This is a genomic window from Pantoea sp. BRR-3P, from assembly GCF_039621635.1.
Classification (GTDB): domain Bacteria; phylum Pseudomonadota; class Gammaproteobacteria; order Enterobacterales; family Enterobacteriaceae; genus Pantoea; species Pantoea floridensis.
On the sequence record NZ_CP155066.1, the window covers coordinates 4,085,243 to 4,142,155 of the forward strand.

At 52.5% G+C, this 56,913-nt stretch carries 57 protein-coding genes (2 of these 57 only partly in view); 23 read left to right on the forward strand and 34 right to left on the reverse strand.

Annotation, left to right across the window (positions count from 1 at the left end):
• The 3 genes from AAGR08_RS18855 to polA all read left to right on the forward strand — a co-directional run.
• On the forward strand, positions 1 to 463 hold the 3' end of the coding sequence (locus tag AAGR08_RS18855) for a serine/threonine protein kinase (RefSeq protein WP_345827673.1). It extends 524 nt beyond the left edge of the window; 463 of the gene's 987 nt are visible here — the last part of the coding sequence; its start codon lies off the left edge, out of view; its stop codon occupies positions 461 to 463.
• Between the two features lie 26 nt (positions 464 to 489).
• Positions 490 to 1,119: a thiol:disulfide interchange protein DsbA gene (dsbA, locus tag AAGR08_RS18860; RefSeq protein ID WP_097095536.1), complete on the forward strand. Its 630-nt coding sequence runs from the start codon at positions 490 to 492 to the stop codon at positions 1,117 to 1,119.
• A gap of 370 nt (positions 1,120 to 1,489) precedes the next feature.
• Positions 1,490 to 4,279: a DNA polymerase I gene (polA, locus tag AAGR08_RS18865; protein ID WP_345827676.1), complete on the forward strand. Its 2,790-nt coding sequence runs from the start codon at positions 1,490 to 1,492 to the stop codon at positions 4,277 to 4,279.
• A 394-nt stretch (positions 4,280 to 4,673) separates the two neighbouring features.
• Here the strand turns inward: polA and yihA are convergent, their stop codons facing one another.
• Positions 4,674 to 5,315, reverse strand: coding sequence for a ribosome biogenesis GTP-binding protein YihA/YsxC (yihA, locus tag AAGR08_RS18870; RefSeq protein WP_345827678.1), 642 nt, complete (start codon positions 5,313 to 5,315; stop codon positions 4,674 to 4,676).
• Positions 5,316 to 5,870: 555 nt separating this feature from the next.
• Here yihA and yihI point away from each other — a divergent pair.
• Together yihI and hemN are read left to right on the forward strand one after the other, a co-directional pair.
• Positions 5,871 to 6,392 (forward strand): Der GTPase-activating protein YihI, encoded by a 522-nt coding sequence (gene yihI / locus AAGR08_RS18875; protein WP_097095539.1) that lies wholly within the window; start codon positions 5,871 to 5,873, stop codon positions 6,390 to 6,392.
• Between the two features lie 236 nt (positions 6,393 to 6,628).
• Positions 6,629 to 8,002: an oxygen-independent coproporphyrinogen III oxidase gene (gene hemN, locus AAGR08_RS18880; protein ID WP_345827680.1), complete on the forward strand. Its 1,374-nt coding sequence runs from the start codon at positions 6,629 to 6,631 to the stop codon at positions 8,000 to 8,002.
• 48 nt (positions 8,003 to 8,050) lie between these two features.
• Here hemN and glnG read toward each other — a convergent pair whose 3' ends face one another.
• The 3 genes from glnG to glnA form a co-directional block, all read right to left on the reverse strand.
• Entirely contained in the window at positions 8,051 to 9,460 is a 1,410-nt protein-coding gene (gene glnG, locus AAGR08_RS18885; RefSeq protein ID WP_008109800.1) for a nitrogen regulation protein NR(I), read from the reverse strand.
• A 7-nt stretch (positions 9,461 to 9,467) separates the two neighbouring features.
• Positions 9,468 to 10,517 (reverse strand): nitrogen regulation protein NR(II), encoded by a 1,050-nt coding sequence (gene glnL / locus AAGR08_RS18890; protein WP_008109798.1) that lies wholly within the window; start codon positions 10,515 to 10,517, stop codon positions 9,468 to 9,470.
• A gap of 260 nt (positions 10,518 to 10,777) precedes the next feature.
• Positions 10,778 to 12,187, reverse strand: a complete 1,410-nt coding sequence (gene glnA / locus AAGR08_RS18895; protein ID WP_097095542.1) for a glutamate--ammonia ligase — start codon at positions 12,185 to 12,187, stop codon at positions 10,778 to 10,780.
• A 439-nt stretch (positions 12,188 to 12,626) separates the two neighbouring features.
• Here glnA and typA point away from each other — a divergent pair, with 439 nt between their 5' ends.
• From typA to fabY, 5 genes are all read left to right on the forward strand, one after another.
• Positions 12,627 to 14,447 carry a ribosome-dependent GTPase TypA gene (gene typA / locus AAGR08_RS18900; protein ID WP_097095544.1) on the forward strand — a complete coding sequence of 607 codons (1,821 nt, stop codon included), beginning with the start codon at positions 12,627 to 12,629 and terminating at the stop codon, positions 14,445 to 14,447.
• A 183-nt stretch (positions 14,448 to 14,630) separates the two neighbouring features.
• A complete protein-coding gene (gene yihX, locus AAGR08_RS18905) occupies positions 14,631 to 15,227 on the forward strand; it encodes a glucose-1-phosphatase (RefSeq protein WP_345827684.1) in 597 nt (198 codons plus the stop codon).
• Positions 15,228 to 16,100: a virulence factor BrkB family protein gene (locus tag AAGR08_RS18910; RefSeq protein WP_345827685.1), complete on the forward strand. Its 873-nt coding sequence runs from the start codon at positions 15,228 to 15,230 to the stop codon at positions 16,098 to 16,100.
• A complete protein-coding gene (gene dtd / locus AAGR08_RS18915) occupies positions 16,097 to 16,534 on the forward strand; it encodes a D-aminoacyl-tRNA deacylase (RefSeq protein WP_097095547.1) in 438 nt (145 codons plus the stop codon). Before AAGR08_RS18910 ends, dtd begins: the two co-directional genes overlap by 4 nt.
• A 59-nt stretch (positions 16,535 to 16,593) precedes the next feature.
• Complete coding sequence (fabY, locus tag AAGR08_RS18920) at positions 16,594 to 17,541, forward strand: fatty acid biosynthesis protein FabY (RefSeq protein ID WP_007885253.1); 948 nt, start codon at positions 16,594 to 16,596, stop codon at positions 17,539 to 17,541.
• Between the two features lie 144 nt (positions 17,542 to 17,685).
• On the opposite strand, the gene AAGR08_RS18925 is transcribed toward fabY, so the two are convergent.
• From AAGR08_RS18925 to AAGR08_RS18935, 3 genes are all read right to left on the reverse strand, one after another.
• Entirely contained in the window at positions 17,686 to 19,362 is a 1,677-nt protein-coding gene (locus AAGR08_RS18925) for an AsmA family protein (protein ID WP_097095548.1), read from the reverse strand.
• A gap of 122 nt (positions 19,363 to 19,484) precedes the next feature.
• Positions 19,485 to 20,870, reverse strand: a complete 1,386-nt coding sequence (locus AAGR08_RS18930) for a uracil-xanthine permease family protein (protein WP_097095549.1) — start codon at positions 20,868 to 20,870, stop codon at positions 19,485 to 19,487.
• 92 nt (positions 20,871 to 20,962) lie between these two features.
• Complete coding sequence (locus AAGR08_RS18935; RefSeq protein WP_345827687.1) at positions 20,963 to 21,898, reverse strand: zinc-binding alcohol dehydrogenase family protein; 936 nt, start codon at positions 21,896 to 21,898, stop codon at positions 20,963 to 20,965.
• Positions 21,899 to 21,968: 70 nt separating this feature from the next.
• Between AAGR08_RS18935 and AAGR08_RS18940 the strand changes: the two genes are divergently transcribed.
• Entirely contained in the window at positions 21,969 to 22,454 is a 486-nt protein-coding gene (locus AAGR08_RS18940) for a MarR family transcriptional regulator (RefSeq protein WP_097095551.1), read from the forward strand.
• Here AAGR08_RS18940 and recG read toward each other — a convergent pair.
• From recG to gmk, 5 genes are read right to left on the reverse strand one after another with little or no spacing between them, the layout of a single operon-like run.
• Positions 22,451 to 24,529, reverse strand: a complete 2,079-nt coding sequence (gene recG, locus AAGR08_RS18945; protein ID WP_345827688.1) for an ATP-dependent DNA helicase RecG — start codon at positions 24,527 to 24,529, stop codon at positions 22,451 to 22,453. The genes AAGR08_RS18940 and recG overlap by 4 nt on opposite strands.
• On the reverse strand, positions 24,526 to 25,221 hold the full coding sequence (gene trmH / locus AAGR08_RS18950; protein ID WP_097095553.1) for a tRNA (guanosine(18)-2'-O)-methyltransferase TrmH: 696 nt from the start codon (positions 25,219 to 25,221) through the stop codon (positions 24,526 to 24,528). Before trmH ends, recG begins: the two co-directional genes overlap by 4 nt.
• Before the next feature lie 3 nt (positions 25,222 to 25,224).
• The gene (gene spoT, locus AAGR08_RS18955; protein ID WP_097095554.1) at positions 25,225 to 27,336 is read right to left on the reverse strand and encodes a bifunctional GTP diphosphokinase/guanosine-3',5'-bis pyrophosphate 3'-pyrophosphohydrolase; all 2,112 of its coding nucleotides are present in this window, start codon (positions 27,334 to 27,336) and stop codon (positions 25,225 to 25,227) included.
• A 20-nt stretch (positions 27,337 to 27,356) separates the two neighbouring features.
• Positions 27,357 to 27,632 (reverse strand): DNA-directed RNA polymerase subunit omega, encoded by a 276-nt coding sequence (gene rpoZ / locus AAGR08_RS18960; RefSeq protein WP_007885265.1) that lies wholly within the window; start codon positions 27,630 to 27,632, stop codon positions 27,357 to 27,359.
• A 57-nt stretch (positions 27,633 to 27,689) separates the two neighbouring features.
• Positions 27,690 to 28,313 (reverse strand): guanylate kinase, encoded by a 624-nt coding sequence (gene gmk, locus AAGR08_RS18965; RefSeq protein WP_097095555.1) that lies wholly within the window; start codon positions 28,311 to 28,313, stop codon positions 27,690 to 27,692.
• Positions 28,314 to 28,553: 240 nt separating this feature from the next.
• Between gmk and ligB the strand changes: the two genes are divergently transcribed.
• Entirely contained in the window at positions 28,554 to 30,323 is a 1,770-nt protein-coding gene (ligB, locus tag AAGR08_RS18970; protein WP_345827690.1) for an NAD-dependent DNA ligase LigB, read from the forward strand.
• Here ligB and AAGR08_RS18975 read toward each other — a convergent pair.
• Positions 30,237 to 30,854: a trimeric intracellular cation channel family protein gene (locus AAGR08_RS18975; protein WP_345827691.1), complete on the reverse strand. Its 618-nt coding sequence runs from the start codon at positions 30,852 to 30,854 to the stop codon at positions 30,237 to 30,239. The genes ligB and AAGR08_RS18975 overlap by 87 nt on opposite strands.
• 351 nt (positions 30,855 to 31,205) lie before the next feature.
• Here AAGR08_RS18975 and AAGR08_RS18980 point away from each other — a divergent pair, with 351 nt between their 5' ends.
• A complete protein-coding gene (locus tag AAGR08_RS18980; RefSeq protein WP_097095558.1) occupies positions 31,206 to 31,898 on the forward strand; it encodes a LuxR C-terminal-related transcriptional regulator in 693 nt (230 codons plus the stop codon).
• Positions 31,899 to 31,978: 80 nt separating this feature from the next.
• Here AAGR08_RS18980 and AAGR08_RS18985 read toward each other — a convergent pair whose 3' ends face one another.
• The 5 genes from AAGR08_RS18985 to lpxP all read right to left on the reverse strand — a co-directional run bounded on the left by AAGR08_RS18985 (position 31,979) and on the right by lpxP (position 36,044).
• Positions 31,979 to 32,623, reverse strand: a complete 645-nt coding sequence (locus AAGR08_RS18985; RefSeq protein WP_097097621.1) for an oligosaccharide flippase family protein — start codon at positions 32,621 to 32,623, stop codon at positions 31,979 to 31,981.
• 74 nt (positions 32,624 to 32,697) lie between these two features.
• On the reverse strand, positions 32,698 to 32,964 hold the full coding sequence (locus tag AAGR08_RS18990; protein WP_345827693.1) for a hypothetical protein: 267 nt from the start codon (positions 32,962 to 32,964) through the stop codon (positions 32,698 to 32,700).
• Positions 32,965 to 33,399: 435 nt separating this feature from the next.
• The gene (locus AAGR08_RS18995) at positions 33,400 to 33,795 is read right to left on the reverse strand and encodes a polyketide cyclase (protein ID WP_097095560.1); all 396 of its coding nucleotides are present in this window, start codon (positions 33,793 to 33,795) and stop codon (positions 33,400 to 33,402) included.
• 106 nt (positions 33,796 to 33,901) lie between these two features.
• Positions 33,902 to 35,044 (reverse strand): alanine racemase, encoded by a 1,143-nt coding sequence (locus tag AAGR08_RS19000; RefSeq protein WP_345827695.1) that lies wholly within the window; start codon positions 35,042 to 35,044, stop codon positions 33,902 to 33,904.
• A gap of 76 nt (positions 35,045 to 35,120) precedes the next feature.
• Positions 35,121 to 36,044, reverse strand: coding sequence for a kdo(2)-lipid IV(A) palmitoleoyltransferase (gene lpxP / locus AAGR08_RS19005; RefSeq protein ID WP_097095562.1), 924 nt, complete (start codon positions 36,042 to 36,044; stop codon positions 35,121 to 35,123).
• A 901-nt stretch (positions 36,045 to 36,945) separates the two neighbouring features.
• Here lpxP and AAGR08_RS19010 point away from each other — a divergent pair.
• On the forward strand, positions 36,946 to 37,416 hold the full coding sequence (locus tag AAGR08_RS19010; RefSeq protein WP_345827696.1) for a hypothetical protein: 471 nt from the start codon (positions 36,946 to 36,948) through the stop codon (positions 37,414 to 37,416).
• Positions 37,417 to 37,604: 188 nt separating this feature from the next.
• Here the strand turns inward: AAGR08_RS19010 and AAGR08_RS19015 are convergent, their stop codons facing one another.
• The 8 genes from AAGR08_RS19015 to AAGR08_RS19050 form a co-directional block, all read right to left on the reverse strand.
• Entirely contained in the window at positions 37,605 to 38,429 is an 825-nt protein-coding gene (locus tag AAGR08_RS19015) for a hypothetical protein (RefSeq protein ID WP_345827698.1), read from the reverse strand.
• A 68-nt stretch (positions 38,430 to 38,497) separates the two neighbouring features.
• A complete protein-coding gene (locus AAGR08_RS19020) occupies positions 38,498 to 39,022 on the reverse strand; it encodes a fimbrial protein (RefSeq protein ID WP_345827699.1) in 525 nt (174 codons plus the stop codon).
• A gap of 2 nt (positions 39,023 to 39,024) precedes the next feature.
• The gene (locus AAGR08_RS19025; protein ID WP_345827700.1) at positions 39,025 to 39,501 is read right to left on the reverse strand and encodes a fimbrial protein; all 477 of its coding nucleotides are present in this window, start codon (positions 39,499 to 39,501) and stop codon (positions 39,025 to 39,027) included.
• 2 nt (positions 39,502 to 39,503) lie between these two features.
• Positions 39,504 to 39,992: a fimbrial protein gene (locus AAGR08_RS19030; protein ID WP_345827702.1), complete on the reverse strand. Its 489-nt coding sequence runs from the start codon at positions 39,990 to 39,992 to the stop codon at positions 39,504 to 39,506.
• Between the two features lie 11 nt (positions 39,993 to 40,003).
• Positions 40,004 to 40,486 (reverse strand): fimbrial protein, encoded by a 483-nt coding sequence (locus AAGR08_RS19035; RefSeq protein ID WP_345827704.1) that lies wholly within the window; start codon positions 40,484 to 40,486, stop codon positions 40,004 to 40,006.
• Positions 40,487 to 40,490: 4 nt separating this feature from the next.
• Positions 40,491 to 41,240, reverse strand: coding sequence for a fimbria/pilus periplasmic chaperone (locus AAGR08_RS19040; RefSeq protein WP_345827706.1), 750 nt, complete (start codon positions 41,238 to 41,240; stop codon positions 40,491 to 40,493).
• Positions 41,241 to 41,290: 50 nt separating this feature from the next.
• Positions 41,291 to 43,717 (reverse strand): fimbria/pilus outer membrane usher protein, encoded by a 2,427-nt coding sequence (locus AAGR08_RS19045; protein WP_345827707.1) that lies wholly within the window; start codon positions 43,715 to 43,717, stop codon positions 41,291 to 41,293.
• Positions 43,718 to 43,887: 170 nt separating this feature from the next.
• Positions 43,888 to 44,427, reverse strand: a complete 540-nt coding sequence (locus tag AAGR08_RS19050; protein ID WP_345827709.1) for a fimbrial protein — start codon at positions 44,425 to 44,427, stop codon at positions 43,888 to 43,890.
• A 609-nt stretch (positions 44,428 to 45,036) separates the two neighbouring features.
• Here AAGR08_RS19050 and AAGR08_RS19055 point away from each other — a divergent pair.
• Together AAGR08_RS19055 and AAGR08_RS19060 are read left to right on the forward strand one after the other, a co-directional pair.
• A complete protein-coding gene (locus tag AAGR08_RS19055) occupies positions 45,037 to 45,888 on the forward strand; it encodes a winged helix-turn-helix domain-containing protein (RefSeq protein WP_345827711.1) in 852 nt (283 codons plus the stop codon).
• Positions 45,885 to 46,400: a hypothetical protein gene (locus tag AAGR08_RS19060; protein WP_345827713.1), complete on the forward strand. Its 516-nt coding sequence runs from the start codon at positions 45,885 to 45,887 to the stop codon at positions 46,398 to 46,400. Before AAGR08_RS19055 ends, AAGR08_RS19060 begins: the two co-directional genes overlap by 4 nt.
• Positions 46,401 to 46,686: 286 nt before the next feature.
• Here AAGR08_RS19060 and AAGR08_RS19065 read toward each other — a convergent pair whose 3' ends face one another.
• The 3 genes from AAGR08_RS19065 to AAGR08_RS19075 all read right to left on the reverse strand — a co-directional run bounded on the left by AAGR08_RS19065 (position 46,687) and on the right by AAGR08_RS19075 (position 48,382).
• A complete protein-coding gene (locus AAGR08_RS19065) occupies positions 46,687 to 47,154 on the reverse strand; it encodes a DUF943 family protein (RefSeq protein WP_345827714.1) in 468 nt (155 codons plus the stop codon).
• The gene (locus AAGR08_RS19070; protein WP_345827715.1) at positions 47,141 to 47,269 is read right to left on the reverse strand and encodes a hypothetical protein; all 129 of its coding nucleotides are present in this window, start codon (positions 47,267 to 47,269) and stop codon (positions 47,141 to 47,143) included. The genes AAGR08_RS19065 and AAGR08_RS19070 overlap by 14 nt, the downstream gene beginning before the upstream one ends.
• Before the next feature lie 249 nt (positions 47,270 to 47,518).
• Entirely contained in the window at positions 47,519 to 48,382 is an 864-nt protein-coding gene (locus AAGR08_RS19075; RefSeq protein ID WP_097095575.1) for a YicC/YloC family endoribonuclease, read from the reverse strand.
• A gap of 155 nt (positions 48,383 to 48,537) precedes the next feature.
• Here AAGR08_RS19075 and AAGR08_RS19080 point away from each other — a divergent pair, with 155 nt between their 5' ends.
• Positions 48,538 to 48,981: a DUF3574 domain-containing protein gene (locus tag AAGR08_RS19080; protein ID WP_345827717.1), complete on the forward strand. Its 444-nt coding sequence runs from the start codon at positions 48,538 to 48,540 to the stop codon at positions 48,979 to 48,981.
• Between the two features lie 71 nt (positions 48,982 to 49,052).
• On the opposite strand, the gene AAGR08_RS19085 is transcribed toward AAGR08_RS19080, so the two are convergent.
• Positions 49,053 to 50,237 (reverse strand): nucleoside transporter C-terminal domain-containing protein, encoded by a 1,185-nt coding sequence (locus AAGR08_RS19085; RefSeq protein ID WP_097097622.1) that lies wholly within the window; start codon positions 50,235 to 50,237, stop codon positions 49,053 to 49,055.
• Between the two features lie 144 nt (positions 50,238 to 50,381).
• On the opposite strand from AAGR08_RS19085, the gene rph reads away from it, so the two are divergent.
• Both rph and pyrE read left to right on the forward strand, forming a co-directional pair.
• Complete coding sequence (rph, locus tag AAGR08_RS19090; RefSeq protein ID WP_097095577.1) at positions 50,382 to 51,098, forward strand: ribonuclease PH; 717 nt, start codon at positions 50,382 to 50,384, stop codon at positions 51,096 to 51,098.
• A 49-nt stretch (positions 51,099 to 51,147) separates the two neighbouring features.
• Positions 51,148 to 51,789, forward strand: coding sequence for an orotate phosphoribosyltransferase (gene pyrE / locus AAGR08_RS19095; protein WP_097095578.1), 642 nt, complete (start codon positions 51,148 to 51,150; stop codon positions 51,787 to 51,789).
• An 87-nt stretch (positions 51,790 to 51,876) separates the two neighbouring features.
• Here pyrE and slmA read toward each other — a convergent pair whose 3' ends face one another.
• The 3 genes from slmA to coaBC form a co-directional block, all read right to left on the reverse strand.
• Entirely contained in the window at positions 51,877 to 52,473 is a 597-nt protein-coding gene (gene slmA / locus AAGR08_RS19100) for a nucleoid occlusion factor SlmA (RefSeq protein ID WP_097095579.1), read from the reverse strand.
• Between the two features lie 116 nt (positions 52,474 to 52,589).
• A complete protein-coding gene (gene dut / locus AAGR08_RS19105) occupies positions 52,590 to 53,048 on the reverse strand; it encodes a dUTP diphosphatase (protein ID WP_345827719.1) in 459 nt (152 codons plus the stop codon).
• Positions 53,026 to 54,246: a bifunctional phosphopantothenoylcysteine decarboxylase/phosphopantothenate--cysteine ligase CoaBC gene (gene coaBC / locus AAGR08_RS19110; RefSeq protein WP_345827720.1), complete on the reverse strand. Its 1,221-nt coding sequence runs from the start codon at positions 54,244 to 54,246 to the stop codon at positions 53,026 to 53,028. Before coaBC ends, dut begins: the two co-directional genes overlap by 23 nt.
• A 185-nt stretch (positions 54,247 to 54,431) precedes the next feature.
• Here coaBC and radC point away from each other — a divergent pair, with 185 nt between their 5' ends.
• The 4 genes from radC to mutM all read left to right on the forward strand — a co-directional run bounded on the left by radC (position 54,432) and on the right by mutM (position 56,626).
• The gene (gene radC / locus AAGR08_RS19115) at positions 54,432 to 55,088 is read left to right on the forward strand and encodes a DNA repair protein RadC (RefSeq protein WP_097095582.1); all 657 of its coding nucleotides are present in this window, start codon (positions 54,432 to 54,434) and stop codon (positions 55,086 to 55,088) included.
• A 243-nt stretch (positions 55,089 to 55,331) separates the two neighbouring features.
• The gene (gene rpmB, locus AAGR08_RS19120) at positions 55,332 to 55,568 is read left to right on the forward strand and encodes a 50S ribosomal protein L28 (protein ID WP_007885297.1); all 237 of its coding nucleotides are present in this window, start codon (positions 55,332 to 55,334) and stop codon (positions 55,566 to 55,568) included.
• A gap of 11 nt (positions 55,569 to 55,579) precedes the next feature.
• On the forward strand, positions 55,580 to 55,747 hold the full coding sequence (gene rpmG, locus AAGR08_RS19125; protein WP_001051798.1) for a 50S ribosomal protein L33: 168 nt from the start codon (positions 55,580 to 55,582) through the stop codon (positions 55,745 to 55,747).
• Positions 55,748 to 55,816: 69 nt separating this feature from the next.
• Positions 55,817 to 56,626, forward strand: coding sequence for a bifunctional DNA-formamidopyrimidine glycosylase/DNA-(apurinic or apyrimidinic site) lyase (gene mutM, locus AAGR08_RS19130; RefSeq protein ID WP_097095583.1), 810 nt, complete (start codon positions 55,817 to 55,819; stop codon positions 56,624 to 56,626).
• Position 56,627: 1 nt separating this feature from the next.
• Here mutM and coaD read toward each other — a convergent pair whose 3' ends face one another.
• On the reverse strand, positions 56,628 to 56,913 hold the 3' portion of the coding sequence (gene coaD, locus AAGR08_RS19135) for a pantetheine-phosphate adenylyltransferase (protein WP_345827729.1). 200 nt of this gene lie beyond the right edge of the window; only the last 286 of its 486 coding nucleotides appear in the window; its start codon lies off the right edge, out of view; it ends in the stop codon at positions 56,628 to 56,630.

The window sequence follows — 56,913 nt, forward strand, 5'->3', positions numbered from 1 at the left end:
TGCCGCCGTTGATAAGCTAGCCGCGACACTGCAGCAGCGTTGGCACACCGAATGGCAGCCGCTCAGGTTGCACGGCGACTGTCATCCCGGCAATATTTTGTGGCGTGAAGGCCCAATGTTTGTCGATCTTGATGATGCGCGCAGCGGACCGGCAGTGCAGGATTTATGGATGCTGATCAATGGCGATCGTCAGGAACAGTTGATTCAATGGGATATTTTGCTGGAAGCTTACAATGAATTCGGCGATTTCGATGTACATGAATTGTCACTGATTGAGCCTTTACGCGCTATGCGCATGGTTTATTATTTGGCCTGGGTGGTACGCCGCTGGCAGGACCCCGCATTTCCGCGCGCCTTTCCCTGGATGACAGATGAGGATTTTTGGCGCCGGCAGATTGTATTATTTATCGAGCAGGAAAGGCTGTTACACGAACCGCCGTTGCAGCTTAGCCCGCAATATTAATGAAGTACTCAGGAGATAGTTTCACGATGAAAAAGATCATGTTTGCGCTGGTAGGTCTAATGCTGGCATTTGGCGCCTCAGCGGCACAGTTCACTGATGGTAAGCAGTTTAATACTCTGCCAAAACCAGTGGCAGGTGAGCCGCAGGTTCTGGAGTTCTTCTCCTTCTTCTGCCCGCATTGCTACCAGTTCGAACGCGTTTATCACGTGAGCGATGCAGTGAAAAAGAACCTGCCGGCTGACACTAAAGTGACGAAATACCACGTTGATTTCCTTGGTGGCCAATTCGGTCCAATCGTTACTCAGGCATGGGCTGTTGCAATGGCGCTGGGCGTAGAAAGCAAAGTAACTGCACCGATATTCGACGGTATTCAGAAGACCCAAACCGTGACCGATGCAGCGAGCCTGAAAGAGACCTTTATTAAAGCAGCCGGTATTTCTTCTGAAGATTACGATGCTGCGTGGAATAGCTTCGCAGTAAAAGCGCTGGTTGCTCAGCAACAGAAAGCCGCTGCGGATGTCAATCTTCAAGGTGTGCCAGCGATCTTTGTTAACGGCAAATACATGGTTAACAACGGTGGGTTAGACACCAGCTCAATGGACAATTTCGTTGCCGATTACGCCAACGTAGTGAAGTTCCTGGTTGAAAAGAAGTAATTTAGCCTAATAAAAATGCCGACATTGTCGGCATTTTTATTTTATATATCGCCTTGTTATTCTCTCGTCTCGATTATTCCCCTTCACTAAATATCCACATGGACGATCGTCTTTTCATTTTGGTGCGTTAAGTCGCAAAAACTAAATAACCATTTGATTTTAATCAGGTTGTGAAATAAATATAATTACAATTAACGGAAATAACAATACGTTATGATTTTTACGCACAAACTTATCCACAACCCGATCCTTGCGATCGGCCCCGCGTAACGATGAAAAAGATCCTGACATCTCTGAGCGCATTCAACATTCTCCTCCGGTTGTGGCATCCTTATAGCCCTCAACATCGCAACGAAGAAAATACGAACCTATGGCGCAAATTGCAGAAAACCCCCTGATTCTGGTCGACGGCTCATCTTATCTATACCGTGCATATCATGCCTTTCCGCCGCTAACGAACAGTGCGGGCGAGCCAACTGGCGCCATGTACGGTGTGCTCAACATGCTCAAAAGCTTGCTGATGCAGTATCAACCCAGCCATGTGGCTGTGGTCTTCGATGCCAAAGGAAAAACCTTCCGCGATGAGTTATTTGAGCACTACAAATCGCATCGTCCACCTATGCCGGATGATCTGCGTGCGCAGATTGAGCCTCTGCATGAAATGGTGAAAGCGATGGGCCTGCCGCTGTTAGCGGTATCTGGCGTTGAGGCAGATGACGTCATCGGTACGCTGGCGCAGCAGGCGGAAAAACGTGGTCGTCCGGTACTGATTAGCACCGGTGATAAAGACATGGCGCAGCTGGTGACGCCGGCGATTACGCTGATTAACACCATGACGAATACCGTGCTAGGTCCGGAAGAGGTTGAGCAAAAATATGGCGTGCCACCGGAATTGATTATCGATTTCCTCGCCATGATGGGTGACAGTTCAGATAACATCCCTGGCGTGCCGGGCGTGGGTGAGAAGACTGCCCAAGCCTTGCTGCAGGGGTTAGGCGGGATGCAATCAATTTACGATAATCTCGACAAAGTGGCCGAGCTCTCCTTCCGCGGTGCGAAAACCATGGCGGCGAAACTGGAACAGAATCGTGAAGTGGCCTTCCTTTCTTATCAGCTGGCAACGATCAAAACTGACGTTGAACTTGACCTAACCTGCGATCAACTTACGGTCAATGAACCGGACGTGGTCGCACTGCAAACGTTATTCAGCCGGTTTGAATTCAAACGCTGGATCGCTGATTTGCAGGATGGATCCTGGCTACAGGGTAAAAAGAGCAATATACAGGCCCAGAAAACCCAGCTTAATGAGCCTGCCACACCTGCAGTGGAAACCACCAGCGTACTCTCCGCGGATGGCTACGTTACCATTCTCGATGAGGCAACATTTGCTGAGTGGTTGCAGAAGCTGAAAAGCGCCGAGCTGTTCGCTTTCGATCTGGAAACCGATTCACTGGATACGCTCAGTGCCAACATTGTTGGTATTGCTTTTGCCGTTGCACCGGGAGAAGCGGCATATCTACCGGTTGGACATGATTATCTTGATGCACCAGACCAGCTTGACCGTAGCGACGTAATGAAACAGCTGAAACCCTTGCTCGAAGATGGCAAAGCGGCAAAGGTTGGGCAGAACCTTAAATATGATCGCGGCGTGTTGAAGAATTACGATATTGAGCTGAACGGCATCAAGTTCGACACCATGCTGGAGTCCTATTGCCTCAACAGCGTGGGAGGTAAACATGATATGGATAGCCTGGCCGCACGCTGGCTGAACCATAAAACGGTGACCTTTGAAGAGATCGCAGGAAAAGGGAAAAACCAGCTCACCTTCAACCAGATCGCCATTGAGCAAGCAGGGCACTATGCTGCTGAAGACGCGGATGTCACCCTGCAACTGCATTTGAAAATGTGGGCGAAGCTGGAGCCTGAAGCCGGGCCGAAGAAGGTATTTGAAGAGATTGAAATGCCTTTGTTAAAGGTCATCTCGCGCATTGAACGCAATGGCGTGCTGATTGATCAAAACATTCTGGCAAAACACTCTCAGGAACTTACCACCCGCGTGGCGGAACTGGAGCTAAAGGCTCATGAGCTGGCGGGCGAGCCATTTAATCTCTCATCACCTAAGCAGCTGCAAACCATTCTGTTTGAAAAGCAGGGTATTAAGCCGACGAAAAAAACCCCCGGTGGCGCCCCTTCCACCAGTGAAGAAGTGTTGGCCGAACTGGCGCTGGATTATCCGTTGCCGAAGGTCATCCTCGAGCATCGCGGTCTCTCCAAGCTAAAATCGACCTATACCGACAAGCTGCCGCAGATGATCAATCCGGTAACGGGTCGCGTGCATACGTCCTATCATCAGGCGGTAACGGCGACGGGGCGACTCTCTTCCACCGATCCTAACTTGCAAAATATCCCTGTGCGCAACGAAGAAGGCCGCCGTATTCGCCAGGCGTTTATTGCTGGGCCGGGCAATCGTATTGTTGCTGCGGACTATTCACAGATTGAACTGCGTATTATGGCGCATCTGTCGCAAGATAAAGGCTTGCTGGAGGCCTTTGCACAAGGGGAAGACATCCACCGTGCGACTGCGGCAGAAGTGTTTGGCGTCACGCTCAGTAAGGTTTCTGGCGAGCAGCGTCGCAGTGCTAAAGCCATCAACTTTGGGCTGATCTACGGGATGAGCGCTTTTGGCCTTTCACGTCAGTTGAATATTGGCGCGGGCGAGGCGAAGAAATACATGGACCTCTACTTTGAACGTTATCCGGGCGTGCTGCGCTATATGGAAGAGACGCGTTCAAAAGCAGCCGAAAAAGGCTATGTCGAAACGCTCGATGGTCGTCGTCTATGGTTGCCGGATATCACCTCCAGCAATGCGATCCGTCGTAAAGCTGCCGAACGCGCTGCAATCAACGCCCCAATGCAAGGCACGGCTGCAGATATCATCAAGCGTGCCATGATTGCGGTAGATGGTTGGCTGTTAGAGCAAAAGGACGATGCCGTACGGATGATTATGCAGGTCCACGATGAACTGGTGTTTGAGATCCGCAGCGATGCGGTGGACGGTGCCATAAAGACCATTCGTGCACTGATGGAAAACAGCATGAAGCTGGATGTGCCGTTGCAGGTTGAAGTTGGAACCGGTGATAACTGGGATGAGGCACACTGATGCTGCCAGTCAGCGGCAAATGTCAGCCGCTGACACCATCATAAGAAAAAAGTTTACTTAATCGGTTCAGCCACGTCGCAAAGCGGCCTTCAGGATACGCGTTTTGTAACTGCCTAACGGCTAAGCATTTTTTTAGTAATTAAACTACATCGCACGCGTGAAAGTGTGATGAGCTTAGTAAAAAAGATGCCAAACTCTGAAAGTTAGCAACAAAAAACCCTTTGTAGGGCGCAGAAAATCAGGTAGAGTTTATCGCGTAGGGTACAGAGGTAAGATGTTCTATCTTTCAGACCTTTTACTTCACGTAATCGGATTTGGCTGAATATTTAGCCGCCCCAGTCATTTATGACTGGGGCGTTTTTTATTGGGCTTTCTCTCAAAAGCCGCTGCGAAATTACTCTTCGCTCTCTTCGCCGTCGCCTTCCTGTGCTGGCTCCAGTTCGTTAAACCAGCTATCCAGTTTCTTGCGCACAATATCAACGCCCATCTTCTTCAGTGAAGAGAACATTTCCACCTGGACATCGCCATTGAACGCCAGCGAGGCCTCACGCACCATGGTCAGTTGCGCTTTACGTGCGCCAGATGCCAGCTTGTCGGCTTTGGTAAGCAGCACCAGCACTGGAATTTGGCTCTGAACTGCCCATTCAATCATGTTCTGATCGAGGTCTTTCAGCGGGTGGCGAATATCCATCAATACCACCAGCCCTTTCAGCGCCTGACGTTTTTGCAGATATTCTGCCAGCGAGCGCTGCCATTTACGTTTCATCTCCTCCGGCACCTGGGCATAGCCGTAACCGGGCAAATCGACCAGACATTTACCTTCAACCACTTCAAACAGGTTAATTAGCTGAGTTCGACCTGGCGTTTTACTGGTACGAGCCAGACCTTTTTGATTGGTAATGGTGTTCAGCGCGCTGGATTTGCCTGCATTCGAGCGCCCGGCAAAAGCAACTTCAATACCCACATCCGCCGGTAGGTGGCGAATATCAGGGGCGCTGAGCATGAAATGGGTCATGTGATAGTTCAAAGCAGACAAAGTGAAACTCCAGCAAAATGAATCGGGCAATGGGGCTGATTATACCTGTAATGGCGCAAAAGTGCCCGATAGCGTCTTAACACGCCATTTTGTAAGAGATCTAGGATTTTTACTGCCAGTTATTACCGTTTCATTGAAAGTTAATCTTTAGTTTAAAGGTTATTTTTCAATAGCTTGGTTTATTTATGGGAAATACCGCTCTTAATTAGAGACAAGTCTCACTTGTTCATTTTACCCATTAGTCTACATTTGTTGTCAGTGCACGGCAGCACCCATCAGGATGATGAGCTCAGGAGCGTCGGGGATGACCAAGAGCATGGCAGGAAGCGATTCAGGTAGGAATCGGACAGGGAAAGGGAATAATCGCAGGAGCGATGTGGCGAGGGAGCAACCGGGACGTTGTGAGCCGTAAAGGATTTATCACGTGTTTCCTTCGGATGAAGGTGCGAAATAAGGCGATAGCACAGGCTATCGCCTTTTTTCTTTGCTTACTTTCTGCTAGATTTCGCCGCAATTCTATACTGAACTCACAAAGCATCGCCGAGACCGGACACCATGAAGCAACCTGCATCAGCCCCGCGTGGCAAACCCGCTGCGAAAGCCAAACGCAAATCGCGTGAAGACCTCAATCAGGAAGCGCGCGATCGCAAACGCGACAAAAAGCACAGCGGCCACAAATCTGGCAGCCGTGCTAATCCAGAAACGCAAACTGCTGGCAAAGGCCAGGGTAAAAAGGTTCAGGATCCGCGCCTGGGCAGCAAAACCCCTATTGCACTCGTTGCTGATGGTAAAACCCAGCCGGCGAAGAAGCCCGCTGCCAAACCGAAGCCAAAAGCGGAGAAAGTTCGTCTGACGCCACAAGAAGAGCTGGCGAAGCTGGAAAATGATGAACGTCTGGATACCTTATTGGATCGCCTGGAAAACGGTGAAACCCTCAGCGGCGAAGATCAGGCCTGGCTGGATCAAACCTTAGATCGCATCGACGAACTGATGGAAGCGCTGGGCATCGCACTTGATGATGAAGTCGAAGATGAGCAGGCCGAAGAAGATATGATGCGCCTGCTAAAAGGTAATTAAGGCCAATTTTGATCGGCATGCGTATAAAGGCATGCCGCGCTAAACAGGTATTCACCTATGCTTTGGCCTGGATCAATTTTCGCGCTGCTGCTGACATGTTATCTGATCTGGTTATTGTTTAAACTACGCCGCCTGTCGCGTCTGAAGTCGCGTTTACGTCGGCGTTCAGCCCATCGCTTCGTCCACTCTTCTGCTACGCGACCCTCTCTCAGACGACGTCACCGTAAGGAGTGAGCATGTCATCGCCGCAGATTGATTGGGACCAGAGCCTCATCGAAAAATATAATTACGCGGGCCCGCGTTATACCTCTTATCCCACTGCGCTGGAGTTCAGTGAGAACTTTAGTGAGGAAGATTTCCAGCAGGCGGTTGAGCGCTATCCCGATCGTCCATTATCGCTGTATGTGCATATCCCGTTTTGCCATCGTCTTTGCTACTTCTGTGGCTGCAATAAAATTGTGACGCGTCAGCTGCATAAAGCCGATCGCTATCTGGACGTGCTGGAGCAGGAAATCCGCCAGCGCGCACCGCTGTTTACTGGGCGGCTGGTCACCCAATTGCACTGGGGCGGTGGCACACCAACATTCCTTAACACGCAGCAGGTGAGCCGGCTGGTGGCGCTGCTACGCGATCATTTTACGCTGGCCGATGATATCGAAATGTCGATCGAGGTTGATCCGCGCGAAATTGAGCTGGAAATGATCGATCATCTGCGGGCAGAAGGTTTCAATCGCCTCAGCATGGGCGTGCAGGACTTCAATAAAGCGGTGCAGGAGCGCGTTAATCGCGTTCAGGATGAAGAGACCATCTTCGCGCTGGTGCAGCGCGCGCGTGAACAGGGTTTCCGTTCGGTTAGCCTTGATCTGATTTATGGTCTGCCGCTGCAAACGCCGGAAAGCTTCGCATTTACCTTACAGCGCGTGATTGCACTCAATCCCGATCGCCTCAGCGTTTTCAACTATGCGCACATGCCAACCTTGTTCGCTGCACAGCGCAAAATTAAAGATGATGAGCTGCCGGGCGCGGCGCAGAAACTGCAAATCCTGCAGGAAACCATCGCCACCTTAACCGGCGAAGGTTATCAGTTTATCGGCATGGATCACTTCGCGCGGCCGGATGATGAGCTGGCGGTCGCACAACGCGCCGGCGAGTTGCATCGTAACTTTCAGGGCTACACGACGCAGGGCGAAACCGATCTGCTGGGATTGGGCGTGTCAGCAATCAGCATGCTGGGCGACGGCTATGCGCAAAATCATAAAGAGCTGAAGGCGTATTACGCGGACGTCGAGCAGCGCGGTGATGCGCTGTGGCGCGGACTGACGCTCAGCGATGATGACTGTCTGCGCCGGGATGTGATTAAGTCATTAATCTGCAACTTCGCACTGGATTTTGCGGCGATAGAGGCGCAATACCCGGTGGCATTTGAAGCGTATTTTGCCGAGGATTTGGCGCTGTTAGCGCCGCTGGTGGCCGATGGTTTACTGGAGCAGCGCGGTCGCAGCCTGCACGTTACTGGCGTGGGTCGATTGCTGATTCGTAACATCTGTATGTGCTTCGATGTATACATGCGGCAAAAGGCGCGCATGCAGCAGTTTTCGCGAGTGATATAAAAACAGGGGAGCAATGTGCTCCCCTGCTTCAAAACGCAAACTTCTGCGTTATTCCATTCCCAGCTCTTTCAACTTGCGCGTCAGGGTATTACGTCCCCAGCCGAGCAGACGCGCTGCTTCCTGTTTGTGCCCCTGCGTGTGACGCAGCGCGGTGGTGAGCAGCGTTCGCTCCATCTCCGGCTGCGCTTCGGACAACAGGTTTTGATGACCGGAACGCAAGGCGCGATCGGCCCACTGCGCCAGCAGCGTGGCCCAGCTATCCGGCAGCGACTGCACTGGATTGTCCGGCGTGCTGGATTCAAACAGTTCAGGCGGCAGATCCTGAATCAACACTTCCTGGCCCGCCGCCATCACGGTTAACCAGCGACAGGTGTTTTCCAACTGGCGCACGTTACCGGACCAATGCAGACGTGTCAGCGCGGTTTCGGTTTCCGGATGCAGAATCTTTGCTTCCACGCCCAACTCACGTGCAGCAACCTGCAGGAAGTAGCGCGCCAGGCGCGGAATATCTTCACGACGTTCACGCAACGGTGGCAGATGAACGCGAATCACGTTAAGACGATGGAACAAGTCTTCACGGAATTTGCCTTCCTGCACGCGCAATTCAAGGTTCTGGTGGGTTGCCGCGATGATGCGCACGTCCACTTTCACCGGCGCATAGCCGCCCACACGATAAAACTGGCCATCGGCCAATACGCGCAATAATCGGGTTTGCACGTCGAGCGGCATATCACCAATTTCGTCGAGGAACAGCGTGCCGCCATCAGCCTGCTCAAAACGTCCCTGACGAATCTGGTTCGCGCCGGTAAATGCGCCTTTCTCGTGACCAAACAGCTCGGATTCGATCAAATCTTTAGGTATCGCCGCCATGTTCAGCGCGATAAAAGGAGACTTCGCGCGTGGACTATGACGATGCAGCGCATGCGCGACCAACTCTTTACCGGTACCGGATTCCCCGTTGATCAGCACGCTAATGGAAGAGCGCGAAAGGCGACCAATGATGCGGAACACATCCTGCATTGCCGGCGCTTCGCCGATGATATCGGTGGTTGGGCCGCTAACGGGTTGATTACGTGGCTGCTGCTGTTCCTGATAATGGCTAATCGCGCGTTCAACCAACGCCACCGCTTCATCAATATCAAACGGCTTTGGCAGGTAATCAAACGCCCCTTGCTGATAAGCGCTAACCGCCGCGTCCAGATCGGAGTGCGCGGTCATAATGATGACCGGCAGCATCGGATGGCGCTGTTTAATCTGTTTCAGCAGCGCAAGACCATCCATGCCAGGCATACGAATATCTGACAATAATACGTCTGGGGTTTTGCTTGCGAGCGCGTCCAATACCTCGTTAGCGCTGTCAAAGGTTGCACAGCTCAAACCGGCTCCAGTGAGCGCTCGTTCAAGCACCCAGCGGATGGAGCTATCGTCATCGACGATCCAGACTATCCCTCGTTGCATACAAACCTCACTGGCGAATAGGCAGGTAAACCGAGAATTCGGTGTGACCTGGCCAACTGTTAAATTCTATTTTTCCTGAATGCTGATCGATCAGGCTACGGGCGATGGAGAGACCTAAGCCGGTGCCACCTTCGCGTCCGCTCACCATCGGATAGAACAGCGTATCTTGTAGCTGGGCCGGAATGCCTGGGCCATCATCTTCAATATCAATGCGTGCGACCAGACGATAACGCGTGCCGTGCAGCGTGAGCTGGAAGGCGGTACGCGTGCGAATCACGATGGTGCCACCTTCATCACCTAAGGCTTGCAGCGCATTGCGCACCACGTTTAACAGCACCTGTTCAATCTGGTCGGGATCGTGCGGCAGTTCCGGCAGGCTTGGGTCGTAATCACGTACCAGCGAAACATTATCCGGCAGCTCCATCGACACCAGATTCACCACGCGCTCCGCCACCTGATGAATACTTTGCGTCACATGCAGACCCGGCTGTTGCGGGCCTAACAGGCGATCGACCAGATTACGCAGTCGGTCGGCTTGCTCAATGATGATGCGCGTGTACTCATGCAGCGAAGGATCGGGCAATGCGCGGGTAAGCAGTTGCGCGGCACCACGTAATCCCCCCAGCGGGTTTTTTATTTCATGCGCCAGACCGCGGACTAAGTCGCGGGCAGCAACCTGCTGAGCATGTTGAATTTGTTCCTGGCTAAGACGACGTTGATTATCCATCGGCGCCATTTCCAGCAGAATAAAGCCATCCGGTAAACGCTGTGCCGTCAGCGACATAATGTGCGCGCGGCCATCCACCACTAAGGTGACTTCGCTATCGGTAAAGCCCTGGCCAGCCCCGAGACTCTCGCTCATCACCTCAATATTCAGCGAAAAATAGCCGGTTAATTCCGGTAATGGCGTGCCGAACAATTTACGTGAGCTTTGCGCCAGTAATTGCTGAGCCGCCGGATTGGCGTAATGGATAACTAAATCGTTATCGACCAGCAAAATACTGTTGATTAGGGAGTTGAGAATCTGCCCCGCGTCGGGCAGCGTGCCAGTTGCCATACAGCGTTCCTCTGCACTAATTTAGTGCATTATAGCCTTACAGGACGGAAATCTGTGCTTCGAACCATGAATACGCGGAGAAAAAAGCCCATCCGGAGATGGGCTAAAGTTTCCACGGCAATATAAAATCTTCGGCGTCTTTTACACCCCGCTGCGTTGGCTGCACTCGTTAACCCGAGTCACTGAGTTATCTCAGCTCCCCGGGATTCTCTCGATTGCCGCCTTGCGGCGATGCAAAGTCCGCGAATCTTTAATGCTGATTAAACGCTGTAGTACAGCTCGAACTCAACGGGGTGCGGAGTCATACGCACGCGGTCATTATCGGCTTTACGCAGTTCGATGTAAGCATCGATGGCGTCATCAGTGAACACGCCGCCACGGGTCAGGAACTCGCGGTCTTCGTTCAGTGCGTTCAGTGCTTCTTCCAGAGAACCTGCAACTTTTGGAATCTCAGCTTCTTCTTCCGGTGGCAGGTCATACAGGTTTTTGTCCATCGCATCGCCAGGGTGGATCTTGTTGATAACACCATCAAGACCCGCCATCAGCAGCGCGGTGAAGGCCAGGTATGGGTTAGCCGCTGGATCCGGGAAGCGTGCTTCGATACGGCGTGCTTTCGGGCTAGCAACCACTGGGATACGGATAGAAGCAGAACGGTTACGGGCAGAGTAAGCCAGCATAACCGGTGCTTCGTAGCCTGGGACCAGACGCTTGTATGAGTTGGTGGTTGGGTTTGCCAGGGCGTTGATCGCTTTAGCGTGCTTGATGATACCGCCGATATAGAACAGAGCGGTTTCAGACAGGCCGCCGTACTTGTCGCCAGAGAACAGGTTCACGCCGCCTTTTGACAGGGACATGTGGCAGTGCATACCAGAACCGTTATCGCCGAACATTGGCTTAGGCATGAAGGTTGCCGTTTTGCCGTACGCGTGAGCAACGTTGTGAACCACGTATTTATAGATCTGAATTTCGTCCGCTTTTTTGGTCATGGTGTTGAAGCGGGTTGCCACTTCGTTCTGACCAGCAGTGGCGACTTCGTGGTGATGTGCTTCAACCACCAGGCCCATTTGCTCCATGGTCAGACACATGGCAGAACGGATGTCCTGCGCGGAGTCAACCGGTGGCACTGGGAAGTAACCGCCTTTAAGACCTGGACGGTGACCTTTGTTACCGCCTTCGTACTCTTTACCGGTGTTCCATGCGGCTTCGATATCATCGATAGCAACGTGTGAACCTGAAGTAGAAGAACCGAAACGGATATCATCGAACAGGAAGAACTCTGGCTCTGGTCCAAACAGCACGGTATCCGCGATGCCGGAAGAACGCAGGAACTCTTCTGCACGCTTAGCAATGGAGCGCGGGTCACGATCGTAGCCCTGCAGTGTGCCTGGCTCAAGGATGTCGCAACGGATGATCAGGGTCGAGTCTTCGAAGAACGGATCCATCACTGCAGTGGTTGCATCCGGCATCAGCACCATGTCTGATTCGTTAATGCCTTTCCAGCCACCGATGGAGGAGCCATCGAACATTTTGCCTTCTTCGAAGAAGTCAGCGTTAACCTGGTGAGCAGGGATAGTAACGTGCTGTTCTTTACCTTTGGTATCGGTAAAACGCAGGTCAACAAACTTAACTTCATGCTCGTTCATCATCGAGAGAACGTGTTCAGCGGACATACTCAACTCTCCTGGAAATGGTCATTATCGTCATGGTGAGAGAACTTCGTTGCCGGGAATGCGCCACAACTGCTGACCACTCCTAACCAAAGATCTCGGCAAGCTCTTTCAACCGTTTTATAACTGTCGTTATCGCTTGAAATAGATAAAGCGAATTCTGTGCCAACTTTATGACAATGGCGAAAATGGCGCTACAATGCGCGCTTTCGTGAGTCGAAGGCTGCACCAGGATGGATTTCCTGCATTGTTGTGGTGCAACACGGATGAAGATAAGCACCATATTGGTGCAAAACGCCACCACAGTGCAGATTAATGCACCGTAAATGGTGCTAAAAACCAGCGCTACGAGAAACTTTCGGCGAAATCTGTGATCATGTTCAGTCTTCCGCTTAATCCGTGTACAATACCGCGTTATTTCTATAATGCCTGAGGCAAAGCTGTGATCGAAAATTTGCGTAACATCGCCATCATCGCGCACGTTGACCATGGTAAGACCACCCTGGTTGACAAGCTGCTACAACAGTCCGGTACTTTTGATGCTCGTACCGAAGCGACTGAGCGCGTAATGGACTCCAACGATTTGGAGAAAGAGCGTGGGATTACCATCCTCGCAAAAAACACCGCCATCAAATGGAATGATTACCGTATCAACATCGTTGATACCCCAGGACACGCCGACTTCGGTGGTGAAGTGGAGCGCGTCATGTCCATGGTGGATTCGGTGCTGCTGGTTGTAGATGCGATGGATGGCCCTATGCCGCAAACCCGCTTCGTAACCAAGAAAGCATTTGCTCATGGTTTGAAGCCGATTGTGGTTATCAACAAAGTTGACCGTCCGGGCGCGCGTCCTGACTGGGTTGTTGATCAGGTATTTGACCTGTTCGTTAACCTGGATGCGACTGACGAGCAGCTGGACTTCCCGATCATCTTCGCTTCGGCGTTGAATGGTATCGCGGGTCTGGAACACACCGACATGGCTGACGACATGACCCCGCTGTATCAGGCGATCGTCGACCACGTTTCTCCACCTCAGGTTGAAGTTGAAGCGCCACTGCAGATGCAGATCTCGCAGCTGGACTACAACAACTATCTGGGCGTGATCGGCATTGGCCGCATCAAGCGCGGTACCGTTAAGCCGAACCAGCAGGTCACTATCATTGATAGCGAAGGCAAAACCCGTAACGGTAAAGTCGGTAAAGTACTGGGCCATTTGGGTCTGGAACGTATCGAAAGCACCCTGGCGGAAGCGGGCGATATCATCGCTATCACCGGCTTGGGCGAGCTGAACATCTCTGACACCATCTGCGACACGCAGAATGTGGAAGCGCTGCCGGCCCTGAGCGTCGATGAACCAACCGTAACCATGTTCTTCAACGTCAACACCTCGCCGTTCTGCGGTAAAGAAGGTAAGTTCGTGACGTCGCGCCAGATCCTGGAGCGTCTGAATAAAGAGCTGGTACACAACGTGGCACTACGCGTTGAAGAAACTGAAGATTCTGATGCGTTCCGTGTTTCAGGTCGTGGTGAGCTGCACTTGTCGGTGCTGATCGAAAACATGCGTCGTGAAGGTTTCGAGCTGGCGGTATCCCGTCCGAAAGTTATCTTCCGTGAGCATGAAGGCCGTAAGCAAGAGCCATTCGAAAACGTCACCCTCGACATCGAAGAGACCCATCAGGGTTCTGTGATGCAGGCAATGGGTGAGCGTAAAGGCGATCTGAAAAATATGGATCCAGATGGCAAAGGCCGTGTACGTCTCGACTACATGATCCCAAGCCGTGGCCTGATCGGCTTCCGTAACGAATTCATGACCATGACTTCAGGTACCGGCCTGCTGTACTCCACCTTCAGCCACTACGACGACGTGCGTCCAGGCGAAGTGGGCCAGCGTCAGAACGGCGTACTGATCTCGAACGGCCAGGGTAAAGCGGTAGCGTTCGCCCTGTTCGGTCTGCAGGATCGCGGTAAGCTGTTCCTGGGTCACGGTGCGGAAGTGTATGAAGGCCAGATCATCGGTATTCACAGCCGTTCTAACGACCTGACAGTAAACTGTCTGACCGGTAAGAAACTGACCAACATGCGTGCGTCAGGTACTGACGAAGCAACCACTCTGGTTCCACCGCAGAAAATGACGCTGGAGCAGGCTATCGAGTTCATCGATGATGACGAACTGGTAGAAGTGACTCCGCTGTCAGTACGTATTCGTAAACGTCACCTGACCGAGAACGATCGTAAGCGTTCTTCTCGTGGCAGCAAAGACTAAGCGAATCAGTCTGATATTGAGCCCCGCACTGCGGGGCTTTTTTATGCCTGCAACCCGCTGCAACGCTCGCCTGATGAACTTTGCCTTCGCTTCCAGAATGCTGATTTCCCGCCCCTCATCCCTGTTCAGCTCACGCTTTTACCGCTAGAGTTAACGATCCAGGGAACATAAAGGAGAGGCGTCATGCTGTACATTTTTGATTTAGGCAATGTGATTGTTGATATCGATTTTAATCGTGTGCTCGGCGTCTGGAGCGATTTAGGGCGGGTGCCATTGGCAACGCTGCAAAGTCGTTTCCGCATGGATGAGGCTTTTGAGAAACACGAACGTGGCGAAATCAGCGATTCCGAATTCGCAGCACGCATTTGCGATCAGCTGGATATCGCCCTGAGCTACCCGCAATTTACGGCAGGCTGGCAGGCGGTCTTCGTCGGCGTGCGTCCGGAAACGCTGGCGATCATGAACAAGCTGCGTGCCAATGGCGAGCGCGTGGTGATTCTGTCGAACACCAATCAGCTGCACTTCGAATTCTGGCCAACCCACTATCCTGATGTTCAGCAGGCGGCCGATCATCTTTATATGTCGCAGGATATCGGCATGCGTAAGCCGGAAGCGCGCATCTATAACTATGTACTCCAGCACGAAGGTTACCAGGCCGATCAGGCAGTATTCTTCGATGATAATCAGGCCAACATTGACGCGGCGCGTGCGCTGGGCATTGAGAGCGTGCTGGTGGTCGATGAGAAAACCGTGCCGGATTGGTTTGCGGGTCGTCTCTGAGTGCTAAAGCCAAGACAACTGCGCCACTCGGCGCATGCCTTTGTTCTGTGGATTAAACTGCTGTGGCGCCGCATTGACGAAGACAACATGACGACGCAGGCGGGTAATCTGGCCTACGTTTCATTGCTGGCGTTGGTGCCGCTCATTGCCGTGGTTTTTGCGCTGTTCGCCGCCTTTCCGATGTTCTCGGATATCAGCGTGCAGCTGAAAAACTTCATTTTCACCAACTTTATACCGGCGACGGGCGACGTCATTCAGCGCTATCTCGACCAGTTCGTTGCCAACGTCAACAAAATGACGGCGGTCGGTATTGTCGGATTGATTGTCACGGCGCTACTGCTGATGCATTCGGTGGATAGCGCGCTAAACACCATCTGGCGCAGCGATAAGCCGCGCCCCATGGTCTACTCCTTTGCTGTGTACTGGATGATACTAACGCTGGGTCCGCTATTAGCGGGCGCCAGCTTAGCCCTGAGCTCCTATCTGCTGTCGCTGCGCTGGGTGAACGTCACCGGCGTCACCAGCCTGGTCGATCAGCTGCTGCGTATTTTCCCGCTGTTTCTTTCTATCCTCGCCTTCTGGCTGCTGTATAGCATTGTGCCGACGCGGCGCGTTCCCACGCGCGATGCGCTGATCGGCGCCATCGTTGCCGGTTTGCTGTTCGAGCTGGGCAAAAAAGGCTTTGCGCTCTATGTTACGATGTTCCCTTCTTACCAGTTAATTTACGGCGTTCTGGCGGTCATCCCGATTCTGTTCCTTTGGGTTTACTGGTCGTGGTGTATTGTGTTGTTAGGCGCAGAAATCACCGTCACGCTGGATGACTATCGCCAGTTAAAACAGCAGGAACGCGAAAGAGAACGAGAGGAAACATGATTGCTTTGATTCAGCGCGTCAGTCGCGCCAGTGTCAGCGTTGATGACGCGACAGTGGGTGAAATTGGCAATGGGTTATTGGTGCTGTTGGGTGTGGAAAAGGGCGACGACGAGCAAAAGGCGCAGCGTTTGACCGAACGCGTTCTCGGCTACCGCATCTTTGCGGATGAGAATGACAAAATGAATCTCAACGTACAGCAGGCCGGCGGCAGCGTGCTGGTGGTGTCGCAATTCACCCTTGCCGCTGATACGAATAAAGGTATGCGTCCCTCCTTCTCGGGTGGTGCAGAACCGGCGGAAGCCGAGCGTCTCTATGATTACTTCAGCGATTGCTGCCGAACACAGGGTGTGACCACCGCAAATGGGCGTTTTGCCGCCAATATGCAGGTTTCGTTAGTAAACGACGGTCCGGTGACCTTCTGGTTACAGGTGTGAGGTTAACAGCCGAGCGGCAAGGACTTAGCCACGCAAGCTCCGAACGAGAGAATCACTTTATGTATCATCTTCGCGTACCGCAAACGGCGGAAGAGCTGGATATGTATTACCAGTTCCGTTGGGAAATGTTACGAAAGCCGCTGCGTCAGCCGCAGGGTTCTGAGCGTGATGCCTGGGATGCGCTGGCGCATCATCAAATGGTGGTGGATGAGCAGGGCAAACCCGTCGCGGTGGGCCGTCTGTACATCAACGCGGAAAACGAAGCGGCGATTCGCTTCCTTGCAGTGCATCCTTCCGTACAGGGTAAAGGCCTGGGCACGCTGGTGGCGATGACGCTGGAGTCGGTCGCGCGTCAGGAAGGCGCCAAACGCGTCACCTGTAGCGCGCGCGAAGACGCCGTCGAATTCTTTGCCAAGCTGGGCTACGTCAACCAGGGCGAAATCACTGCGCCGCAAACCACGCCGGTGCGCCACTTCCTGATGATCAAACCGGTAGTCACGCTCGACGATATTCTGCATCGTGCAGATTGGTGCGGGCAGCTGCAGCAAGCGTGGTACGAGCACATCCCGCTGAGTGAAAAAATGGGCGTGCGCATTCTGCAATATACCGGGCAGAAATTTGTGACCACTATGCCTGAAGCGGGCAACCAGAATCCTCACCATACGCTCTTTGCGGGTAGCCTTTTTTCTCTCGCCACGCTCACCGGTTGGGGCTTAATTTGGCTGCTGCTGCGCGAGCGTCATCTTGGCGGGACCATCATTCTGGCGGATGCGCATATCCGCTATAGCAAGCCCATCAGCGGTCGTCCGGGGGCGATTGCCGATCTTGGCTCGCTGAGTGGCGATCTCGATCGTCTGGCGCGTGGTCGTAAAGCGCGTGTACAGATGGAAGTCGAATTGTTCGGTGACGAGGAGTTAGGCGCGGTGTTTGAAGGCGTGTATATCGTGCTGCCGGCTGATTCTGACGGCTCGCTGGAAGAAGGCGGCTCCGGGGCGCGTATTAATTAGCATCGTATTATCGCCATTCATGGCTTAATACCGCTCACTTAAGCAAAAAATTGCCTATTTATGCAGGTGCGCATAAATGCGCACCCTACGAAAACCCAGCGATATAATCGTAGGGTCGCCATTCATGGCGACCTGGTTTTTAAACTATTGAACCTGCCCGCCACGCATTGTCTGCTGCACCGCTTGTGCATCGGTGGTCACCGACAAGGTGCCATCCACGCTCTGGCGAAGCGGCGCGCTGGCATTCAGCGAGCCTTTCAGTTGCAGCTGCAAATTACTGTTGCCGCTCAGCTGCGTTGGCCAACCCCAATTCCCCAGCACGTTTGCCGGCACCGCCTGACCTTTCAGATTCAGCGTCAGCGGACGTTGCACATCCTGGCCCACCGTTGCTGTCCCTTCCAGTAAGCCGCTGCCGTTAAAGGCGCTCAGTTCAGTGACCTGAATCTGTTGATCATTGGCATTCAGCGCAATGGAAGGGTGGCGCAAATCGGTGCGATTAAAGGTGGCTTCGGCCGCATTGAAGCTGGCTTTGCCGCTCCAGATTCCCCATTGATGCTGGCGTGCTAGCAGCAGATTATCTGCACTGCCATCCAGCGACGTCATCTGGAAGGGGAAGGTGGGATTGATATCGATTATCAGGTTACGGTTAGCAGTGGCGCGCGTTACCAGCACGCTATCCAGCCAGCTCGGTAAAGTCTCCTGCCAGCGTTCACGCCAGTTTTGTGGCAGAGTGTATTCCAGCCCAGCAATTGCCAGTTCATCCAGCGTCAAACGCTTATCGCTGCGCGTCCAGCTCCCGCTGGCGCGAATCACGCCATTGACCCAGCGTGAGCTAAACTGCGTCAATGCGATGCCCTGTGCTGAAAGATCGGCATTAACGATAGGATCGTTCAATTCAAACCCACCGTTGATAAAATTCCCGGCATTCATCGAAATTGAACCGCCCTCGCTTTGCCAGTCATCACCGCGCCAGGTAACGTTTTTCAGCGTCAAATCAAGGTCGGTGACTGCCCAGTCAGGCCCTTGCAGGCGCGCATCGGTCATATCCAGACGATTGATGCTCACCGAAGGCACATCGCGCAGCGGATTGAGGAAGTCGCTCAGGCTTTGATGGGTTTGCAGGCGGATATCGTTGAGGCGCAGCTGGTCAATCTTCCAGTTGCCTTGCGCATCGCGCTCGGCGTTGCCGGTCATAGAACCGCGCGCTAAATCGGCACCAATATTACTCAATACCAGACGACGTTGCTTAATGCTGCCCTGCAGCAACACATTGTTGCCCGGTACGCCATCCAGCGTCAGGGTTCCGGCACTGATCTGGAACTGCGCATCGCTGCCCAGCACGTCATTAGGCAGCGGCTTCCACGGCAGAAGACCGCCGTTCACGCGCTGAGCGGTCATCGGCATGGTGCTATGCGGATTCTCAATACGCACATTGTTCAGCTGCAGGCGATTAGCCTGCATCGGTAGCGTGGTATCGGGCGCTTGATTGGCGAGATTGATCTCACCGTCGCGCACTTCAATGCTGTTGAAATGCAGCGGATCGCTGAACTGCACCAGCGCAAGGCCAAGGTCGACGCGCTTTGCCACTAATACCGCGGGCTGGCCATCATGACCAAAGCTGAAATCGTCGAGGATGATGTGCGAAGGGGAGGTAAAGTCGTGCTCAATCTTGCTGAGAGAGAGATGCCAGGCGGTTTTATCGCTAACCCAACGGCTAAACCAGCCAGCGCCCCATTGTGTTTGCAGCAACACATACAGCACAACCAGCGCCAGCAGAATCAGCAGCAGTAAGCTAAGGAAAAACTTGCCTAAAAATTTCATCGCACTCATCCATCCCGATATTTATCCGGTGAGTGGTTGTTATGCCTGAATTACCGTTACACCTCAACAGCCTGGATGTAAAAGCGGATAAATATCAGGCAGGCCGAAGCCTGCCTGGTGCTTTACTTTTCTTGCGGGAAGATCAGGTTCAATACAATGGCGGTAATACCACCGGCTGCAATGCCAGATGAAAGCAGGGTTTTCAGCCAATCAGGGGCAAATTGCAGAATCAGCGGCTGCTGAGAAACACCCAGACCTACCGCCAGCGATAGCGCGATAATCATGATGGCGCGACGGTTAAGTGGCTCGCGTGAAACGATACGCACACCGGATGCGGCGATGGTCCCGAACATCACAATGGTCGCGCCGCCCAGCACCGGTTCTGGAATGTGCTGCACAAATCCGCTCACTGCCGGGAACAGACCCAGCACGATCAGCATCAGCGCCACCACAAAACCGACATAGCGGCTGGCAACGCCCGTCAGCTGAATCACGCCGTTATTCTGGCCGAAACAGGAGTTCGGAAAGGTATTGAAGAGCGCAGAAACAAACGAGTTGAGGCCGTTGGCCAATACGCCGCCTTTCAGGCGCTTCATATACAGCGGGCCGCTTACCGGCTGCTCGGAAACATCAGAGGTTGCCGTGATATCGCCGATGGTTTCCAGCGACGTCACCATAAACACCAGCATCAGCGGGATCAGCAGATTCCAGTCAAAGCCAAGGCCATAGTAGAGCGGTGAAGGTACCGCAATCAGCGGTTGATTGGTTGGCGCAGCGGTAGCGGGCAGCATATCCAGCGCCCAGGCCAGCGCATAACCCACTGCCATCGCGATCACCAATGAGGCGACGCGCAGATAGGCATTACGCTGACGATTGAGCAGGATAATCACCACCAGCACCGCCGCAGCCAGCAGTAAGTTTTTCGGTGCGCCGAAGGTGTGATCGCTCATTGCAGCAAAGCCGCCACCAATCGAAGTCAAACCGACCTGAATCAGTGACAGGCCGATAATCATCACCACAATGCCGGAAACCAGCGGCGTAATAATACGACGCGCCAGATGCAATACGCGTGACAGCACCATTTCGGTACAGGATGCCACCATTAGCGTGCCGAACAGCGCGGCCATCATGGTCGGTACATCAACGCCGCCGTTTTTCAGCGCCATCCCGCCCATGATCAGCGGGGTCACGAAGTTAAAGCTGGTGCCCTGAATCGACAACAAGCCGGAACCGACCGGTCCCCAGGTTTTGATTTGCAGAATCGAGGCCACGCCAGAAGCAAACAGCGACATGCTGATAATGTGCTGCGTATCCTGCGCCGGCAAACCCAGCGCCTGACAAATCAGCAGGGCGGGCGTAATCACCGCGACAAACATCGCCAGCAGATGCTGACAGGCAGCAAACAGGGTTTGCGGCAGCGGTGGGCGATCTTCGAGGCGGTAAATCAGTTCACTTTTTGGGCTTGCAGCGCTGGCAGGCTGAGATGATTCAGTGGTGTTGACGGACATGGTGGACGTTCTCAATTACAACAAAGGGGCGATTTTAAACGGTTGCGTTGTGAAAGCAATCGTTTGCAATGCCCCTTTTTACTTCCGTTGATCTAGAGCGTAAACACGGTGCGGCAGCGGCTATCATCTTCCTGCCACGCCTGCTCTACTTCATTTAATGGACGCATCTGGAACGGGATGGAAAAATCACTCTCTGCGGCGGCGGCCAGCATTTCACTGATGCAGGCGATCAGTTCTTTGTCGGATACGCTACCCAAACCGCTACCCATCAACGTCAGTCCGGATGAGCGCAGCAGTTTGCTGTGCAGCGTGATTTCCTGGCCGCTCAGTGAACCGATTTGCACAAAGCGCACTGTTTTTTCACCGCCCGCAACCGCCGCCTGCATGATATCGAGCGCGCTCTGGCCCCACAGATAATCCAGCACCACATCAATGCCTTCCTTCATCAGCGCCGGTAACGCGCCTGATAATTCATCCAGCGTTAAGGTGATGTCGGCGCCCTGCGCCCGCAGCTGATCGAGGGCTGCGCGGTTACGGCCGGTGGCAATAATTTTTCCGGCTCCCAGATGCTGCGCAATACGCACCGCTAAACCGCCCGAAGTACCGGTGGCGCCATTGATCAATACGGTCTCGCCGGCACGCAGCTGTGCGCGGCGGGTGAGTGCCGCCCAGGATGACATGCCCGGATTAGCCAGCGCTGCGGCCAGCACCGGATCAAGCGTTGCGGGCAGCGCAACGATGCTGTCAGCGGGTACTAAGGTTCTTTCCGCCATGCTGCCCCACGGCGAATTGAAAGCGAGGAAATAAACCGGATCGCCATTGCTCAGCGTGCCGGTGCCATCAATGCCGGTAATAAAGGGGTACTGTGTTGTTGCGCTGTAATGGGTGCCAGCGGCGCGTGCTTTTGCCAGTTGGCTGACCGCGGCGGCTTTCACCGTGACGACCACATGGCTGTCATCGGCCTGCGGTTCAGGGAAATCACCGTACACCGGCTGTTCACCGGCTGCGGAAACAAATGCTGCTTTCATGCTTTCACCTTCAGTTAACTGGATAATATGTGTAATATGCACACATTAGGCTTACCTCGGGATAACGTCAATGGAAAGTGTGCAAAATACACATAATAGTGCAGCATTTGATGATCTGCATAATGCGCTGCTAATGATTGTCGGCACCTTCAACCGGCCGCAACGTGATGAATTATTGATAAAAGAATCCAATATTCAGCTCGATCGCGCGCTGTTTCCGCTGCTCATCCAGATTGGGCGTTTTGGGCCGATTGGCGTGGTAGAACTGGCGGAGCGTGTCGGGCGGGATTACACCACCGTCAGTCGTCAGGTGGCAAAGCTGGAACAGTCAGGACTGGCGCAGCGGCAGAAAAATGCCAAAGATAAACGGGTAAACGAAGCGATTATTACCGCAGCGGGAAAGGCAATGACAGATAAAATCGATGCGGCGCGTGCGCAGATTTATCAGAACCTGTTTGCCAACTGGCAGGATGAAGAACGCGCCGAGCTGGCGCGTTTGCTGCAAAAATTTGTTGGGGATTTCATCGCCATCGATAACCGCAAAACCACGGATTAAGCGTTGCTGTAGCGTTCGGTTTCCGGCAGCCAGCGCTCAATCAGCGCCTGCGCCTGCTCAGGATAATGCTGGTGGATATGGCGCGCCACGCGCTGAACTTCAGGGATCATCCCCTGATCGCGCAGCAAATCGGCCACTTTAAACTCGGCGTTTCCGGTTTGCCGCGTACCAAGCATCTCACCCGGACCGCGAATCTCTAAATCGTGCTGGGCAATTACAAAGCCGTCATTGCTATCGCGCAGCACCTGCAAGCGCTTTTGGGCGGTTTTGCTTAGCGGTGCTTTGTACAGCAGCACGCAATGCGAGGCGACCGCGCCACGGCCCACGCGACCGCGCAGCTGGTGCAGCTGTGCAAGCCCGAGACGTTCCGGGTTTTCGATAATCATCAGGCTGGCATTCGGCACATCCACGCCTACTTCAATCACGGTGGTGGCGATTAACAGCTGGATTTCATTGGCTTTAAACGCTGCCATCACCGCTTGCTTTTCGGCTGGCTTCATGCGGCCGTGCACCAGGCCCACCTGCAAATCGGGGAGCGCCACTTTCAGCTCTTCCCAGGTGGCTTCCGCCGCCTGCGCTTCCAGCACTTCCGACTCTTCAATCAGCGTACAGACCCAATAAGCCTGGCGCCCTTCGTGACAGGCGCTCTGCACGCGCGTGATGATCTCGCTACGACGGCTGTCGGGAATTGCCACCGTGGTCACCGGCGTACGTCCAGGCGGTAATTCATCGATGGTCGAGGTATCGAGATCGGCGTAAGCGGTCATTGCCAGCGTGCGGGGAATCGGCGTCGCGGTCATGATCAGCTGATGCGGATGGAAGCCCTGTTCCTCGCCCTTTTCCCACAGCGCTAAACGCTGATGCACGCCAAAGCGGTGCTGCTCATCAATAATCACCAGCGCCATGCCGTTGAATTTCACCTGTTCCTGGAACAGGGCATGGGTGCCAACCACCATCGCAACCTGGCCGCTGGCAATCGCTTCCTGCTGCGCTTCGCGCGCTTTGCCTTTCTGCTTGCCCGCTAGCCAGCCTACTTCGATGCCCAGCGGCGCAAACCACTGGCGGAAATTGTTGGCGTGCTGTTCGGCCAGCAGTTCGGTCGGTGCCATCAACGCCACCTGTTTGCCGTGCGCGATGACATTTAGCGCCGCCAGCGCGGCCACCAGCGTTTTGCCGGAACCCACATCGCCCTGCACCAAACGCATCATCGGAAAATCGTTGGCCAGATCCTTTTCGATTTCTGCCACCACGCGGTTTTGCGCACCGGTTGGTGAGAAGGGCAGCGCCGCGAGCAGCTGATTAACCAGTTCATGGCGCGCCGTCATCGGCAGCGCATGATGGCGCTGCGCACCCGCGCGCACCGCCAGCATGCTGAGGTTATGTGCCAGCAGCTCTTCCAGAATTAAACGCTTCTGGGCCGGATGGCGGCCAGTTTCCAGCTCGCTCAGACGTAAATCCGGCGGTGGGCGATGCAGCGTGCGCAGTGCATCCGGCAGGCTAATCAACCCGCCGCTCAGTTCAGTGGGCAGCAGCTCGGCAATCGGACAACTCTCCAGCAGCGTCAACGCCTGGTCGGTAAGATTGCGCAGCGTGGCCTGGCGAATGCCTTCGGTGGTGGGATAAACCGGCGTCAGCGTTTCCTGCAGCTCAACGCCGCCTTGTTCTCCCTGTACGCGATACTCGGGATGAATGATTTCCGCACCGCGCTGGCCGCGTTTAATCTCGCCATAGGCGGTAACGCGGCGGCCCGGTGACAGGCTGTTTTTCATTCCGGCATTGAAATTAAAGAAACGCATGGTGAGCATGCCGCTGCCATCGCTGATATTGCAAACCAGCATGCGGCGGCGACCAAAGCTGATTTCGCTGCTCAGCACTTCGCCTTCCACCGTGGCATAAACGCCCGGCAGCAGATCATTAATTTTATAAAGTTGGGTGCGATCTTCGTAGCGAAGTGGCAGGTGCAGCAGCAAATCCTGAATGGTGAACAGGCCAAGTTTGGCCAGTTTGCTCGACTGACTGGCGCCGACGCCGGTCAGGGTACTGAGCGGGATGGCATCCAGCAGACGGCCTTTCATTTTTTACCCGTCGATTGCATGGTAGCCCACCAATTAGCGTCGGCTTCCACCTCGCCCTGGGCATTGATGCGGGGATAAGGCAGGCCTTTCTGCTTTGCCACGCGCGCCAGCACCGGATAGCCGCCTTCAAACAGCAAACGCTGCTGCTCGTCTTCATCCAGCAGGCTGTAGGTGCGCTGATACATCCCCGCGTTCTGCCGTTGGCGCTGCGCTTCATACAGAATCAACGCAGACGCAACCGAGACGTTGAGCGACTGCACCATGCCCACCATCGGCACAATGATGTCCTGATCGGCCAATGCCAACGCTTCTGCGGTAATCCCGGTTTTTTCCTGACCCATGAGAATGCAGGTCGGCAAGGTGTAATCGATCTCGCGAAAATCCACCGCTTTGGCCGAAAGATTGGTCGCCAGCACCTGCATGCCGCTCTCTTTCAGATGACGCACCGCTTCGGCAATATGACGATGGGTTTTCACCTTCACCCAGCTGTTGCTGCCAGCCGAAGCGGACACCATAGTGCGCATACGCACGCTGGGCCACACGGCGTGAACTTCGTGGATGCCGACCGCATCGGCGGTACGGATTACCGCTGAAACGTTATGCGGCTTATGCACCTGTTCCATGCAGACGGTGAGGTCGTGCTGGCGCAGGGCCAGCATCTCCTGAATACGAGCAAAGCGTTGAGCGTTCATGGACTAGTTACGATTTCGGTGAACTTTAATCACGTCCGGCATTACGCGAATTTTGCGCATAATATTCGCCAGATGGACGCGATCGTTCGCGGTGAGGCGGATAAAGGCGCTGTATACGCGACCATCACGCTCTTCGGTATTCAGGCTCTGAATATTGGAACCGGCAGTATTGATTGCCGCCGTCAGGTTGGCCAGTGCGCCCTGATGGTTGAACATGTCGACTTTAATTTCGGCGACAAATTCCTGATCGGTCACTTTATCCCACTCTACCGGCATGAACTTTTCAGGCTCTTTTTGGTAGCCGCGAATGTTACGGCAGGATTCGTGATGCACCACCAATCCCTTGCCGGGACTGACGTGCGCGACAATCGGGTCGCCGGGAATGGGACGGCAGCACTTGGCAAAGGTAATCAGCACGCCATCCGCGCCTTTGATCGGCAGCTTTTTGCGTTTGCTGTTTTTTTGTGGCTCTTCACTGCCAGACTGCAACAGATTCTTCGCTACCACCACGCTCATGGCGTTACCCAGACCAATTTCCGCCAGCAAATCATCAATGGCGGTCAGCTTCATGCGCTCCAGCTCATGCTGGATGTTCTCGGCCGGAATCTCCGCCAGTTTCTTGCTGCCGCCGAGCGCGTGGCTCAACAGGCGACGACCAAGGTTTACGGAGTCTTCACGCTTGAGGTTTTTCAACAGCTGACGAATTTTGGCGCGCGCTTTAGAACTCACGACAAAATTAAGCCAGGCGGCGTTCGGTCGTGCGCCTGGAGCCGTGATAATTTCAATGGTTTGGCCGCTGGCCAGCGATTGTGACAGCGGATAAGGCTGGCGATCGACGCGTGCGCCGACGCAGGCATGACCAATATCGGTATGCACCGCATAGGCGAAATCAACCGGCGTAGCGCCAGCCGGTAATTCGACAATGCGGCCTTCCGGCGTGAACACGTAGATCTCATCCGGGAAGAGATCGGATTTCACGCTTTCAATAAATTCAAACGAGCTACCGGCGCTTTGCTGCAGCTCAAGCAGGCTTTGCAGCCAGCGCTGAGCGCGAATTTGCGCGGTGGTGCCGCTGATTTCACCGGTCTCTTTATAAGCCCAGTGTGCTGCCACCCCCATTTCAGCCATCTGATCCATATCTTCGGTACGGATCTGCACTTCAACCGGCACGCCGTGCGGGCCAATCATTGACGTATGCAGCGATTGATAGCCGTTGGCCTTGGGAATAGCGATGTAATCTTTCACGCGTCCGGGACGCGGTTTATACAAGCTGTGCATCTGGCCGAGCACGCGATAACAGGTATCCAAATCTTTCACGATAACGCGGAAGGCATAGATATCCATGATCGAGTGAAAACGCTGCTCTTTCAGGTGCATTTTGCGGTAGATCGAGTAGAGATGCTTCTCACGCCCACTTACGCGACAGGGAATGCCTGCTTCCTGTAAGCGACCATCGATTTCAGCGAGGATCTTCTGAATCATCTCTTTACGGTTACCGCGCGCCGCTTTCACCACCTCTTTGATCACGCGGAAACGGTTCGGGTAGAGCGCTTCAAAGCCGAGCTCTTCCAGTTCTGTTTTCAGGTGATGAATACCCAGGCGGTGCGCCAGAGGACTGTAAATCTCCAGCGTTTCCAGCGCGATACGACGTTTTTTATCCGGGCGTAACGCGCCGAGCGTGCGCATGTTGTGCGTGCGGTCAGCCAGTTTGATCAAGATGACGCGAATATCCTGCACCATCGCCATGATCATTTTGCGGAAGTTTTCAGCCTGCGCTTCTTTCTTATCGCGGAACTTCAGCTTATCGAGCTTGGATACGCCTTCCACCAGTTCGGCAACGCTTTTACCAAACAGCTGTTCCATATCCTGGTAGGTGGCGGGCGTATCTTCAATCACATCATGCAGCAGCGCTGCCATTAGCGTTTCATGGTCGAGTTTCATCTCGGCCAGAATGCAGGCAACCGCAACAGGATGGGTGATGTAAGGCTCGCCGCTGGAGCGTGTTTGTCCCTCGTGGGCATCACGCGCGACAAGATAAGCTTGCTTGAGGCGCTTGATTTGCTCCTCAGGCAAGTATTTTTCAATCAGTTGATTGAGGCTTTCAAACAGATACAAGGGCGACCTGCCGCGTGCTATTAACGACGACCTTCAGCGATAGCGGTAACGGCTTGTAACTCAGCGGCTTCCTGCTCATGCTGTTCCTGACGATCACGCACATCCAGAATCTGGGTCGTGATCAGACCTTCTTCAATTTCGCGCAGGGCGATAACGGTCGGCTTATCGTTCTCTTCTGGAACCAGCGCATCTTTACCGCCTACCTGCATCTGACGTGCACGACGTGCAGCGACCAACACCAGGTCAAAACGGTTACCAACTTTCTCTACTGCGTCCTGAACGGTTACGCGTGCCATAGGTGTGCTACTCCACAGATGATGAAGAAATGACTGGGCATAATACTGAAAGTGAATTCAGACTGCCAATAGTTTGCTGATTAAAGCATCATGTCGCGATTTTTGGCGACCCATACGCAGACGTTCTGCGCGGATAATGGTTTTGAGATCTGACAGCGCCAGATCAAAATCATCATTAACAATTAAATAGTCGTACTCGGCGTAGTGGCTCATTTCCGCCACGGCCTGTTGCATACGACGGGCAATCACCTCTTCGCTGTCCTGACCGCGACCACGCAGGCGGCGATCCAACTCTTCGGTAGAAGGCGGCAGCACAAAGATGCTGCGTGCGGCCGGCATTTTCTTGCGAATTTGCTGCGCGCCCTGCCAGTCGATATCCAGGAAGACGTCAACGCCGGTCGCCAGCACCTGCTCAATCGCAGCGCGTGACGTACCGTAATAATTGCCAAACACTTCCGCATGTTCGAGGAAGTCGTCTGCTGCAATCATGGTTTCGAATTCGCCCTTAGAGACGAAAAAGTAGTGCTCACCATGAGCTTCACCGGGACGCACGCCACGGGTGGTATGCGAAATAGACACCTGCGTATCGTACAGCGGTTGTGTCTTTAACAGCGCCTGAATCAGGCTGGATTTACCCGCGCCGCTAGGGGCGGAAACAATATAAAGCGTGCCTTGAGCCATGGTTATCTTGAATTGAGTAAAGAGCGGAGTCGATTTCCTGCACAGTATACACGGCTTGGGGAGGTGGCGCAGCGTTTGCCGCTTGGCTGAGGCAATTCTTTTTTCTGTGAAGCCGCGCCAGAGGCTGATGTAGCAAGCTGCAATCCGGATGAAAAGCCTGGAATCTGTCTCCAGCGCATCGCTTTTGCCGCTGGTAAAAGATCGTCCAGCGCTCTCCAATAACGAAAAAGGAGAGCGAAGATGAAAGGATGTCTGAGTCTACTAGGTTGCTTATTCAGTATCGGTTGCTGGGCCGAAGCGCTGTGTCCGAACTGGTCGCCGGTGCGTGCCAGCCAGGAGATAACGCAGCTGCAAACCCAGCTACGCCAATGGGATGATGCCTACTATCGGCAAGGCATCAATCAGATAACTGATGCGGATTACGACAGCCTGCAACAGCGATTACAGCAGTGGCAGCGCTGCTTCATCCCCGCTCAGCCCGCTTACGATGCGCAGCTCAGCACCGATGGCAGCACGCATCATCCTGTGGCGCACACTGGTGTGCGCAAACTGCGCGACAAGCTCGCGGTGGCGTACTGGATGCAGGACAAATCTGCACTGTGGTTGCAGCCTAAAGTTGATGGCGTTGCCGTCACGCTGGTGTATCGGCAAGGTAAGTTGGTGTCATTAATCAGCCGCGGCGATGGCTTACGTGGAGAAGAGTGGCGCGCCAAAGCCGAGCACATTCCTGCCATTCCCAAGAGCATCGCGACCTTACTCGAAGAAGTGGTGCTGCAAGGTGAGCTGTTTCTGCAAATGACCGATCATCAACAGGCGCGCGACGGAGGGAAAAATGCCCGTGCTCAGGTTGCTGGCGCCATGATGCGACATGACAACAGCCCGCTGTTGGCACAGCTGGGCATTTTTATCTGGGCGTGGCCAGACGGCCCGACGTTGATGCCTGAGCGGCTAACACAGCTGGCGCAGTGGGGATTTGGTCTGGCGCAGAGCTGGAGTCGTCAGGTGAGTAATGAAGAGGAAGTAGCAGTATGGCGCGATCGCTGGTTCCGTGAATCGCTGCCGTTTGTCACCGATGGCGTCGTGATCCATCAATCCCCTGTCAGCGCAGGTCGCGATTGGCAACCCGGGCAGGGCAGCTGGTCAGCGGCGTGGAAATACCAGCCGGCGGAAGTCAGCAGCGAGGTGCTGTCAGTAGATTTTAATGTCGGGCGTACCGGCAAAGTGGCCGTTGTGCTTAACCTGATTCCGGTGCAGTTAGAAGATAAAACCGTACGCCGGGTCAATCTTGGCTCACTGCGACGCTGGCGGGAGCTGGACGTTATTGCGGGCGATCAGGTAACCCTTACGCTGGCAGGTTTAGGCATTCCCCGGCTGGAGCGCGTGATCTGGCGAGTGGCGCAGCGCGACTATCCGGCATCGCCGCAGAAAGGCGAATTCGATCATTTAAGCTGCCTGCAAATTAGCGCAACCTGCCGGGCACAGTTTCTTTCACGGCTCAGTTGGCTGAGCCAGAAATCGGTGCTGGATATTGCGGGCGTGCAGCGCAGTACCTGGCAGCGCTTGCTGGATAACGGTGCAATTACGCATCTCTTCTCCTGGCTGATGTTAACGCCCGATCAAATCGCGCAGGCCAACGGCATTACGACCGCTCGTGCCCAGCTTATCTGGCATCGCTTTAACCTCACGCGCCAACAGCCGCTGCGGCGCTGGGTGAATGCGTTGGGAATACCGCTGCCGCGCACGGCGCTACAGGCATTGCCGGATTCCCAATGGTCGCAGCTATTGTCGCGAACGGCAGAGAGCTGGCAGCAGTTGCCAGGCGTCGGCACGATTTTGGCACAGCGCATCGTGTCGATGCTGCAGGATGCAGACCTGCAGCAGTTGATTCACTTTTTGCAGCAGCAGGATATTCCTGCTGCGAACTCAGTGTTCAGGGTGGGGATAGTTGAAAATCGGCAAACCGAGGCGGAAACGCAGCGCCAGCAAACGGGCAAAGAAGCCGAACAGTAGCGTGATGATCACTACCGCCTCGTGGGGCAGCGGTGTTTTCAATAGCAGAATGTAGATCCAGCCAGAGGCGAACGCGATGCCGGCATACAGCTCTTTCTGGAACACCAGTGGAATGCGATTACAAAACATATCGCGTAGCACGCCGCCAAAGACGCCAGTGATGACCGCGGCGATGGCGGCAATGATCGATGCATGGCCTGAATCGAGCGCCACCTGGGCACCAATAATCGAAAACACCACCAAACCTAGCGCATCGAGTACCAGAAAGACTTTGCGCAGATGCGTCATTAGCGGGGCAACAAAGGTCGTCACTACGGCGGCGGCAGCCACAATCATGATGTATTCCGGATGCTTCACCCAGCCCAGTGGATAGTGGCCCAGCAGGATATCGCGCACCGATCCGCCACCTATGGCGGTGACCGAGGCAATGATGATCACGCCAAACAGATCCATTTTACGACGTCCCGCCGCCAGTGCGCCGGTCATGGCTTCGGCAGTAATACCAATAATATAGAGAACGGTTAATAACATAGAGCACTCCAACAGATTGGCGGCAAGGCTAAAGATTTCCCAGAGTGTAAACCACTGAGATTTTCTAAAGAAAGTGTCGTCGGATTAGCCATTTTGATGGCATGCATGCTAACAGGCCTAGCTGGCGTGATAAATCGGGATTTTGTGCGAATCAGGCATGAGTAAAAATGATGCGAAGAGGGCTAAAACTCGCTTTCTTAAGTTCCATTCTGTTTGTGTCGTACCTGATTATTGCCTGCTAACCAGGCTTTTCTCTCTCCGGCCCGTTGTAGGGTGCGCATTAATGTGCACCGGGCAGAAGCACGCACGATGCGGCTTAACTTATCAGCATTAAGCAACTATTGGACAGGCATGAAAAAGCGTAACGAAGACATTCTCCTTTTCTCTTCTGACAAACTGGCAGCATTAGGGCTGGAGAGTCTTTTGACCTCGTTACCGGTTGCCAGCAAAATTCATCAAGTGTGGTCGCTCAGCACGATAATCGCCCAGTGCGAGACGCTCAGGCCGCGGCTGCTGGTGTGCATCTTTCATGAAAACATGCCGCTGGCCGGTACGTTAAAGTTATTTTATGGCCTGCAGCAGCAGTTCCCCGACATGCAAATACTGGTGCTAACCCAGCGTCTCTTACCGCTGATGCATGGACTCAGTCGTTATCTGCCTACGCTCAGCGTGCTGGATTTAAAATCATCGCGGCAAAAGCTTATCCGCAGCCTGAAGGCGTGCATGAACAGGCAGAGCCCGGTTCATTTAGTGGAAGGTGTTGACGTTCTGCTGCCGGATCGACAACTGCGCGTGCTGCTGATGATTGCCTGGGGTTACAGTACAGAGCACATTGGCACGTGCTTAGGGCTCAGCCATAAAACGGTCAATGCACATAAGCTCATTGCGCTGTCACGACTGCAAATCAAAAGTAAGAACGATATGGTCGATCTCTTTATGGTGATTGATGAATTACGCATGCTGACGAGTTGGTTACACTTGCAGCACAGCGATAACGCAGGCGAAGCCATCGTTCAGTTAGAGGACGTATTGCTGGAAGCGTAAAAAGAAAAAAGCGTGCTGGTAACCAGCACGCGAACGCATCTTCTCAGATGCCCAGAGCCCACCATACAGACTTGTTTTTATTATCCGTTTCTTGCTCGCACATTGGCGAAACTTTTCAGGCTAAAACGGTATTCTGGCTGGAACCAGGAACGACCGTAATAGCAGTAGATCAGCATTCTGATGGATACCATGGCGAGGTAGCCCCAGATTGCGCACAATACCGAAGGTGTTAGCCATACGGTAAACAGTGTGATACCCAGCCCTGCTAACACAGAAGCGGTTTCCGTGAAGGCAATGCGTGAAAATTGATTTTCCCGTTGCAATATGGCGCGATAATGCTGTCCTTGCGGAATAATAATGAATATCACCGAAATCATCTCAAGCATAATCGCCATTTCGGGTTGATTCATAATACGACTGGAAATATCGCTACCAATAAACAGTGCGGCAAAAATGGCCATTCCGCATAATACATTCCCCCAATATAAAATCGAGAGATCGCTATTATTCAGGCTTTTATTTCTGATAATGGCATTGCCAAAACCGCGATCCGCCAACGTATCAATAACCAATAGCATCACAATCGCGATGGCGAGCAAATTCAACTCATTTGCCTGAAGTATTTGTGCCAAAAGTGAAAGCTGCAAAACACCAATGCCGACAATTTTAATCGATGACAAAACTGACCACTTAGCGTTGGTCAAATTTCTTTCTCTTATCGCCATACCCTGCTCTTTATGGTACATGTACCAGTGCAATGAAGGGGTTACCCGAGCCACAGGCTCGGGCACAGATCACTTTAATGCAGCGATTCCTGGCGCAATCCTGAAATACCTTTCAGATTCAGCCATGTATAGATGCACTCAATTAAGTGATGTTCTGATTTTAAAAAGATGCCCCTGGCGCATAATGTTTTTTTTGTCTTAATGGTATCACCTCCGGTGCGGAGGAAATCCATAAGATCATTATAAAATCCCTTTGAGTTTATATATTCCCCGGCCAGCATCCTCCTGGCAATCTCAACAAATTCTTTTTCTGATAACAAAGGATAGGTTGAGCGATCCATGTTATTTCCCTGCTGTTGTTATTATGGGTATTGCTGTGTGTGGAAGAGTTATACCGTGTTTTAATTAAATTAACACCATCAGAAAACTCCTATAAATAGACTGCAGAAATAAATGGTTTCATAATATGCATCAGAATATATAAGGCGAGTGATGTGCCATTTATTAGTCTTTTACGCCTTTCAGCATCGATGAATGAAGCCACATCAACTGAATGGACAAAAAACTTCGATAAATCAGAGGCACTCAGCATTTTATCGCGAAGCCCCACCAGGAATTTTCCCGGTGAGGAAGCTTAAGCAGCATTGTTGATTAACACATTGATGAGTGAAGATTTCGCCAAAACAGTTAAACGCTACTGTGCAAAAAAGAAACCGCTTTTTATCAATTAATTCCAGCGCAAGTTACAGAGAGGGAGTTTGCATAATGCATTGATTCTAATGAGTTAACAGATGCAGCAGTTGTTCAAGATCGCGTTTTACCCAGGCAACATCCTGCGCAAACTTCTCGTCGGACATCAGCGGCTGGCGGTAAACCACCATCACAACCTCGGCGCCTTGCTCATTAGCAATCACCCGCATCGGCATATAAATCTCTTTGCCGCTGCCGGTATCAATCCAGTGATCCATCACGCCAAACGGGTTATGCGGCGTAAAACGAATCTTCACCGTGCCTTCGGGACCTTTGGCCTTCCAGCTGTTTCCTTCCTGCGTCAGCGTGCTGCTACTGAGCCCGCTTGCCCATTTGGCAAAGCACTCGGGTTTCCAGATGGTTTCATACAAATCTAACCAGTTGCGTGGAACGGTCAGTGTGACTGTCTGTGATGGCAGCATGGAACCTCCTGATGTGAGACAGCCATTAAAGCACGCTGATACCGGGCAGAAAATTGCCCGGTAGTGGAAGTGTGGGCCAACAGCGGTTTCCGTGAAAATGCTGTAATCAAATAAACTTGCCGCGCCCCTGAATATCCCGCTCTTGCGCTGTTCCGTCTGCTGCACGCAGGACAAAGCGATCGGACTGTGCAACCACGGCGCAGCTGTGATTAGGGAAAATACGCAGCAACGCACCAACAGGCGGAGCCTGATCGCCGTATTGCAGGAAGCCATGCTCTTCCGACAGCTTCAGCACTTCATAGTGATTACCTTGCTCATCCACCGCGATGCCAAATCCGCTGGCATTGGTGCCGTGTGGTCCTTTGTCGGAGCTGAGCATCTTGGAACCGGCATCGATGATGGCAAAGTGTGGATTCACCGCCACCACGCGCGTTATCACGCTCAGCGCCAGCGCATCCGGCGAGCACAGACCCAGCCGCCAGGCGGTGAGATCCAATAGCGCGTAATTACCGGGGCGAATTTCATCGCTGCCTGGCGCCACGGGTGCCGCCAGCGCCGTTGGGGTGGAACCCACTGAAATCGGGCAGGACGTAAACCCGGCTTCGACCACGCGTTGCTGCACATCGCGCATCAGGGCGATTTCCTGCAATGCGACTTCTGCAATGGCCGTAGGATTGCCCGCACCATAGGCGTGACCGGCATGGGATACCAACCCGGCAAAGGGCAGGCCTGCGCTTTTAAGGCGCTGAGCCAGCGTGATGGCCATATCGCTGTGGGGATCAACGCCGATGCGATGCAATCCCACATCCACCTTGATCGCCACCGCCAGTGAGCAATCGGGTTGGCGCTGATGTGCCGCCGCGATCGCCGTAACGCCCATCTCGCCATCCACGATGCAGGTAATGCGCGCCTGATGCTCTGCCGCCACCGCCAGCAGTTCCGCCAGCGTGTCGGCGTGCACAATGGGATAAGCCAGCAGCAGATCGCGTTCACCTCCCAAAATAAAGGCTACGCCTTCACTCGGCTTCGACACGGTAATGCCGCGCGCGCCAAGCGCACGCTGTTGCCCGGCAATCCAGACGCTTTTATGGGTTTTAATATGGGGACGTAGCGCGACGCCCGCGGCATCGGCTTTTTGCTGCATCAGCTGCAGATTACGCTGCAGGCGCGGTGCATCAATTTCGAGATAAGGTGTGAGTCGGTCGGCAATTAAAGGCCGCAACCAGCCAGCTGTAATATTCTGTTCCATCAAGATAGTCCGCAGGTGATTATTCCGTGCGGACTATCATTCATTAATGAGGGGCAGAATACCAGCCGAGAGCAGATTAGATATACAGTGAGGCTTCGCCCGGTGGACGGGTTTTAAAGCGGCGATGCAGCCACAGATATTGATCGGGAGCGCGCAGGATTTCTTTCTCAATCACTCTGTTCATATAAGCCGCAGCTGCTGCTTCATCTTCATACGGATAATTCTCCAGCTCCGGCTGAATGATCAGCTGATAACCGCTTTTATCCGCATTACGAATCAGCACGATGGTCAGCATGGCTGGCTTAGCCAGACGCGACAGCACAAAAGTGCCGTTGGTGGTGGCGGCTTGCTTCACGGCAAACAGCGGCGCAAACACGCTGCCCTTCGGGCCGTAATCTTGATCCGGTGCGAACCATACCGCTTCGCCCTGTTTCAGCGCATGCACCATGCCGCGCAAATCGCGACGATCAATCATCGCCTTATTAGAACGCATACGACCTTTGGTTTGCGCCCACTCCATCGCCTGATTGTTGTGCGGGCGATACATCGCCATCATCGGCTGGCACAGTCCGGTAATACGGCCGCCCAGCTCGAGTGACATAAAATGCACGCCGATCACCATCACACCGCGCTGGTGGCTCTGCGCATTCTGCAGGTTGGCGATGCCGTTCACCTGGAACAGGCGACGCACGCGCGCATCGGACCAGAACCAGGCGATGCCGGTTTCAGCCAGCGCCATGCCCAGCGATGCAAAGTTACCGGCAATCATCAACTCTTTATCTTCCTCATTAATGTTCGGGAAGCAGAGTTCGATGTTGCGGCGGGTAATGCGCTCACGGCGCTTAAGGAAGTGTCGTGACAGCTTGCCGGCAGAAGCGCCAAGCCGTATCAAAGCAGGATAAGGAAGCTGCACCAGCAGCCATAACACACCCAGCCCAAACCAGGTCAACCAGTAGCGGGGATGGAGCAGTTTTGAGCGGAACTTACCAGTTTTCTTCATGGCGCCTTCAGTGAAAAAGTGAATGTATCGCGCAAGAAGCATTTCCCTGGAATCCTGATGCGGTACAACTGTATTGAATACGACCAGTACTTTAGCAAATAGTGCCTTCAAAGTTATGTAAACTCTGCAATCTTTAGGATTGAGAGGTTTCATTGAATGAGGGCTTAAGTTTAGCGTGCAACGTTTATAGGTACGCTAATCTGTTTGCTAAACAATGAATTAGGCTGATGCGTTGATGATTTTCTATCCGTTTCTCGCCGCATTTTCAGTCAGAAAATGACATGGATGCACATACACGCTTTCACATTCTTTACATTGAAAAAACCACAATATCGTCTAAAGCGCTGATGCGACGTTCCAACGGAAGGCCTTAGCAAGCCTGGGAAGGGTATGGTTTGTGATCTTCATCACAATTTACAGTGTAGTGCAGTAAGCCGTATTCGTATAGCGATCAATAACCGCTCTGGTTTTTCCTGGCGCTGATTTATTTCACGATCGGTTGCTGATGAAATTGAGCGGTGCGAGAAAATAGCATGGGCAGCTATATTAATATAGGCATGCATTACGTGTTTTTATTTTCCCATACGAACTTATTGCCACCGTATTAATATTAAAATGAAAAGTAAGCGATGAGAATTTTTGGGCGGGAATAATGGATATATTGATCTAACCTACCAATATTTAAGACATTTCTTGCGTTGCGGGTTAATAGTGAGTTTTATTGCGCTAGAACATAAAATTGCCGCGTTAAAAACAGCAGAATGCGCTCCCTCTTTAAGACGTGTCCTGGCATTACTTATTCATGATGTCCGCTATTGTTAGCGCATATCATCACGCATGGTTGAAAACCATTAAATTAGCGTGCCTGGAAATTGATTGATTATTTGGCAAGGAATTTAAAATGAAAATTAATGTGATTAAATCGGTGGCAATGATGGCATTATTTACTTTTTCTTCTTCATTAATGGCAGCGATTGATAGCGGACGCGTCACTATTCGTGGCCAGATTGTTGAGGGCGACGAACCCTGCAAAATCGTTCACCAGAACAGCGACCAGGCGATTGAGCTTTCCAATGCGAAGGCCATCAAGTTTTCCCTTAAGGTAAACCAGTGCGCGCATGAAACCCTGGAAAACATCACGGCGACCTTTACCGGCCCTGAGACCGAAGAGAGTTTACTGGCGCTCTCTGAAGATGCTGCGGTAATGCTGCAACACAGCAACGGTAAAGTGATTAAAATGCGTAATACGCCGGAACCGCAGCTGGTGTTGAGTAAAAACAATACGCTGGATTTTACCGCTACGTTGAAAGGGATGAATAAGCCTGAGTATTCAGGTTCTGCTATGAGCCAGTTAACGCTGGCCTATGAATAAGTTACGACCACGTGTTTTGTAAGACTTGATGTGACTGTGCTAAGTTGGTGTGTTGATTTTACAAGGATATGATTCTGGCATGTGATTGATATGCGAGAATAAGTAAGGGAAATGCAGAAATACTTTTATGGTTATATTCCTGCAATGATTTTCAGAATTACAAGTAATAGTTTTTAATCAGCTTTTCATCATGGGGTAGTTAAAATGAGAACGCCAGATCCATGAAAAGGTCCGGGTTCTACATCGCTATCTGCTTGTAGATATGCATTGAGTGAAGATAGAGTTTCCTTATTTGCTTTAACGTTTATTTTTTTACCCTCATATCCCTGTTCACCCGATGTAAAATATAAAAATGCATACAGGGAACCATCAGGCTTTAATGTAACGGTTCTGTTTCCTGCTTCTCCATAAGCATATGCGTATAAGGTGGCATCAAGATTGCATTTAATAGCTATTTTGATGTATCCGCCCTTGAAGCCGGATTTTGCTTCATCAGAAGTAGCCGGGGTAATTTCGATATTATTATTACCAGTGATTGAGCAGGTTAAATTTGCTGGCGGAGCAGGTTTACAGAAATTCGTTATTTCACCTATATGATTTACGTTTCCGTTAAGATAAAAAGAAATGGCGATGCAATGGTTTCCGGGAGTATATTGCGTATTAGAACCACCTGATATTTTGTAGGGTAGCGGGTATTTTTTTTTAAATAACTTACCTATTTCTCCAATTGTTTCAAGATCACTAATGTCATTAAGAGATATTCCTCGGGGTGTATAATGCAGGTTAGACTCGATCTCCTTAATAGCAACATCCAGCATACAGAAATTTTTCTTAAAACAGAGGTTAGGTCTCTTATCATCCTCATCCCAGTAATCAATAAACCCCGTATATTCATAGTTCTGGCCATTGCTGGATATTTTCGTTTCCACTATATGAGTACCAACGTCCGCCAGTAGCGATCCAGATAAAATCCATAAATTCAATGCAATAAAAATTCGGAAAAGTGATTTCATAATGTTATACACGTGAGTAGATTTGAATTAAGATAGAAAAGATACTGTTTCTACAGTCGATGGTTTCTTTACTGATATTCGATAAAAAAATCCGCTACCGTTTCAATCGCGCCAGGCATGATCTTTTTTTGTGCTATTGCGTTTTTTTCGGCAGAAACAAACACCTTAAGATTAATGATATTTTCGCCGGGCTGTAAGCCGATAAAATCTATATTTTCAAAAAGCGGAATGAAGACATTCTCCGATGTCTCTATGCCGACGGCCACGCCTTGCGCACCGCCTTTAAACAGCTTAAGAAAATCGGGTTGCAATTCATCGGAGGTGCCCCAAAACTTAATGGTGACTTCTTTACCCAGGGAAAGATCACAGTTCAATAAATGTATGGCAAAAGGTGTGCCCGGTGAACGTTGGTGGCTGTAGAGATATTTATCGATCACTGAGCCAACATCAATATCAATCTGCCCATCTTTAGGATCCAGCACGCATGGCGTCTCTACCAGTTTGCCACTAAAATTTATATCGGCAGCGGCGGCCGCAAATCTTGCTGGCGTTAATAACATCAAACATAAAAGAATCGTGATTGAGGCTTTCATTATTACTCCATGACAATTTGCAATGTTACCTGCCCATGGAAATCGCCACCGGTAAGCTGGCTATTAGGCCGTTTTACCAACACGGCTACAAATCTGGGGACTAAATCATAATTTATCGGCACCGTTTTCTTAATAATGATGGGAGTTATGCCATTCAGTAATAGGCGGATGCCGAGGTTTTCAACATCAGTCGTAATGGCTGCAGGATCGAAATCGGTTTGGCTACCAACAAACATTAAATGCAGGATATCGCCCGGTGGTTGTGAACACGTGAACTCCAGCGGTAATTCCTGGCGGTAATTCCCACCATCAACAGAATTAACGCCTATTGCATCGCCAAAGCTAATATCAAGCGGCTTATCATTATTCACCGTGCAACTGATGCTCAGCAGTGTGCCACGCATATTCATGGATTGTGCCTGCACGCCGCAAAAAGGCGCGATAAGTGTCAATCCTAGCAGCACAATACGCAGATTCATGGTTATTGCGGCTCCATGGTTAGCGTGACCGAAGCCTGGAAATCCCCGCCTTCAAACTTGGCGTCTTTTGCTTTTACCGGCACCACCTCTAAGGAAATATTTCCGGGTTTATTGTAGGTATAAGGCTTATTCAGCTCTAGAAACTTTGTGGAATCCCTACCATCAACAAAGCGAATACCTAAACCAGAAATATTGGTTTTAACCGCTGTGTTTTCAAATCCGGCATCCTCACCGATAATGGTGAAACTTAAGTCACCGTTATAATCCTGGTTGCATTTTACCGGCAGCATCATCGGTTCTTTATATTTCGTACCGTCCAACAATTCTGCGACCACTTCATTGCCGAAGTCGATATCTATCTTTTCATCGTTGTTGATTTTGCAGGTGAGATTAATCAGGGTTCCGTGCAGTTTTACCTCGGAAGAGGGCCACGCCGGGCTTGAAGTCAATAGGCTCAGGGCGAGGATGAAAGAGGTATGACGTAACTGCATCGTGATTTTCCTTATTGAATGCCGAGCAGCAAGGTGACACTGGCCTTAAATTCTCCAGCCACAGGCGTAGCGCTGGGATTAATAACGGGCACCGCTTTGAGATTAAGCGGATTGCGCCAATTGATATCATTTAACTGGTTGAGCTGTACCACTTCACCATTACGGGTGAACTGAATAGCCAAATCGCTATTGTCGGTGGCGGCGGCATTGCTACCAAACCCCGCCGACTCTGCTTTAATGCTCAAAGAGAGATCGCCAGTGAAGGTGGATTCACAGGAAATGGAGGTAGGGACATCTTGCTCATAGCGCACACCATCAATTGCCTGGATGGCCACATCGCCAAACTCTACCGTAACAAGCTGGTCTTTATTGATTTTGCAGGGTGCGGCGATAATCGTTCCCGAGACGGTAAAGGGGAAGGTAGGCAATTCTCCGCCAATCGCCGCGCTAGAACCGAACAGGGCAATCGCTAGCGCCACCATCCACTTTTTCACCACGCTACTCACTTTTACCCACGCTGCATTTTCCAGCGGCGCAGTTGAAGATCAGCGCTGGGCGACCGCCGTAGTCGTTGATGTAGACCAGCACCGGATGCGCACCTAACGCGGCTGCGCTAACGCCCAGCGTGGCGCTGCCTTTCGGTTCCAGCATCAGCGGCTTAAAATCGTTATCACTCTTCACGGCGTCTTTACTGCGGGCGGCGCCGACCAGCGTGACGTAATAAGGTGTGGGATTCGTCACCGTGTAGCCATCGCCTTGCTGGCTCAGCGTCAGCTGGGTTTGCCACGGCGTGGCCGATTCGCTGGTGACGATGATGGATGCCGGACGATAAAACAGCTTGATGCGGGTTTGCAGCGCAATCTGCAGCACGTTCTGTTTTTCGCTGCGCGGTGGAATCTCACGCAGGTTGAAGTAGAACAGGCTTTCACGATCCTGCGGCAACAGCGTTTTTGTCACCGGCAGCGCCTGAATTTTGATGGCGCCTTTCTGGCCCGGTTCCACGCGCTGTACCGGCGGCAGCACCAGCAGCGGCGAGTTCACTTTTTTGCCCTGCGCATCTTCCAGCCAGCTCTGCGCCAGATAAGGCAGACTTTTATTTTCGTTGCTGATGCTGAGGCTGATCGAGCGTTCACTGCCGTTATAAATAACGCGGGTGCGATCCATGGCGATGGCGGCCAGCGCCTGATGGGTGATAAGCGTGCCGATCAGCAGCGAGGCCCAGGCAATAAAACGGCGGTTAACAAGCATAGTTTCTATCTCATTCAGAAGAGTTAATGGCGCAGTCGCGTCATCGGGTGTTAATCATTGCTGTCGATACACGGCAGCAGTAAGTTGTTTTCACCGGTCGGATCTTCAGGCAGTACCTCTGGCAGCGTGATGGTGCATTGCGTTGCACCGCTCCAGCGCACGGCCATCTTCACGCCAGGATTGACGCCGCTCAGCCATACGTTGCCGCTGTCGCTGACGATGCCGGTTTCGCGCCCGTTATTGAGGACGCTGGCGCCAAACGGTGGGAAACTGCCGTCTGCGCGACGAATCACCGCCATCAGTTTTTGCCCGGTGATCACGCCAAATTTGCGGTAACCAATGGCGCCTTCGGTGAGCGTAAATTGGGCCACCGGACGTTCCGCTTCCACGTTATCGGCCAGGTTATTGAGATCAATGCCGGCCTGATTGCGGTAATAGCTGCTGACGTCGGTAATCACCGCTTTGCCAAACAGATTAGTGTGCGTGGAGGCGGAACCTCCGCCCTGCACCGGCACGCCGCTGACGCCTTCGGTATCCACCATTAATCGCGTACCGCCTGCGACGTTGGTACGGTGCAGCGCCGCGCCCTGCGTGGTGACAGTGGCGCCGCCCTGCACGGACAGGCCCGCAGAGCGATAGGCTCCGGCTTTATAGCTGGCGCTGGTGTTGACTTGGGTGATATCACCGGTGCGACTGTAGTAGCCGCTGAATCCTGGCGCTTCGCCAGTGCTTGCATTGGTACTGAGCTGATAAGTGTTGCGCTCGTCAAGGCGCTGATACCAACTCACGCTTTGCGTGGTGTTATTGCTACCATTCTGCGCGCTGTAGTTGATAGAGGCGGCACCGCCAAGCGGAAGATTAAGGCTGAGATACAGCGTGTCGTCTTTTTTTCCTCTTAGCTCGGTGCGATAAGCCGAGAGGGTGGCGCTGATATTTTTAATGCTGCCCACATCAAAATAGCGTGCCACCGACATATTCCAGCGGCTGGTTGCAGGGCGATTCCAGTAGGTTTGGTAGTAGTAGTTAAGATAGGCAGTTACACCTAGCGAGCGGAACTGCTTATTGAGTGTTACGGAATAGGTCTGTTTGTCGCTGCCGCGCGCATAGAGGCGATCGCCATAGCGGATCTCATCCAGGTAGCGGCTTATGGTCATGTAGCTACGTTCAGAAAAGCGATAGCCAGCGAAGGTCACCTGCGTGTCGTACTCTTCGAAGCGTTTGGAGTAGTTAACGTTGTAAGATTTGCCAACTTGCTTACCTGTGCGGGGTAGCACAGCGTGTGACTGCGTGGCGTTGAACGAGATAGCACCGAATGCCAGTAAATCGCGACCAATGCCGAGTGAATAGGCGTTGTATTTACCGGCGGTCATGAGGCCGCCCAGCAGTGACCAACCATTGGTAATCCCCCAGGAGAACTCCCCGGTATGCATCAGCGTGCCCTGCGGCTTAAACTCCTGATAGGCGGGTTGACCAGCCGAGACTTTGTAGCGAACCTGGCCAGGACGACTTAAATAGGGAATGGTGGCGGTATCAATCTGAAACTCCTGCACCGAGCCATCCTGCTCTTCAACGCGCACGTCCAGCGTCCCGTTGGTCGCCTGGTTCAGATCCTGAATCAGAAAAGGACCCGGCGCCACCTGGCTTTCATACAGTATTCGACCTAACTGGCTAATCGTGACTTTGGCATTGGTTTTTGCCACGCCGCCAACTTCCGGCGCATAGCCGCGTAGATTGGGTGGCAGTTGGTTATCATCTGAGATGATACTGACGCCGACAAAACGCACGCTGTCAAACATGTCGGTGGTTAAATAGTTCTGGCCTACCAGTAACCGGGCGCGCCAGGCTTTAATGGCCCGATAGGCGTAATATTGGCTCCAGGTGAGTTGGTGCGTACTGCCGCGTTCATCACGGCTGTACTGAGCTTGCCAGTTCGCACGCATGCGCCACGGGCCTAAGTTTGCTCCCGCAATGCCATTGCCGCTGACGCTGCTACTGTCGCCGCCCTGCTGCTGCGTGTTGTAATCCATATTCACGTTGTAATCGAACAGCATCCCTGGAATGCCATCATCCCAGCGTGCAGGTGGATCCCAATCCTGTGCCTGATACTCAAGGTAGGCTTGCGGCAGGTTTACAGAGAGTATGGAAGTGGCTAAGTCACCTTGCGCGGTGAGGCCAGGCAAGGATGAGAGGTTGGCACACTGTCCCGCATGCCAGTAGTTAATTTTTGCCAGTGACGCCGGCTTTAAGCCTAACTGTTGTACCAGTTCGGGCGACAGGCAAGCCACGCTGCCTTTGGGATCGTCTTCCGGGGCGAGGAAGGTTATAAGCAGAGCCGGAATTTCGGTTTTATTTACCCGCACCACCATTTCATATTGACCGGGCATAATAAATCCGGCGCGCGCAAACTGCGACATGTCAATATTTTCACGGTCGCTGACATCAAGATTGTCGAGGTTGAACTCAACCTCTTTTGCCAATAATGGTTGCGGGGTAAATAAAGCTAAAGAAATAGCCAGCGCCAACGGAGCAAGCACTATTTTAGTGAGCTTCGTCTTTTTAACTGGGCATTTCGTTAGCATTATTATCTGGCCTGTTTAATAAAAAGGTATGTGCCAATGCACACACCTTTTTCATTCACAAAGCTGAATTAGATGTAATCCATGGTGAAATCAAGCGTGGCTGAGAAGCTACCGGCAGTGATTGGAATGACTGGGTTCTCAGGATCTGTGTTATCTGTTTTATCACCCTGTACAAAGGTGGTGAATGTCAGTTCATTCGCGTTATCTGAAACAGGAAGTGTTACTGGAGCATTTGGAGAAACAACGGTGTTATCGGAAGTGATTAAGCCGAGGCTGATACCTGCTGCTGTACCAGTAACGCCGAAGTTTTTATCGTCAGCACCCGCTGCGACACCTTTGAAGGTGACCTTGACGCTTTTTTTACCATCAAGCTGGCAGTTTTCCAGTTTGATAGTGAAGTTTTTGTTGCCGCTTTGCTTACCATCAAGCAGAGCCTTTTCCGAGATGGAGCCCATTTCAACAGCCTGGTCCAGAGAGCCAGAATCAATTGAGCACGGGGCAGTGGTGACGGTACCTTTAATGGTCACTTTACCATCGGCAGCATTTGCAGCACCAGCTGCCATCACTAAACCAAAACCCATTGCAACCATGATCTTATTCAACTTCATTTTCGATTTCCTATATGTACGCGAATTAACGCGGATATGTTCAATGCAAAGCTGTATGGAATAGTTAAAGGCGTGCTCCTGATAACTGACTTAAGCCAATATTGCATTGATGTTTTTTAACCCTTCGCTAAGCAACGTATAACGGCCTGCTGAAGTTGGGCCGATTATCAATAAGCGGTATCAGGCTGTCAAAAATGCGCCTGTGAAGCGGTGAAAAGAAGTTAACTCATTGTGCTATAAAGGATTTCATATAAAACGGGTTAATGGTTTGTTTATTATTTGCTAAGAAAGGTGGCGACCTTCAATTTCTTAATGACAAAAATTTAAGAACAGTCTCGAATAAGCCGCTTTTTGGCTTTCAATATTATCATTCATCTAAATCAGTCATTATTTTGCATAAGTTTTCATCCGTTTCATCGCTAATTAATAATGATTAATAAAAAACGCAGAGCCTGTTTAAGCGTATCGGGGATGAAGGGTAAAAAAGAGAGCTGACTTTTGTTGAAAAAGGATCGTTTTCAATAGGTTAGCTGAGCGTTATGAATCGCTATGCATCGCTTTCATAGCGGCATTTATTTATGAGTGGCGGTATTTTCACGGGAAATCGAGATGTCTGTTTACATCATTGAAAGCAAGGTTGCCTTTAATACGGATATGCCGTCGTTAGCGGGCTTAGGCAGCGCGCAGCCTAACATCCCCATCAGCGCAGCAGCGGCACGTTGCCTGGTGGCATTAATTGAATCAGCGGGTGAGCCCGTGAGTCGCGAGCAGTTAATTTATGCCGGATGGGGCGCAATGGGACACATTGTCAGTGAGAACAGCTTAAATCAGGCGGTGACCCAACTGCGCAAAGTGCTGAAAGAGCTGGAGCTGAACGGCGAGTTGATCATGACCGTTCCGCGGCTGGGCTATAAGATCTCGCGCATGTTCAGCATTGAATGCGCGGGAGTCACGACGTCGACAGATTTGTCAGAAACCAGCGCCATGGTCGAGGAGGACGAAACTCATGACATGGCAAAATCATCACGCCAGGAACGCTATCGTGCGGCGCCTTCCCGCCAGCCAACATCGCGTCTGATGGGGCGCATGCGCCTTGCTTTGCTATCAACCATTGTCGTGCTTGCCAGTTTTTCCCTGTTCTGGGTCGTCAATAAAAGCACCGTACAGCAGATTTTCACCCAATATCACACCGTGCATTATCTGCCGCTGGTGACGCGTTTTAACCAGCTGCAGGTCTTCTATAACCAGAGTATCGATACGCAAAATGACTATCTTGCGAATGCCCTTAAGCAGCTAGAGAGTGATGAGTGGTTTCATCGCATACTCGAGGGCGAGGTGCATTTCATCTATATCAACGGCTCCTACAACCCTGATGTTTTTAGCTATTTTCTCTGTCGCGAGGAGATACAGCAGCACGCGAAGGGTTGCGAAGCTTACACCTCTATCCAGGAAGGAACATGATGCATAAGCGAGTCTGGCTGCTGGGGATTACCCTTTTTATCGCGCTTGCGCCGTGGATCGTTGAACGGGTTTATACCCTTTCGGTAATCAGCTATCCGTATCATTGCGAATCACGCTTTGGCTTTAAATACATCAGTGCAACGGGCGAAGCAGCGGTGGCTTCTGAAGGCAGCATGCAGCTAACGTATTATCAGAGCGGAAATGGCGTGGGAACGTATGTTGGGCACCTTTTTCACCTGGATGGACAAGGTAAGGTGTTGAAGAAGCAATCCATTCATCGCGCCATGGAGTTCTCATATCAACTGTTACCGGGCATGCTCAAATCCACCACTCTCACTTCGAGCCGTATTCAGGGAGATGAAATCAGCGATGCCGATGCGGAAAAATATGTCTATCCCGGCTTCAAAGTGGGTCACACCTCGTTTGGCATGATCGTTAAAATCAATCGCGGAGGTTATGCCGCAGGGAGCAGCCAGTTCCCGCGCGCCATGTGCTCTACGTTGGATAAGTGAGAACCTGTCAGATATAGCACGCAGGAACTGTAGCGGTGCAATTTATTGCGCAATGCTTGTCAGTTAAGGTTAATCGGTCGCCATGAATGGCTCCCCTACATCTATTTAGCTGGTTTTTCGTAGGGTGCGCATTCATGCGCACCTGCATATAAACATAATTTATTGCGCGATAAATCGCGCCGCTACGGAATATATGCTTATTTGAGCGACATTAGGCCGTTGGGCTTGGATAAAGCAACACAGCGCGTTGGCTGCGTTGTATTCAATCAATACCGAAAAATCGCTTTTATTTACGGTGAATTTCAACGACCGTTCCGTTATTGTTTAATCGATAGTCGCCACCATTATAGACGGTGAAAACTGTTCCCAAATTTGTGCTTTTCTCTACCGCAAAAATGGCTTCCTTCTCTATGCAGTTTTTCGGCGGGAGCATATCATTAAAACAGAGCCTGTCATATTTCCCTTCTTCTTTATAGCCCTCACCAAATAGCCAGAAAATAACGGTGAACGATCCATATTTTGCCGGCTCAGGTATCTTATACTTAACTTTAAGCATATCTTTATTTTCTAACCACCAGCTTATCTTCCCTCGATCACTAAAGGGGAAGTTCTTTACTAAAACATAGCTGTGGTTACCATTCTGATGGACGCCAACAATTTCTACCGAGCGCTGAGATAGCCAGAAGACATAAGATGTCAGAATAGCTGGAAGCAGTATCAGTACCCATAGAAGCCTTTTTTTACTGGCTTTCATTACGGGCTCCAGTAATTTCAATATACCGGTAAGGGCCGGACATATCGCTGGCGCCGTAATCGTCCATTTGTTTTTGCGTGGTAAGTATTGTGCAGGGAAATTGCAGTGCGGCCATCGCTTTACACTCCTTGTGTATTCAATCGTCCTATATGGTCTCCAGTGCAATTCATGCGTAGAGACGAGCAGAAGTATATAAGATGCTTACTTTCTGTTCGCCCTCGTTTGGTCAATTTTTGAGTAAGGAGTCACAGTGAAACATTTTCAGGATGCCGATTTGCTCTTAACGTCCTGGATAGCATGCAAATAAAAAAAGCCCGCGCTGAGCGAGCTTTTTAGCTTTCTGCTAATTCATGCCACAGCAATGCTACTCAATATTCTGAATCTGCTCGCGCATCTGTTCGATCAGCACTTTCAACTCAATCGCTGATGCGGTGATCTCGGCGTTGATAGACTTCGACGCCAGCGTGTTCGATTCACGGTTAAATTCCTGCATCATGAAATCGAGGCGGCGGCCAACGGCTTCTTTCTTCTTCAGGATGTTGTAGGTCTCTTTAACGTGCGCATCCAGACGATCCAGCTCTTCCGCCACATCGATACGCTGCGCCATCATTACCAGCTCTTGCTCCAGGCGATTATTTTCCAGCTGTACTTCGGCTTCTGCCAGTTTGGTCACCAGGCGCTCGCGCTGCCATTTGATCACTTCCGGCATCTGCGCGCGCACTTTGCTGACTTCTTGCGATACGCCTTCCAGACGCTGTTCTATCATCGCTTTCAGCGCGGTGCCTTCACTTTCGCGCGCTTCGATAAAATCATCTAATGCGCCATCCAGCGCTACCAGCAGTTCGGCGTTAATAGCATCCAGATCTTGCTCCTGCGCGGACATTACGCCAGGCCAGCGCAGAATATCCAGCGGGTTGATCGCGCCCTCATCGCTTTGCATTTTTACCCAGTTGGCGGCCTGCACCAGCTGTTTGGCCAGCGATTCATTCAGCTGTAATTCGCCTTGCGCGCTGGCATCGGCGTCGTAGCGCAGGTAGCACTCAATTTTACCGCGCGTCAAACGGTTGCGGATGCGCTCGCGGATTACCGGCTCCAGACCACGAAATTGTTCCGGCAGACGGATGTAGGTTTCCAGATAGCGCTGGTTAACAGAACGAAGTTCCCACGCGGCGCTGCCCCAGTGGCCTTTGGCTTCGCGGCGGGCGTAAGCGGTCATACTGCGGATCATAGTCGTCTTCTCATTTTCAGAAATGTTGGGTGAAGTATAGCGAGGCCGGCTCGAGGCTAACAGGCATAAGCGCACTTAAGCTTGAATAACAAAATATTACCGCTTTTCGCAACGCGCCTTTATGCTTAGCCCTCGTTCACTTTTGAGGATTCGTGATGTTCCGCTCCGTGGCTCTCCCTGCTTTATTGACGTTACTGCTGGCTGGATGTCAGACGCCTGTTACCTCGCATCAGCAGATCCCGCCGAATACGGCGCCGGTGGCGGTGTGCGGTTCTGGTGACGTGATGATGCAAACCACGCTGTGGTTTGGCATGAATAAACCGAAAGGTGGCACCGTGAGTAACCTTGAATGGCAGCAGTTCGTAGATAACGACGTCACGCCGCGCTTCAAAGATGGATTATCAGTCTACGATGCCAAAGGGCAATGGCTGGGCGATAACGGCAAGCTGGCGCGGGAAAACAGTAAAGCGCTGATGCTGATTCACAACGCAGATCGCAACAGTTCTGACAGTATTAATGGATTGCGTGAGGTCTACAAAAAGCGCTTTGAGCAGGAATCCGTGATGCGCGTTGATTCACTGGTGTGCGTGGCGTTTTAACGGTTGAGCTTGACCCGACGTTTATATCGCGAGGCTTTGGTAGGGTGCGCATTGATGCGCACCCAAAAACATCAGATAAACAGCCCAGCGAATGCGGCGGAGAGCAAACTCACCAGCGTGGAGCCATAAACCAGCTTCCAGCCAAATCGTGAAACCACGTTGCCCTGTTTCTCGTTCAGGCCTTTAATGGCACCGGCAACAATGCCAATCGAAGCGAAGTTAGCAAACGACACCAGGAACACCGACAGAATCCCCAGACCGCGCGGCGTCATCTCCGCTGCCACTTTCTTCAGCTCAATCATCGCCACAAACTCGTTTGCCACCAGCTTGGTAGCCATAATACTTGCCGCTTGTAGCGCATCGGCGGACGGAATTCCCACCAGCCAGGCAAACGGATAGAAAACGTAACCGAGCAGCTGCTGGAAACTGTAGCCAAATACCGTGGCAAACAGCGCGTTGATGGCCGCAATCAGCGCGATAAAGCCAATCAGCATCGCCAGGATGATCATCGCCACTTTAAAGCCGGCGAGAATGTATTCGCCCAGCATCTCAAAGAAACTCTGATCTTCGTGCAGCTTATCCAGCGCGATATGTTCTTCGTTCTCCGGACGCGTCGGGTTAATGATCGAAAGAATAATAAAGGTGCTGAACATGTTGAGCAGCAGCGCCGCAACCACATATTTCGCGTCAATCATCGACATATAGGCGCCAACAATCGACAGTGAAACCGTCGACATCGCCGTGGCCGCCATGGTGTACATACGCGGTGCGGAGATATCGCCGAGAATGCCTTTATACGCGATAAAGTTTTCAGACTGGCCAAGAATCAGCGTGCTGACGGCGTTAAAGGATTCCAGCTTGCCCATTCCGTTCACTTTCGACAGCAGGGTGCCGACCAGCCGAATCAGCAGCGGCAAAATACGCCAGTGCTGCAAAATACCGATCAGCGCAGAAATAAACACGATGGGGCAGAGCACGCCAAGGAAGATGAATGCCAGGCCCTGATTCGCCATATTGCCAAACACAAAGTTAGTGCCTTGTGCCGCAAAGGTTAATAAGGTCTCGAAGAAGCCGCCCACCGCGGTAACCACCGATTGCCCGCCCGCTGAGTGAAGGAAGAACCAACCCAGCGCGGCTTCAACGACCAACAGTTGAATAATAAAGCGTGGACGAATCCGTTTACGGTCATGGCTGACCAACAGCGCAAGGGCAAAGATCACCACCAGCGCCAGCAGGAAATGCAGTATCGCTATCATCATTTATCTTTTTAAGGGAGGAAACGCGCATTTAGCCACAGCCGCCGCGGAATTTCATCCAGGATTGTGCCGATCGCGGGCAGGACAGCCGGAGATGAAGTCCGTATAATGCGCAGCCAAACCCAAGCAAGCCGGAGAGAAACCATGCGTCCAGCAGGCCGTAGTGCAGCAGAAACACGTCCCGTCACCCTTACTCGTCACTACACCAAACACGCAGAAGGCTCTGTGCTCGTTGAGTTCGGCGAAACCAAAGTGCTGTGCACCGCAACCGTCGAAGAAAGCGTGCCGCGTTTCCTCAAAGGCAAAGGTCAGGGGTGGATTACCGCGGAATATGGCATGCTGCCGCGTTCCACCCACAGCCGTATGGCGCGTGAAGCCGCCAAGGGCAAACAGGGCGGACGTACGCTGGAGATTCAGCGTCTGATCGCCCGTTCACTGCGTGCCGCCGTCGATTTGCAGGCGCTGGGTGAGTTCACCATTACTCTGGATTGCGATGTGATTCAGGCCGATGGCGGCACCCGCACCGCCTCTATTACCGGTGCCTGCGTGGCGCTGGCTGATGCGTTAAACGCATTGGTTGCGGCAGGCAAACTGAAAGCCAGCCCGCTGAAAGGCATGGTAGCGGCGATTTCCGTTGGCATCGTCGGCGGTGAAGCGCTGTGCGATCTGGAGTATGTAGAAGATTCCGCCGCAGAAACCGACATGAACGTGGTGATGACCGAAGATGGCCGCATGATTGAAGTGCAGGGCACCGCTGAAGGCGAGCCGTTCAGCCACGACGAATTACTGCAGCTGCTGGCGCTGGCGCGAGGCGGCATTGAGCAGTTGATTCAGGCGCAGAAAGCGGCGCTAACCAATTGATGTAACAGGCGACCATAGAGTCGCCTTTTCTTTATTTGAGGAGTGAGAAATGAAAGCCTGGCAGCGTCAGTTTATTGAATTCGCCCTGAACAAAGGGGTGCTGAAGTTTGGAGAGTTCACCCTAAAATCGGGGCGTAAAAGTCCCTATTTCTTTAACGCCGGCCTGTTTAATACCGGCCGTGATTTAGCGCTGCTGGGACGTTTCTATGCGCAGGCGCTGGTGGATGGCGGCGTTGATTTCGACCTGCTGTTTGGCCCGGCGTATAAAGGCATTCCGATTGCCACCACCACCGCAGTGGCGCTGGCCGATCATCACGAGCGCGACGTGCCTTACTGCTTCAACCGTAAAGAAGCCAAAGATCACGGCGAAGGTGGTTTGCTGGTGGGCAGCCCGCTGCAGGGCAAAGTGATGTTGGTGGATGATGTGATCACCGCTGGCACAGCGATCCGTGAATCAATGGATATCATCAGCGCGCACAACGCCACGTTAGCGGGCGTATTGATTTCGCTGGATCGTCAGGAACGTGGTCGCGGCGATATTTCAGCGATTCAGGAAGTCGAGCGCGATTATAAGTGCAAAGTCACCGCGATTATCACGCTGGCCGAGCTGATTGATTATCTGGAAGAGAAGCCGGAGATGGCCGACCATCTGGCGAAAGTACGCGCGTATCGCAAAGAGTATGGGATTTAACCACCAGACAATGGTGCGGTTTGTTATGAGGTTGCCATGAATGGCAACCCTACGACATCAGGTCGGCATTGATGCCGACCTGATGTTTTAAACCAGCTGCGCAGCCATCAACGGCCAGCGGCTATCGAAATCAGCGGTTGGACGAAAGCGGAATTCGGAACGCACATAGCGCGACAGCAGTCCCTCACAGAACGCCAGCAGCTGGCTCGCCAGTAGCGTTTCGTCGTTCTGGAAACCTTCTCCATCACGCATTTTCTTTTCGCGCATCACCTGACGCAGCTGCACTTCAATGCGCTCAAACAGCTGATTAATCCGCCCCTGCAGGCGATCCTGTTCGAACATCAGCGCGTGGCCGGTCAAAATACGCGTCAGCCCCGGATTACGCTCACCAAATCCCAAAATCAGCTGCACGATTAAACGCAGTCGCGTCAGCGTCTCTTTTTCGTCTTTCAGGATCAGATTGATGCGGGTAATCAGACTGTCTTCAATAAACTCAATGAGGCTATCGAACATGCGCGTTTTGCTGGGAAAGTGGCGGTACAATGCCGCTTCCGAAACGCCTACATTGGCTGCCAGCTTGGCGGTGGTGATGCGCTGACTGCCATCGCTCGACTCCAGCATTTGCGCCAGCGCCTGCAAAATCTCTTCGCGACGATTCCGTTTCGCGACTTTTTTTTCTGCCATGACCTTCAACACCCCTGAAATTCACCAAAAACAGGCAATACTGCCTCATCTGCCACAGACAAAGCGGCCTGTGGCGACAAGAAATAAAAAGATGGCTAAGCGAAAAGTGTCGCGTGTTACTGACGGCCTGAGTGACCGAAGCCGCCCGCACCGCGGTCGCTGGTGTCAAAATCGTCCACCAGGTTAAATTCCGCCTGCACAACCGGCACGAATACCAGCTGTGCTAAACGGTCGCCTGGCTGCAGGGTGAAGCTGTCCTGGCCGCGGTTCCAGACGGAAACCATGAGCTGGCCCTGATAATCGGAGTCGATTAAACCCACCAGGTTGCCCAGCACGATGCCATGTTTATGGCCAAGGCCAGAACGCGGCAAAATCACCGCTGCAAGGCTGGGATCGGCAATGTGAATGGCCAGGCCTGTGGGCACCAGCGTGGTCATGCCCGGCGCAATGTCCAGTGCGTCATCCAGACAGGCGCGCAAATCGAGACCTGCGGAGCCAGAGGTTGCATACGTTGGCAGCGGGAATTCATTGCCTACGCGTGCATCAAGAATTTTAACGTCGATTTTTTTCATCATAACGGCTGACAATCTCGTCTATTAATTGTTGGCCAAGGAGCGTCTTATCACTGAGCGGTAAGACTTTTTCTCCCTCCTGCCAAAAAAGGTGAAGAGCATTGGTGTCGCTATTGAATCCCTGACCCGCCTGCGCCACGTCGTTGGCACAAATCAGATCCAGGTTTTTTCGCACCCGTTTTTGCCGCGCGTATTCTTCCACATTCTGGGTTTCGGCAGCAAATCCCACAACGTAAGGGCGATGTTCCTGCAGCGCCGCCACGCCCGCGACAATATCGGGGTTCTTCACCAACTGCAGCGTGACGCTATCGTCGCCACCCTGTTTTTTGATTTTCTCTGCGGCAATCGTCGCCGCCCGGTAGTCTGCCACGGCTGCGCTGGCAATGAAAATATGTTGTTGCTGGATTTGCGCCATCACCGCGGCTTCCATCTCCAGCGCGCTATCGATATCCACGCGCTGCACGCCCGCTGGCGTTGGTAGTGCAACCGGACCGGCAACCAACGTCACATTCGCGCCGCGTTTTGCCGCGGCGGCGGCAATGGCAAAGCCCATCTTACCGGAGCTGTGGTTGCTTATATATCGCACCGGATCCAGCGCTTCACGCGTTGGGCCGGCGGTGATCATAATGTTGAGATGTTGCAGATCGTTGACGGGCGCAGCCCATTCCAGCGCGTGGGCAACAATCGCCAGCGGGTCGAGCATACGGCCAGGACCGATGTCGCCGCACGCCTGGCTGCCGCTGTCGGGACCCCAAATCAGCACGCCGCGTTGCTGCAGACGCAGCAGGTTCTCTTGTGTGATGGCCGCGCGGTACATCTGCTGATTCATAGCAGGAACGATGGCGAGAGGCGCATCGCTTGCCAGGCACGCGGTGGTGACCAAATCGTTCGCCATACCGGCGGTGACGCGGGCAATTAAATCGGCTGTTGCAGGTGCCAGCACAATCAAATCGGCCCATTTTGCCAGTTCAATATGCCCCATCGCGGCTTCTGCTGCGGGGTCGAGCAGGTCATCAAATACCGGATACCCGGAAACGGCTTGTAAGCTAAGCGGCGTAATAAAGGCTTTGGCCGCTTCGGTCATCATTACGCGGACGTCTGCGCCGCGATCGCGCAGCCGACGCACCAGTTCCGGCGCTTTATAGGCCGCAATGCCGCCGCTGACGCCCAGCAGAATTTTCTTTCCGGCTAATCCCATCATGTTCTTCGCCTCAAAGCAGATTGCCGCGTCACAGGCGGCAGATGCAGGCAACTTTATCACAAAATCCGCAACGCGCCTTTTCACTGCCTGCGGCCTTTGCGAGCCGGCTCTGAAATTCCGTTTTGCTTGCTGGCGCGCCGTGCGGCAGACGCGCAGAATCGCCGCAACGCAGGGAGAGCAATGTCATGACGGAACTGGCACCACGGGAAAAGCTACTGTTAATAGGCGCGGAAAGGCTGAATGATGCTGAGCTGTTGGCGATTTTTTTGCGCACCGGTACGCGCGGCACCAGCGTGCTGCTGCTGGCGCATCAGATGCTGAACGAGTTTGGTTCGCTATATCGCATTATGACCGCCAGCAAAGAGGAGCTGGGGCAAATTAAAGGTGTGGGCAGCGCCAAGATGACGCAGCTTTACGCCATCGCTGAATTGGGGCGACGCTTTTTTGCCAGCCAGCTGGCGCGGGAAAATGTTATGGAAAATCCGCAGGTGACGCGCCATTACCTACAAAGCGTGCTGGCCCATCAGGAACGAGAAGTGTTTATGGCGCTGTTTCTGGATAATCAGCATCGCGTGTTGCAGGCGCAAAAGATGTTTTCGGGTTCGATTGCCAGCGTGGAGGTGCATCCGCGTGAAATTGTGCGCGAAGCCTTGAAGCTTAACGCTGCGGCGGTGATTCTGGCGCACAATCACCCCTCGGGCGTCGCTGAACCGAGCCGGGCCGATCGCGATATTACCGCGAAAATTGGCCAGGCCTGCGCGCTGCTCAATATCCGTTTACTTGATCATCTGGTGATCGGTCACGGCGAGTTTACCTCTTTCGCTGAGCGGGGTTGGTTGTAATTCATCGATTCAATTGAACAGAAATGAGGCATTTTTGCGCGATCCAGAGGGATCTTTATCTGTTCGGGACTTGAGCACTCAGGCTGAGCGGCGTATACTACGCCACCTTTGAGAATCTCGGGTTTGGCGTTTGGGCCAGCTTAGCGGGTTCACATGGAACTCGCCTGGGCGGGCTAAGGCCTGACGAGGCGGCCAAAACCTAGTTTTTAAAGCTCGAGCTGATTTGATTTTTGGAGAATAGAAATGTCACGAGTCTGCCAGGTAACTGGAAAGCGTCCGGTAACGGGTAACAACCGTTCCCACGCAATGAACGCGACGAAACGCCGTTTCCTGCCGAACCTGCACTCTCACCGTTTCTGGGTTGAGAGCGAAAAGCGCTTCGTTACTCTGCGTGTATCTGCTAAAGGTATGCGTGTTATTGATAAAAAGGGCATCGATACGGTTCTGACCGAAATCCGCGCCCGTGGTGAGAAGTACTAAGGAACTGAATCATGGCTAAAGGTATTCGTGAGAAGATCAAGCTGGTTTCCTCTGCTGGTACAGGTCACTTCTATACCACCACGAAGAACAAACGTACTAAACCAGAGAAATTAGAACTGAAAAAGTTCGATCCGGTTGTACGTCAGCACGTGATCTACAAAGAAGCTAAAATTAAGTAATTTTAGTGTTCTTAGAAAAACCCGGCTTCGGCCGGGTTTTTTGTTTCTGCGATTCGTTGAGGAGATGAGATGCCTGAATTACCTGAGGTAGAAACCAGTCGACGCGGTATTGAACCCCATATGGTGGGTGCCACCATTCTGCATGCGGTGGTGCGCAATTCCCGTTTGCGCTGGCCGGTCTCGCATGAAATCCATGCGCTGAGCGACCAACCGGTATTAAGCGTGCAGCGTCGCGCCAAATACCTGCTGCTGGAGCTGCCACATGGCTGGATCATCATTCACCTCGGCATGTCCGGTAGCCTGCGCGTGCTGCCCGGCGAACAGCCCGCAGCCAAACACGATCACGTCGATTTGGTGATGAGCAACGGCAAAGTGCTGCGCTACACCGATCCGCGGCGTTTTGGCGCCTGGCTGTGGAGCAGCGATCTGGCCGGCAGCAGCGTGCTGGCGCATCTCGGTCCGGAACCGTTAAGCAGCGAATTTGATGGCGCTTATCTGTTTGAAAAGTCACGCGGCAAACGCACGCTGATCAAACAGTGGCTGATGGATAACAAAGTGGTGGTTGGCGTCGGTAACATCTACGCCAGCGAATCGCTGTTTACCGCCGGGATCTTACCCGATCGTCCGGCGATGAGTTTGAGTCAGGAAGAGGCCGAGCTGCTGGTGAATACCATCAAAGCGGTATTGCTGCGCTCGATTGAGCAGGGTGGCACTACGCTGCGCGATTTCCTGCAAACGGATGGTAAACCCGGCTATTTCGCGCAGGAGTTGCAGGTTTATGGCCGCACCGGAGAACCTTGCCGCGCCTGTGGTACGCCGATTGTCAGCGGCAAGCATGGCCAGCGCAGCACCTTCTGGTGTCCACGCTGCCAGCACTGAGTTAAGGCTGCGCCAGTCGCGCCAGTAAAGCCTTGTGCACCACGGCAGGCAGGAATGCCTGCACGTCACCGGCATGGCGCGCCACTTCTTTTACCAGCGAAGAAGAGACGAACGAGAAGCCCTCGGACGGCATCAGAAATACGCTTTCAAGGGTGGGCAACAGATGACGGTTCATCTGCGCCAGCTGCAGCTCATATTCGAAATCGGAAACCGCACGCAACCCGCGCACCAGCACGTTGGCGTTCTGCGCTTGCGCAAAGTTCGCCATCAAATCGCTGAAACCCACG

Coding starts and splice junctions, on each gene's coding strand:
- dsbA (WP_097095536.1), top strand. CDS start 490: ATGAAAAAGATCATGTTTGCGCTGGTAGGTCTAATGCTGGCATTTGGC.
- polA (WP_345827676.1), top strand. CDS start 1,490: ATGGCGCAAATTGCAGAAAACCCCCTGATTCTGGTCGACGGCTCATCT.
- yihI (WP_097095539.1), top strand. CDS start 5,871: ATGAAGCAACCTGCATCAGCCCCGCGTGGCAAACCCGCTGCGAAAGCC.
- hemN (WP_345827680.1), top strand. CDS start 6,629: ATGTCATCGCCGCAGATTGATTGGGACCAGAGCCTCATCGAAAAATAT.
- glnG (WP_008109800.1), bottom strand. CDS start 9,460: ATGCAACGAGGGATAGTCTGGATCGTCGATGACGATAGCTCCATCCGC.
- glnL (WP_008109798.1), bottom strand. CDS start 10,517: ATGGCAACTGGCACGCTGCCCGACGCGGGGCAGATTCTCAACTCCCTA.
- glnA (WP_097095542.1), bottom strand. CDS start 12,187: ATGTCCGCTGAACACGTTCTCTCGATGATGAACGAGCATGAAGTTAAG.
- yihX (WP_345827684.1), top strand. CDS start 14,631: ATGCTGTACATTTTTGATTTAGGCAATGTGATTGTTGATATCGATTTT.
- dtd (WP_097095547.1), top strand. CDS start 16,097: ATGATTGCTTTGATTCAGCGCGTCAGTCGCGCCAGTGTCAGCGTTGAT.
- fabY (WP_007885253.1), top strand. CDS start 16,594: ATGTATCATCTTCGCGTACCGCAAACGGCGGAAGAGCTGGATATGTAT.
- AAGR08_RS18925 (WP_097095548.1), bottom strand. CDS start 19,362: ATGAAATTTTTAGGCAAGTTTTTCCTTAGCTTACTGCTGCTGATTCTG.
- AAGR08_RS18930 (WP_097095549.1), bottom strand. CDS start 20,870: ATGTCCGTCAACACCACTGAATCATCTCAGCCTGCCAGCGCTGCAAGC.
- AAGR08_RS18935 (WP_345827687.1), bottom strand. CDS start 21,898: ATGAAAGCAGCATTTGTTTCCGCAGCCGGTGAACAGCCGGTGTACGGT.
- AAGR08_RS18940 (WP_097095551.1), top strand. CDS start 21,969: ATGGAAAGTGTGCAAAATACACATAATAGTGCAGCATTTGATGATCTG.
- recG (WP_345827688.1), bottom strand. CDS start 24,529: ATGAAAGGCCGTCTGCTGGATGCCATCCCGCTCAGTACCCTGACCGGC.
- trmH (WP_097095553.1), bottom strand. CDS start 25,221: ATGAACGCTCAACGCTTTGCTCGTATTCAGGAGATGCTGGCCCTGCGC.
- rpoZ (WP_007885265.1), bottom strand. CDS start 27,632: ATGGCACGCGTAACCGTTCAGGACGCAGTAGAGAAAGTTGGTAACCGT.
- gmk (WP_097095555.1), bottom strand. CDS start 28,313: ATGGCTCAAGGCACGCTTTATATTGTTTCCGCCCCTAGCGGCGCGGGT.
- ligB (WP_345827690.1), top strand. CDS start 28,554: ATGAAAGGATGTCTGAGTCTACTAGGTTGCTTATTCAGTATCGGTTGC.
- AAGR08_RS18975 (WP_345827691.1), bottom strand. CDS start 30,854: ATGTTATTAACCGTTCTCTATATTATTGGTATTACTGCCGAAGCCATG.
- AAGR08_RS18980 (WP_097095558.1), top strand. CDS start 31,206: ATGAAAAAGCGTAACGAAGACATTCTCCTTTTCTCTTCTGACAAACTG.
- AAGR08_RS18985 (WP_097097621.1), bottom strand. CDS start 32,623: ATGGCGATAAGAGAAAGAAATTTGACCAACGCTAAGTGGTCAGTTTTG.
- AAGR08_RS18990 (WP_345827693.1), bottom strand. CDS start 32,964: ATGGATCGCTCAACCTATCCTTTGTTATCAGAAAAAGAATTTGTTGAG.
- AAGR08_RS18995 (WP_097095560.1), bottom strand. CDS start 33,795: ATGCTGCCATCACAGACAGTCACACTGACCGTTCCACGCAACTGGTTA.
- AAGR08_RS19000 (WP_345827695.1), bottom strand. CDS start 35,044: ATGGAACAGAATATTACAGCTGGCTGGTTGCGGCCTTTAATTGCCGAC.
- lpxP (WP_097095562.1), bottom strand. CDS start 36,044: ATGAAGAAAACTGGTAAGTTCCGCTCAAAACTGCTCCATCCCCGCTAC.
- AAGR08_RS19010 (WP_345827696.1), top strand. CDS start 36,946: ATGAAAATTAATGTGATTAAATCGGTGGCAATGATGGCATTATTTACT.
- AAGR08_RS19015 (WP_345827698.1), bottom strand. CDS start 38,429: ATGAAATCACTTTTCCGAATTTTTATTGCATTGAATTTATGGATTTTA.
- AAGR08_RS19020 (WP_345827699.1), bottom strand. CDS start 39,022: ATGAAAGCCTCAATCACGATTCTTTTATGTTTGATGTTATTAACGCCA.
- AAGR08_RS19025 (WP_345827700.1), bottom strand. CDS start 39,501: ATGAATCTGCGTATTGTGCTGCTAGGATTGACACTTATCGCGCCTTTT.
- AAGR08_RS19030 (WP_345827702.1), bottom strand. CDS start 39,992: ATGCAGTTACGTCATACCTCTTTCATCCTCGCCCTGAGCCTATTGACT.
- AAGR08_RS19040 (WP_345827706.1), bottom strand. CDS start 41,240: ATGCTTGTTAACCGCCGTTTTATTGCCTGGGCCTCGCTGCTGATCGGC.
- AAGR08_RS19050 (WP_345827709.1), bottom strand. CDS start 44,427: ATGAAGTTGAATAAGATCATGGTTGCAATGGGTTTTGGTTTAGTGATG.
- AAGR08_RS19055 (WP_345827711.1), top strand. CDS start 45,037: ATGTCTGTTTACATCATTGAAAGCAAGGTTGCCTTTAATACGGATATG.
- AAGR08_RS19060 (WP_345827713.1), top strand. CDS start 45,885: ATGATGCATAAGCGAGTCTGGCTGCTGGGGATTACCCTTTTTATCGCG.
- AAGR08_RS19065 (WP_345827714.1), bottom strand. CDS start 47,154: ATGAAAGCCAGTAAAAAAAGGCTTCTATGGGTACTGATACTGCTTCCA.
- AAGR08_RS19070 (WP_345827715.1), bottom strand. CDS start 47,269: ATGGCCGCACTGCAATTTCCCTGCACAATACTTACCACGCAAAAACAA.
- AAGR08_RS19075 (WP_097095575.1), bottom strand. CDS start 48,382: ATGATCCGCAGTATGACCGCTTACGCCCGCCGCGAAGCCAAAGGCCAC.
- AAGR08_RS19080 (WP_345827717.1), top strand. CDS start 48,538: ATGTTCCGCTCCGTGGCTCTCCCTGCTTTATTGACGTTACTGCTGGCT.
- AAGR08_RS19085 (WP_097097622.1), bottom strand. CDS start 50,237: ATGATAGCGATACTGCATTTCCTGCTGGCGCTGGTGGTGATCTTTGCC.
- rph (WP_097095577.1), top strand. CDS start 50,382: ATGCGTCCAGCAGGCCGTAGTGCAGCAGAAACACGTCCCGTCACCCTT.
- pyrE (WP_097095578.1), top strand. CDS start 51,148: ATGAAAGCCTGGCAGCGTCAGTTTATTGAATTCGCCCTGAACAAAGGG.
- slmA (WP_097095579.1), bottom strand. CDS start 52,473: ATGGCAGAAAAAAAAGTCGCGAAACGGAATCGTCGCGAAGAGATTTTG.
- dut (WP_345827719.1), bottom strand. CDS start 53,048: ATGATGAAAAAAATCGACGTTAAAATTCTTGATGCACGCGTAGGCAAT.
- coaBC (WP_345827720.1), bottom strand. CDS start 54,246: ATGATGGGATTAGCCGGAAAGAAAATTCTGCTGGGCGTCAGCGGCGGC.
- radC (WP_097095582.1), top strand. CDS start 54,432: ATGACGGAACTGGCACCACGGGAAAAGCTACTGTTAATAGGCGCGGAA.
- rpmB (WP_007885297.1), top strand. CDS start 55,332: ATGTCACGAGTCTGCCAGGTAACTGGAAAGCGTCCGGTAACGGGTAAC.
- rpmG (WP_001051798.1), top strand. CDS start 55,580: ATGGCTAAAGGTATTCGTGAGAAGATCAAGCTGGTTTCCTCTGCTGGT.
- mutM (WP_097095583.1), top strand. CDS start 55,817: ATGCCTGAATTACCTGAGGTAGAAACCAGTCGACGCGGTATTGAACCC.